The organism is Ensifer sp. ZNC0028, assembly GCF_000799055.1.
Classification (GTDB): domain Bacteria; phylum Pseudomonadota; class Alphaproteobacteria; order Rhizobiales; family Rhizobiaceae; genus Ensifer.
Genome location: NZ_JTLA01000002.1, coordinates 57,672 through 115,185 on the forward strand (window position 1 = coordinate 57,672; position 57,514 = coordinate 115,185).

The window sequence follows — 57,514 nt, forward strand, 5'->3', positions numbered from 1 at the left end:
ATCCTGCTTCTGGCGACGGTGCTGCTTGCATCCGTCCTGCCGATCCATGGCGAGGCAACCGAGTGGTTCGGACTGGCGACGAAGGTGGCCGTCGGCATGGTCTTCTTCCTGCACGGCGCGCGCCTGTCGCGCGACGTGGTGATCGCCGGCATCCTGCATTGGCGGCTGCACCTGACGATCCTTGCCTCGACCTTCGTGCTCTTCCCGCTGATCGGCCTTGCGATCGGCTTCGTGCCGGAATCGATCCTGCCGCAGTCGCTCTATACCGGCATTCTGTTTCTCTGCGTGCTGCCCTCGACAGTGCAATCGTCGATCGCCTTCACCTCCATGGCCGGCGGCAATGTGCCGGCAGCGATCTGCTCGGCGTCGGCCTCCAACATTTTCGGCATGTTCCTGACGCCGCTTCTCGTCGGGTTGCTGTTTTCCGCCGGCGGCCACGGCACCGTCACGCTCGACGCGATCAAGCAGATCCTGTTGCAGCTGCTCGCTCCCTTCGTCATCGGCCAGATGCTGCAGCCCTTGATCGGCAACTGGATCCGCGCCCGCAAGGGACTGTTGGCGCCGGTCGATCGCGGCTCGATCCTGATGGTCGTCTATCTCGCCTTCAGCCAGGCGGTGACGTCGGGCCTGTGGCAGACGTTCTCGCTGACCGATCTCGGTGTGCTCGTCATCATCGAAATCGTCATGTTGGCGCTTGTGCTCGCGGTCACCATGTATGGCAGCCGCTTGCTCGGCTTCGACAAGGCCGACGAGATTGCCATTACCTTCTGCGGCTCGAAAAAGAGCCTGGCGAGCGGCGTGCCGATGGCAAGCGCCATCTTCGCCGGTCAGAACATCGGCGCGATCGTGCTGCCGGTCATGCTCTTCCACCAGATCCAGCTGATGGCCTGCGCCGTGATCGCGCAGCGCTATGCCGCCCGGAAAGCGGCGGCTTCCGCGGTGCCGGTGCCAGCCCAGCCCTGACAGCCCAGCCCTGATCCAGCCCCGATTGATCCGACAACAAAAAACGGCGCCCTGACGGACGCCGTTCTTTGTGGGAGGTCTGTTTCGTGCCCTGGTCGGGCATGATGTTTAGAGGGTCTGAGCCTCGATCTGCTTCGGCTGCGATGCAACGGACGCGATCTCGATCCGGCGGGGCTTGGCGGCTTCCGGGATCTCGCGGGTAAGATCGATATGTAGCAAGCCGTTCTTCAGCGAAGCCGACTTGATCTCCACGTGATCGGCGAGCTGGAAGCGGCGCTCGAAGGCGCGCTTGGCAATACCGCGATGGAGAAACTGGCTTTCTTCACCCTTGTCCTCGGCCTTTTCGCCCTTGACCGTCAACGTGTGTTCACGCGCCTCGATCGAAAGCTCACTCTCGTCGAAGCCGGCGACGGCCATGGTGATGCGGTAGGCGTTTTCGCCGGTGCGCTCGATGTTGTAGGGCGGATAGGTCTGGGCTTCACCGGGCTGGCCGAGGCTGTCGAGCATGGTGAACAGGCGGTCGAAACCAACGGTGGAACGGTAAAGGGGGGAGAAATCGAAGTGACGCATGGTGTCCTCCTTGGAGCAACGTTTGCGATGTCTGGTCGGCCACCCCATTCTGGCAGTGGCAGGACCGGTGAACGGACCCGTCTTTGGCGCCCGTGACCCTGATTTGGGGAGGCGATTTGACGACTTCAAGACGCCCCCGCCGACGATTTTTCCGTGAACCCGACATGAACGCCGGCTTCGGCTGCCGTTCAGCCCGGCGGGACTAAAACGAAATCCTGGGCCGCAACGCCCAGGCTGAAGTGACATGTCCCTTCCCCTTCAGCGGCCGGAAACGGTGATCGTCCGGATTTCACCCACCGTTTCCGGCTTTTTTCTTTGACGGCGAAGACCCTGCCGCCTATCCCTTGATGCTATCGATCAACACGCTTTCACCTCCGGCCACGACCCCATGACCTCGATCCTCCACGCGACACCGGACAATCCGATCCCGGACAATCATGTCGCTGGCTTTTTCGATGGCATCGGCGGCCGCAAGATCCGCTATGCGATCTTCAAGACGAAGCTACCGGTGGCGCGCGGCACGGTCGTGCTGCTGCAGGGCCGCAACGAATCGATCGAGAAATATTTCGAGACCATTTCCGACCTGACCGCGGCCGGCCTCTGGGTTGCCACCTTCGACTGGCGTGGCCAGGCAGGCTCCGAGCGGCTGCTGACGCACCCCGGACGCGGTTATGTCGACCACTTCTCCGATTACGAGCGCGATCTCAGCACCTTCCTCGAACAAATCGTGCTGCCCGATACCCGCCTGCCCTTCTCGATCGTCGCCCATTCCATGGGCGCGCTCGTCGCCTTGTCGCTCGCCCCGATGCTTGCAAGCCGCATCGACCGGCTGGTGGTGCTGGCCCCCTTCGTCGGCCTTGGCGGCCAAGCGCTCGGCGAAAAGAGCATTGCGACGGTCGCGACCTTCATGCGGCTGGTCGGCCTCGGCGCCCTGCCGGCACATCCCGACAAGGGCAACCGCCCCTTCGAAAACAACGTGCTGACAGCGGACCGTCGCCGTTACGCCCGCAACATCGCGCTGACCGACGCGCATCCGGAACTGAGGCTCGGCCCCCCGACGGCGCGCTGGCTGAGCGAGGCTTTCCACGCCATGCGCCGGATTCTCCGCCGCGACCATCTGACCCGCATCACCTTGCCGACGATCATCCTGGCACCGACGGCCGATCGGCTGGTGCCCCATGTCGCCGTCGAATGGCTGGCGCGCAATTTCCGCGCCGCCCAGATGATCCCGATCGATGGCGCCCGCCATGAACTGCTGCACGAGGCGGACCGCTATCGCGCCCAGGCGATGGCGGCGATCCTCGCCTTCGTCATCCCCGAAGAAGGCGACGCGCGCGAAACCACCGCCGCCTGAAGCCAGCGCTCGCGCTCCCGACAACGCCGCGCGTCCTATCGGACGTACGAACGCCTCTGTAACACTTTGATTTTACGGATGTCCGCGCCCGCTGCGCGAGGCGCAGGGCCCATTAGCCCTTCAGGATTTCCAGCGCCTGCGCGTGCAGGTCGGCATTGCCAGCCGCAATGACTTCGCCGCCCATTTCCGCCGGGCCGCCCTGCCAGTTGGTGACGATACCGCCGGCCTGCTCGATCAGCGGAATGAGCCCGCCGACATCATAGGGTTTCAGCCCGCATTCGATCACCAGATCGACATGGCCGGCAGCCAGAAGCGCAAAGGCGTAGCAATCGCAGCCATAGCGGAACAGCCGAACCTTGTTTTGCACCGCCTCATAGCGGGTCTTGAGATCGCCGGAATAGAGATGCGGCGAGGTGGTGAACAACACCGCGTCGTCCAGCGACTTGCAGGCGCGCGTCGAAAGCACCTGCTCGCCACCCGGTCCACGGTAGATCGATTTCGTGCCGTCGGCGAAGTAGCGCTCGCCGGTGAAAGGCTGGTCCATCAGGCCCATGACCGCATCGCCATTGCGATAGAGGCCCACCAGCGTGCCCCAGACCGGCAGGCCGGAAATGAAGGCGCGCGTGCCGTCGATCGGGTCGATGACCCAGACATATTCGCGGTCGAGACCGACATTGCCGTGCTCTTCGCCAAGAATGCCGTGCTCCGGAAAATGCGCCTCGATCAGCGCACGGATCGCCGCTTCAGCCGATTGGTCCGCTTCCGTCACCGGATCGAAGCCGCTTTCGAGCTTGTTGACGACGCTGGTCCCGATCCGAAAGCGCGGCAGGGTTTCCGCCTTGGCGGCATCTGCAAGACGATCGAAGAAGGCGCGGTCAGGCAACATGGCGATCTCTCTGAAAAACATGGAGGAAGGTACGTCCTGAATAGACGAAATTTGTCGAAAGGCAAACGACCGAGCACGCCCATCTGCGGGCGGCGTCGGCGTCAGGGCAGGAGCGTTTCGCACTGCACCACGGCCGCTTTACGCTTCAAACGCGGCTTTGCCGAATTCAATCGGTTGATTCGCCGTTTCCGGCTGAAAAACTTTTGACGCAATGCAAAAGTTTTCACCGGCAAACTTGACATTTGTGCAGTGCAATATTATGGTTTTCCTGCAGTCACCTGTGACTGTAAATACCCTCCTTGGGTGTTTCCTCCCTAGACTTGACCGCGCCGTTGGCGCGGTTTTTTTTGAACCTCCCCGACAGAAAATACCAAGCGTCGCCAGCACCTTGCTGGACGGCACCCTTGCCGGTTCTTCCTGGTTTCTAGGAAAGGCTACTCGGCCGCCAGCGGCAGATAAGCGCCGTAGTCTTCGACGTGGCGGGCAAGCGAGCCGATGAAGGTCGTGAGGTCGGCAACCAGCGAACCGAAGCCGGGTTTGCGCACCAGCGTCGTTTCGTCGACATAGAGTGCCCGGTTGATCTCGATCTGCAGCGCGTGCAGCCCACGCGTCGGCCGGCCGTAATGCTCGGTAATGAAGCCGCCGGCATAGGGCTTGTTGCGCACGACACTGTATCCGAGCTGCTGCAGCAGATCGACCGCGGCACGCGAAAGTTCGCCGGCAGCACTGGTACCGTATCGATCGCCGATGATGAAATCCGGTCGCTGGGAGCTGCCCGGCAGATGCACGTTGCCCGGCATCGAATGGCAGTCGATCAGCACCGACAGGCCGAACTGCACATGCGTGCGGGCGATCAGCTTGCGCAAGGTGGCGTGATAGGGCTTGTAGATCGTCTCGATCCGCGTCAGCGCATCCTCGACCGGGAACCGCCCGCGATAAATCTCCATATTCTCGGCCACCAGCCGCGGGATCGTTCCGAGCCCGCCTGCAACGCGCATCGAGCTGATGTTGGCATGCGGCGGCAACGATCCCTCGAACATGCGCGGGTCGAGCTCGTAGGGCTCGCGGTTGACGTCGAGGAAGGCGCGCGGGAAATGTGCAAGCAGCAGCGGCGCGCCGAGGAACGTCGCGTTCTGGAACAGCTCGTCGACATAATGGTCTTCCGACCGGCGAATCGAAATCGCATCGAGCCTGGACTGGTCGAGGAAACTCTGGGGATAGGACCGGCCGCTATGCGGCGAATTGAACACAAAGGGAATGCGCTGGATTAGAGGTTCAAGGACCTCGAACAATTCCCTCTCCGCAACTTCCCCCATCTGAACCCTTTTTTACCATATGCGGTACTTGCAATTGTCATCATGTTGCCAGTTGGCCCGCTCTGTGTCCATAGTGGCCAATCACAGCATCCCGGGGAATTGACGTCCCGCGTTCACGAGATATTTACCGCGTTGCGGTTTGGATAAAACGCCGCAATCTACGCGCAATGAACTGAATAAAGAGAAGCACGGCCCAATTCATGACTGCGAAAATCCTTCTTGCCGAAGACGACAACGACATGCGCCGGTTCCTGGTGAAGGCGCTGGAAAAGGCCGGCTATAAGGTCATGTCCTATGACAACGGCGCCAGCGCTTACGACCGGCTTCGCGAAGAACCGTTCTCGCTCCTTTTGACCGACATCGTCATGCCCGAGATGGACGGCATCGAGCTGGCGCGCCGCGCGACGGAACTCGACCCGGACCTCAAGGTCATGTTCATCACCGGCTTTGCCGCGGTTGCCCTCAACCCGGACAGCAAGGCGCCGAAGGATGCCAAGGTGCTCTCCAAGCCCTTCCACCTGCGCGACCTCGTGGACGAGGTCAACAAGATGCTGGCTGCTGCCTGATCAAGACAGTTTTCCACAGGCGCGCCTTTCCGCGACTGTAAAGAATGCGACTTCGGACCGACCGCCGCGATCCACAGGGATCTCCGGCGGTCTTTTCGTTTCAATACCTTAGCGGAAACCCAGCAAATCCGGGCTCTCGCCGGTGTCGCATCGATGCCGTTCCCGTGGGGAAAATCGCCGCCTCTAAATTTCTGTCAAAAAACCTTCGAAAACCCTATTGACGCGACAACGGCTTTTGTGGTCTATGCGCCACATCGGATGGGCGTGTAGCTCAGCGGGAGAGCACTACGTTGACATCGTAGGGGTCACAAGTTCGATCCTTGTCACGCCCACCATTCGAATTCAAAAGGCCTTTCGAGAAATCGAAAGGCCTTTTCTCGTTTCCCCTATTTCTTCCCCCTTCAGCTTGCGCATTCGCAAAGGCGTCGATCAAAGCGCTGCCCACCACTTTGCCCACAGCCGGCGCTCAGACTTTGGTCCGACAGAGATCGGCAAAGGTCCGGGGCGCATTGTCGAATCGGTTTCGCGGTGACTTGATGCCGATGCGCCCGGAAGCAAGCCCGCCTCCTGGACGCAACCGGTCCCAGGGCGATGCCCCGTAGCCCCAATACGCCGCTCTGGGACCCCGTTCCTCCTCCACATGGCTGACACCGCCTGCTGTTGCGGCCACCCGAGCATGGGGCGGTCCTCCGTCACGAAAATTTGTGGCTTGCGTCATGGAAGGCACGTCTTGTCGCCCTAATTTCGGGCTGCAATCTCAACGCTTTGCCAAGCGCCGAGCGCAAGGCCGAGCAAGCCACCGAACAGACGACAGGCAGCATCCTCGCACACCTCTCCAGGGACGAGTGTGCTGCCGAACCGAGCACCTCTCCATTCGAGCGAAAGGAACGGACCATGCCGGCAGTCAAGAATATCGTGCTTGTACACGGCGCCTGGGGCGATGCCTCCCATTGGCGCCACGTGATCCCGCCGCTGCACGCCAAGGGCTACAGGATCGCGGCGGTACAAAATCCGCTGACCTCGCTTGCCGACGACGTCGAGCGCACCCGCAAGCTGGCGGAATCGCTGGAAGGTCCGACGCTGCTTGTCGGCCATTCCTATGGCGGCGCGGTGATCAGCGGCGCCGGCCACGCGTCCAACGTCGTCGGCCTAGTCTATGTCGCCGCTTTCGCGCCGGATGAGGGCGACAGCCTCGGCAGCATCTTCGCAAGGCGCGATCCGCCGTCCGGCGCCGCCAGCATCCGCCCCGACAAAGACGGCTTCCTCTGGCTGGCGCAGGATACATTCCGTGAGAGTTTCGGCCAGGATCTGAGCGAGACCGAAGCTTTGGTCATGGCGGTCGCGCAGAAACCGATCGCCGGGCGTTGCTTCGAGGACAAGGCGGGGGCTCCCGCCTGGAAGACGAAACCCAGCTGGTACCAGGTATCGCGCCACGACCACATGATCCCGCCGGAAACCGAACAATGGATGGCCGAGCGCATCAAGGCGAAGAAGATCATCACGCTCGACGCCAGCCACGCCTCCCTTGCCTCGCACGCCAAGGAAATCGTGGCGCTGATCGACGAGGCGATCGCCTGGCTCGGTTGAATGTCCGGAAGCGCAGCGTCCCGACACGAGCAACCCCGTCGGCTCCGAGCCGACGGGGTTCCCCTCTGTCTTATTGGACGTCAGGCATAGGCGCGGCGCCGGCGCTGTCGCGTGGCGCTCGGCCCGCGCGAAAACGTATCGAGATCGATCGCCGCCCCTTCCGGTGCCCGGCACACCTCCTCCGGATGCCGGTCGCTCGCCTCGACGGCGAAATGGATCGCGGCGCTCTCGTTGCTAAAGAGGCCGCCGACGAGGCCCTTGCGGTCGGATACGACCCACCAGCCGTGCCGGTCGCGGCCGACGACGAAACGTGCCCGCGCGAGAAAGCCGCGGCGGATCTGCTGCATACTGCCCATGTGGAATGTTCCTGTTGATATCGGAAGTGGTTAGCCGGCGATCAACGGAATCGCGGCCTGGATGCCGTAGGCGAGACCGAGCACGATCCCGAGCCGAATACCGATGCCGAGAAAGGCGTCGCGCACGGCAGTGTCGCTGCCGCGACGGCTTTCGCTGTGCTCGGCAGTTTGCGTTCGCCGGCGCAGTTCGGCCTGGGCGGCGAGGTGAGGAAGGCGTGACATCATCTGTCTCCTTGGTGTTCAGGGAAAAATCCGACCGAGCCTGTTTGAGGCCGGGTGGTAGATGCGGGCGGCCGCCAGTTCAGCTCGCGAGCGAGATCCGCACGCCGCGGCCGATCAGGGTCTCGCCCCGGATTTCGGTGAGCGGTTCGAGAGACGCGCGGATCTCGGCTGCCGTTTCGGGCGTGACGCCGGTCAACGGAAGCCGAACATCCGGGCTGAGCGCGCGCACGACGTGCAGCGCGTATTTGACCGGCCCCGGATTGGTCTCACGCTCCAACGCCACAAGCAGCGGCCGCAGCCGTTCGTGGATGGCGATTGCTGCCGCCACGTTGCCGGTCGCAATCGCCTGATGCATCGACACCATCAGCCGGGGAACCACATTCGATGCCACCGATATGGTGCCGTGACCGCCACAGAGATTGAACGGCAGCGCCGTCTGGTCGTGACCCGAGAGCTGACGGAGCCCGGTCTTCACGGCCGCCGGACAAGAGAGGAAACGGCCGATGTCGCCGGTTGCATCCTTGATGCCGACAATGCCCGGAAGCTCCGCCAGCCGCTCGAGCGTCCGCGGCGCCAGATCGACACCGGCGCGCGAAGGAACGTTGTAGACGATGATGGGCAGATCCACCGCCCCGGCCAGAGCCTCGAAGTGGCGATAGAGCCCCTCCTGCGACGGCTTGCTGTAGTAGGGCGCAACGACGAGCGCCGCATCGGCACCGAGGGCCTTGGCTTCCGCCGTCAGTTCAATCGTCGTCGCGGTGCCGTTGGTACCGGTGCCGGCGATAACCGGGATCTTGCGCTCCGCCACCTCGACGCAGCGTTCGATTACCAGCGCCCGCTCGGCACGCGACAGCGTCGGCGCTTCGCCGGTGGTGCCGCAGGCAACGATGCCGGAAATGCCGTGGCGGATCTGCCATTCGACCAGAGACATCAGGCCGACGACATCGACCTTGCCGTCCCGGAACGGCGTAACGAGTGCTGTGATCGCCCCTTCGAGGCGCAGCGAATTCATGTTCATGGACGTATCCTTCAGGTGGAAAGTTGGCCGCGGCCGGCAGCGGCCGCAAGCTGGTGGCAGCGGCAAGAGCGCAGGAAGGCGCCAAGGATCGCCGCGGCAAGGTCGGCATGTCGCGCCTTGAAGGTGATCCGGCCGGCGCCCAGTGGCTGATAGCGCAGCGCGCAGGTCCACAGGCCGAACTCGTGATTGAGCGTTCGAAGGCACAGTTTCGCCTCGGTCGCGGACGTCAGCTGGATGACGGCATCGACCAGTGCATCGGCGGCCATCAGTTCACGGAACCGGCGCGACGGCCATTCCCCAACCGCCAGATCCGGCATGTCCGCGATCACCCGTACCGCCTCCCAGACATGGTGCTCGCGCAGGCGGCGAACGGCGGTCAGCCGAAGCATCAGCGCATCGAGCGCTTGCGCAACCGTTTCGCCGCCGGTCAGCTCCTGGTCCGCATCGACCTTACGCAGGGCCGGAAGAATATGACGACGGATGTTGAAATCCTGGAGAGACATGGCACGCATCCCTGTTCGATGCGGCAAGGCTAGACCCGGCAGGCGTCCGGTTTCGATTGCGACTTCGGGCGCCCGGCATAAGATTTCCGTAAAGCGCTTCGGTGGGTGTTGTGGAAGACGCCGGCCGCGGTCTAGATTTGGTTTCCGAACAGGCGAAAGCCCGGCGCGACAGCGCGCGCGGCGTCGAAATAATCTGACGCAAAAGATGACGCGAACGCAATTTTGCGCTAGGTAGCCCATTCGGTGGCGATCAGGGATCGCCATTCCCGAGCAATACCCCTTGTCCGTGAAGGAACATGCCATGCCTGCCTATCGCTCACGTACCACCACCCACGGCCGTAACATGGCCGGCGCCCGCGGCCTCTGGCGCGCGACGGGCATGAAGGACAGCGATTTTGGCAAGCCGATTATTGCGGTGGTGAACTCGTTCACCCAGTTCGTGCCGGGCCACGTGCACCTCAAGGATCTTGGCCAGCTCGTCGCCCGCGAGATCGAGGCTGCCGGTGGCGTCGCCAAGGAATTCAACACCATCGCCGTCGACGACGGCATCGCCATGGGCCACGACGGCATGCTCTATTCGCTGCCCTCGCGCGAGATCATCGCCGATAGCGTCGAGTACATGGTTAACGCGCACTGCGCCGACGCCATGGTCTGCATCTCGAACTGCGACAAGATCACCCCCGGCATGCTGATGGCTGCACTTCGCCTCAACATTCCCGCCGTCTTCGTTTCCGGCGGCCCGATGGAAGCCGGCAAGGTCGTACTGCACGGCAAGACGCACGCGCTCGACCTGGTCGACGCCATGGTCGCCGCAGCCGACGACAATGTTTCCGATGAAGACGTCAAGGTCATCGAGCGCTCGGCCTGCCCGACCTGCGGCTCCTGCTCCGGCATGTTCACGGCCAACTCGATGAACTGTCTGACCGAAGCCCTCGGCCTGTCTCTGCCCGGCAACGGCTCGACGCTCGCCACCCACGCCGACCGCAAGCGCCTGTTCGTCGAAGCCGGCCACCTGATCGTCGACATCACCCGCCGCCACTACGAGCAGGACGACAACAGCGTCCTGCCGCGCAACGTCGCCTCCAAGAAGGCGTTCGAGAATGCCATGGCGCTCGATATCGCCATGGGCGGCTCGACCAACACCGTGCTGCACATTCTGGCCGCCGCCCATGAGGGCGAGGTCGATTTCACCATGGCGGACATCGACCGCCTGTCGCGCAAGGTTCCGTGCCTGTCGAAGGTCGCGCCGGCGAAAAGCGACGTGCACATGGAAGACGTGCACCGCGCCGGCGGCATCATGTCGATCCTCGGCGAGCTGGAAAAAGGCGGCCTCATCAACCGCGATTGCCCGACGGTGCACAGCGCCACGATCGGCGACGCCATCGACCGTTGGGACATCACCCGCACGTCGAGCGAAACGGTCCGCAATTTCTTCCGCGCAGCACCGGGCGGCATCCCGACCCAGGTCGCCTTCAGCCAGGAAGCGCGCTGGGACGAACTCGACACCGACCGCGAAAAGGGCGTCATCCGCTCGGTCCAACATCCCTTCTCCAAGGATGGCGGCCTCGCCGTCTTGAAGGGCAACATCGCCATCGACGGCTGCATCGTGAAGACCGCGGGCGTCGACGAGAGCATCCTGAAGTTCTCAGGCCCTGCCCGCGTCTTCGAAAGCCAGGACGCGTCGGTCAAGGCGATCCTTGCCAACGAGATCAAGGCCGGCGACGTCGTCGTCATCCGCTATGAAGGCCCGAAGGGCGGCCCGGGCATGCAGGAAATGCTCTATCCGACGAGCTACCTGAAATCGAAGGGCCTCGGCAAAGCCTGCGCGCTGATCACCGACGGCCGCTTCTCCGGCGGCACCTCGGGCCTGTCGATCGGCCACGTTTCGCCGGAAGCGGCCAATGGCGGCACGATCGGCCTGGTGCGCGAGGGCGACATGATCGACATCGACATCCCGAACCGCACGATCAGCCTGCGCGTCGACGAGACGGAACTCAGCCGCCGCCGTACCGAGCAGGACGCGAAGGGCTGGAAGCCCACCGAACAGCGCAAGCGCAAGGTGACGACGGCGCTGAAGGCCTATGCGGCTTTCGCCACCTCCGCCGACCGTGGCGCCGTGCGCGACCTCGGCGAGCACTGACCAGCCACGTTCTGGCAGCGCCCGAGCGGCGCAAGAAACAACGAAGGGCTCCCGCGCGGCGGGGGCCCTTTTCTTTGATCTCGTCCTAGGGATTGGCCCGGCTTTGCCGGACAGGAACCATCTGTTATTTTAGTTTACCCTAAAATCACACAGGTGGATCATGGCGGACGAGTCTGGATTGCTCGGCACCTGGAAGATGCTTTCCTGGACGCGCGAGGTCGTCGCCACTGGCGAGGTCAGCGATGCCATGGGCCCTGACCCCATCGGTTATCTCTCGTATTTTCCGGATGGCCGGATGACTGCCGTCGTGGTGAAGCGCGATCGGCCACAGCTCAAAGGGCTTGTGCCCTCTCACGACGAAAAAGCGGCACTGTTTGATTCCATGCTCGCCTATTCCGGCTCCTATTCACTCAAGGACGGCCGGATCATCCATCATGTCGAGGCAAGCTGGAACCCGGCCTGGGGCGTCTCCGACCTGATCCGTCCCTTTGTCCTGCAAGGCGACAAGCTGGTGATCTATGGTGCGCCGGGCGTGGACCCGGCAACCGGCCAGGAGGTCATCTACCACCTCGAATTTCGCAAGATGTGACCAGCTTGGCCACGGGCGTCAGAGGTGGCGCGTCTCGGCCGGCGCGTGGAACCAGTTGTTGTTGCGCCCGTCCATGTACTGCACCGGTGCTTCGGCCAGCACCGCCGGGTCGAGATCGTCGAGGCAGGCGACGTTGACGGAATAGTAGGCGCCGCCGATCTCCTCGATGTAGCCGTGACCGAAGGCGGCAACGCCGCAGGTCCTGCAGAAGCGGTGATGCACGCTGTTGCTGCCGAACTGGTAGTCGGCGATGTTGGCTTCGTCGCACTGCAGCCGGAAAGCGTCGGGCTTCACGACCACCCCCCAGTAGCGCCGCTTCCAGCAAATCGAGCAGTTGCATTTGCCGGTGCCGGCATCGAGGTCGATATCGGCCTCATAGCGGATGTTTCCGCAATGGCAGCTTCCTTTGTAGGTCAGTTTCATAGCTGTCGCTCCTGCTCGCGGGCCGGTCAGCCCCCAATATTGCCGCCCACCCGGCAGGCGATGTGCCTGCCGGGTGAAGCTCATGCAATGCAAGTGCCATATTGACAACATATTGTCAATTATGAACCGGCACGCGTCAGAGATGACGGACTTCGGCGGGCGTTTGATCCCATCGGTCGTTCCGGCCATCCAGATATTGCACCGACACTTCGGCAAGGACCGATGGATCGACATCGTCCAGCGTGGCAACATTGACACTGTAATAGGCGCCGCCGAGTTCCTCGACATAACCATGGCTATAGGAGGCGATGCCGCAGGCTGGGCAGAAACGGTGATTGCCAACCTTGGCGCCGAACTGATACCGGCCAACCTGGTCTTCCGGCGACAGGAGGCGAAAATCTTCCGGCTGGACCTGCGCACCCCAGTAGCGGACCTTGCCACAGAACGAGCAATTGCATCGCGTCGTCCCGGCATCGAGATCGAAAGTCGCCTCGTATCTGAGCTTGCCGCAATGGCAACCGCCGCTGTAAGTCCTTCTCGCCATGCTCTCATCTCCCTTGCTAAAATGACTTGCTGAAACAATCACACCATGACAACATGATGTCATATAAACATTCACACGACGCTGGTGCTGTCAACATGAAAGATCCTGATCGGACACCCGCCGGAGACGCCTTTGCGGAGTTCGCCATATCGGTATTGCGGCTGGCCGGCCCCTTGACGCAGGCCGGCGACGCGCTCGCCAAGCCTTCCGGACAAACGAGCGCCCGCTGGCAGGTACTGGCCGCGGCAAACCATGCGCCGATGTCGGTAGCCGATGCGGCACGCGCGCTCGGCCTCGCGCGCCAGGGAGTGCAGCGCATCGCCGATCTCCTGGAGGCCGAAGGGCTGATCGCCTACAGGGACAACCCGACCCACCAGAGGGCGAAACTCATGGTCCTGACCGCGGCGGGAGAAACGGCGCTGCACGATATCAAGGAGCGGCAGGCGGCCTGGGCGGACCGCCTGGGCGGCGCGCTCGGCGAAAGGCGGCTACGCCAGGCTTCCGCCTTGATCGCCGAGGTGATCGAAGTACTCAGGGAACGCCCCACACCAGAGCCGTCCGAGGACTGACCGACTGCCGGTCAGGCCAGCCTTAGGAGATCCGCACGCAGGCGGTCCGGACCACCGTCCCCGAAGACCGGATCGAGCGCCTCATGGAGGTCCCGCCAGATCGGCACGGCGCGCGCCAGCAGCCCCTGCCCCTCCGGCGTCAGCCGCAATCGGCGCGACCGCCGGTCGTCGGCATCCGGGAAGCTTTCGACCAGGCCGCGCCGTTCCAGCGGCTTCAGCGCCGCCGTCAAGGTCGTCCGGTCCATGGCGAGAAGCGATGCCACCGAGCCCATATTGGGCGCTACGGGGCGGTTGAGCGACATCAGCAGAGAGAATTGTCCGTTGGTGATATCGAGAGGGCGCAGCCCCTCGTCGAACCGGCGGGCAAGGGCGCGCGCAGCACGCTGCACATGCAGGCAGAGGCAGGTGTCCTTCACGTGCAGGGTGGTATCGAACGAAACGAGCGGCATTTTTGACATGACCGATTAATGTTGATATCAACGTAAATAGTCAAGTGCAACGTTGGAAGGAGGAACGGGCATGAGACAGGACCACGCAGTGGTATCGCCTGGAGAGTGGCTAAAGGCGCGCAGAGACCTGCTTGCGCTGGAAAAGGAACACACCCACGCACGCGACAAGGTCAATGCCGCCCGGCTGGCCTTGCCCTGGGTGAAGATGGAAAAGACCTACATCTTCGATACGCCGGCGGGCCGCAGATCACTTTCCGAGCTTTTCGACGGCCGCAGCCAGCTCATGGTCTATCATTTCATGTTCGGCCCCACCTGGGAGGCCGGCTGCCCCGGCTGCTCCTTCCTGGTCGATCACTTCGCCGGCATGCTGCCGCACCTGAACCATCACGACGTCACGCTGGTCGCCGCATCGAACGCGCCGCTGGTCAAAATCGAAGCCTACAAGAAACGCATGGACTGGCATTTCCCCTGGTGCTCGGCGGAAGGCAACGGCTTCAACCATGACTTCCATGTCGCCTTTTCGGCAGACGAACTCGCCAGTGGCAAGGTCGATTACAATTTCACCGACATCGAAAGCGCCAATGCGCATGAGGAACTGCCCGGTCTCAGCGCCTTCCAGAAGAGCGAGGACGGCACGGTCTACCACACCTATTCGTCCTATGCCCGCGGGCTCGAGGAACTGGTGGGCACACTGATGCTGCTCGACCGCGCACCGAAGGGCCGCAACGAAGACGGTACGATGGACTTCGTCCGGCGCCACGACGAATACGACCGGGAACCGGGCCGCAAGGCGGGCTGACCTTCGCATCCGCCGCGGGCGGAACTTTTCGCCCGCGAAATCGTTGTGAGAACGCTCGCGTGCCGGGCCGATTGCCTATGCCCGGACGAACCCTGTGCCCAACAAGGAAATCCCGTGAGAGCAGAACCGGAAGAACCGCACCGCTGGCTCGAGCAATTGCTGGGCGACTGGCACGTTCGCACGGCCGGATCCGATGGCGAGCCCGACGGCAGCGGCCCCTGGACCGAACATGTCCGGTCCCTCGAGGGCCTTTGGATCGTCTGCGAAGGTCAGGGAACGATGCCGGGTGGCAGTTTCGGCCAGACGCTGATGACGCTCGGCTTCAATCCGCAAACCGGGCGTTACGTCGGCACCTGGATCGGATCGATGATGAAGCACATGTGGATCTATGACGGCGAACTGGACGCGGCCGGCACGTCCCTCTCCCTCTCCTGCGAAGGGCCGGATTTCGAAACCCCCGACCGGACCGCGCGCTATCGTGATGTCATCACGCTTGACGGTCCATCCCGGCGGCTACTGACGGCGCAGATGCAGACAGCGGACGGACGCTGGAAAGATTTGATGACCGCGGAGTACCTGCGCCGGGATTGAAAGCGATGCTGGAGGCCGACCTTCGGCTTTGCGATCACACGTCCCGTCAGGCTGACCCGGCGACAGTTCATTCGAACAGGCAACCAAGCGGCGCGAAATACGCCGCGCCAAGGCAATCGGAGGAAGGCAATGGCAGATCACGGCAAATTCGTTTGGTACGAGTTGATGACGACCGACATGGCGGCCGCCGAAACGTTTTACAAGGACGTCGTCGGGTGGAATGCCGCCGATTCCGGCATGGCCGGCATCAACTACACCCTGTTCAACGTCGGCGAGATTCCGGTGGCCGGCCTGATGACCATGCCGGAAGGCGCGCTTGAAATGAACGTGCCGCCCGCCTGGCTCGGTTACATCGGCGTCGACGATGTCGATGCGACCGCCGCCAGCATCGCCGCCAAGGGCGGCAAGGTGCACCGGGCGCCGGACGATATCCCCGGCATCGGGCGTTTCGCCGTCGTCACCGACCCGCACGGCGCGGTGTTCTCGGTCTTCAAGGGGACGGGCGATCCACCGCCGGTCACCGACCCGATGGCTCCCGGATTGATCGGCTGGCACGAGCTTGCCTCCGGCGACCTCGACACTGCCTTTCCCTTCTATTCCGAGCTCTTCGGCTGGACCAAGGACCAGGGCATGGACATGGGCGAGATGGGCATCTACCAGATCTTCGCCCATGGCGGCGCCCCGATCGGCGGGATGATGACCAAGCCGAAGGAAGTGCCCGCGCCCTATTGGCTCTACTATATCAACGTGCCGGCCATCGATACCGCCATCGAACGCATCAAGGCTGGCGGCGGAAAGATCGTTTTGGAGCCTATGGAAGTCCCCGGAGGGGCCTGGATTGTTCAGGCGCTCGACCCGCAAGGCGCCCGCTTCGCACTGGTCGGGCCGAGGCGCTGAGACTATTGCGTGTCTCCTTAAATGCTCCTCGAGTTAAGACAAGAGACACGCAGCAGATTAAAGTGCCACGGCAACCTCTGAGGGTTTGATGGGACGCGAGGCACGCCATGCGCAGCACAGATCACGTTGCCGTGAAGAGTTACAGAAGTAAAATCACGGCAGACCAAGTCCAGGCCCGCTTTCGGCAAGAAAACGGGCCTGATTTATTGCGATCATGGACCGGAAAGCGAACACCGAGGCCACCAAAGCCATGGCCTGCCCTGCGCCGGGCGCATCCCTCGGTTGCGGAATAGCCCCTAGTATTTCAGGGTATTTCAAGCTTATTTAACATCTTATACGATAACAGGGGCGACAAGCACACTGATTTCGGATGGGTTTCTTGTCGGGCGACAAGAATTTGTCGTGACTGTCGAGACGACGAGCGACGACATGAGTGGAGCAACTTCGCGCAGATGAGCAATAAGGGCAGCAGCTATGCGTCCCCTCAGATGGGCGTCGGGGAAGCACGCACGGCCAAGGCCCTGCGACGCAAGCTCCAATGGCTGGTGGCCATTGTCGTTGCCTGCACGGGCATTCTTGCGACCGAAATCATCGCCGCGTCCTACAGCGATTTCGTCATCGCGCGCCGCAATCTGACGGAAGTCATGGCCTTTTGCCGCGTCCTCGACGCCGCGAACTACCTCTCGGCCGAACGTGGTCCGTCGAACGGCATGCTTGGCCTCGGCGTAGCGCCCGGGTCCACCGTTCAGGCGCGGCTGGCGGAGTTTCGTACCCGCAGCGACGCGGCACTCGCCGAGATCACCGCCGACATCGACAATGCCAGCCGTTCCGAACCGGCCGGCGCACTCTCGCCCATCCTGGTCGAGGTGCACCGTCGGCTGATGCTTGCGCGTGCGGAAGTCGATCGCATTGCGGCCCTTCCGCCGGAAGAGCGGAACCTGGCCGAAATCGAAGGGTCGATCGAGGCCATGTTCGGCGTGATCGATGCGCTCCGCCCCGCGATCGACTGGAACATTCAGCGCCTGACCAATACGGACCCGAACCTTGCGGGCATTGCTCTTGCGGCCCAGATGCTCGCCAATCTGCGTGAAGACGGTGGTCGCCTCGGCTCGCAGGTCATGGCGCCCGTTGCCGTCGGCAAGCCGCTCGCGATCAAGAACCTGGCCGACAGCGAGCGCACACGTGGCAGGCTGCAGGAGGTCTGGGCGATCGTCGGCAAGCCGGGCGCGCTTCCCGGCCTCGATCCGGCGAAGATCGGCGATCTCGCCAAGATCGACCGCGAATTCTTCGGCGAAGGTTTTGCGATCATCGACAACATCGTCGCCGTCGGCAAACGCTCTGGCAACTACCCGCTGACCGCCGAACAGCTCACCGACATTTTCGTCCCGAAGATGAAGCCGCTTGAGGATCTGCGTCGCGCCTTCATGGATTCGACCGTCGAGCGCCTGTCGGCCAACAAGACGCGCGCGTCGATCAAGCTCGCCGTCGCGAGCCTTGCGACCTTCTCGCTTTTCCTGGTGCTCCTGGTGTTGATGCGCCGCGCCCGCTCGCTGGTCTTCGAACCGCTGCTCCTCGCGCGCCACAGCATCATCGAGCTCGCCAACGACCGCCCGATCCCGCGCCTCCAGGGCAAGGGCGGAGAAGGCGAAATGGGGCGCCTGTTCGATGCGATCGACATCCTGCGCCAGCGCCTCGACGAGCGCACGCTGCTGATGCAGCATCTCGAGCGCCAGGCGGAAACGGACGAATTGACCGGCCTGCTCAATCGCCGCGCACTGGAGCTGATCGGCGGCGCGGAAGACACGGACGGCAAGGATCAGGACGCCTGTCTGATCCTGATGGATATCGACCACTTCAAGCAGATCAACGATACCCACGGCCACCTGATCGGCGACATCGTGCTTCAGGAAACCGCACGCATCATCCGCAATTCCGTGCGCAATTCCGATCTCGTCGCCCGTTTCGGTGGCGAGGAGTTCGCCGTGATCACGCCCGGCGACAGCATCGAATCCGCCCTTGCCCTTGCCGAAAGGATCAGGGTAAACCTCGCACGCGAACCGATCGTCCTTGCCGACGGGCAGAAGCTGAATGTTACCGCCAGCTTCGGCGTGGCCGAGGGCCGGAGCGCGGACGGTGGCTGGAAGCACCTGATCGAACTTGCCGATACGGAACTCTATCGCGCCAAGTCCGAAGGCCGAAATCGCGTCTGCGGCCAGCCGGACGAAGCCGCGCACTCGCCGTTCAAGGCGATGAAATCCGCGCGCGCTTAGCCAGGAAATCGAGCACTACCCGCACACGCGCCGGCAGGGCTCCACCCTGCCCGTGGAACACCGCATGGAAGGCCTCGATGTCGCCCGGGTTCAAATGCTCGGCAACCGCCGTCAGCCGGCCGCAACGGATATCCTCCTTGACCGTAAACGTCGGCAGTCGCGCCAGGCCGACGCCGGCGAGCGCAAGCTGGCGCAAGCCCTCGCCGTCACTCACGCGGACCTGCTCCGTCGGTGCCAGCGTGATCGTCTCTCCGTTCGACAGGAGTGGCCAGCCATCGATCGAACGGGCGTAGCTATGGCTCAGCCTGTTCATCGCTTCGAGATCCTCAACGCTCACGGGCGTGCCGAACCGTTGAAGATAGGACGGCGCGCCGACGATCGTCATCGACGTGCTGCCGAGCTTGCGGGCGATCAGGCTTGAAGACTTCAGCGGACCGGCGCGCACGGCGATGTCGGCCCGCTCCGCCATCAGGTCGACCACGGCATCGGTCTGCAAAATATCGAGCGAGACAGACGGGAAGGCCGAAAGAAAATCCGGCAGCACCGGCATCAGCACATGCACCGCATAGGAAGCGCTGACGTTCAGACGCACGCGACCCTCCGGCGTCTCGCCTGAACCCGCCTCGCGCTCCGCCTCGTCGATATCGGCAAGGATGCGCACCGCCCGCTCGTAGAAGGCGCAGCCCTCCGCCGTCAGTTGCAACCGCCGCGTCGAACGGTTGACGAGCCGGACGCCGAGCCTTTCTTCAAGCCGCTGCACGAGCTTGCTGACGGCCGAGGGGGTCATACAGCAGACCTTTGCGGCGGCCGAAAAACCGCCGAGTTCCACCGCCTTGGCGAAAACTGCCATCTCCCCCGAACGATTGATCGACAAGCGCGACATGTGACTTCAACTCACAAATGATGTTCTTTCATCATGTCTACATCGCAAATCGCAACGACACCACCTTCTCCTCGTGGGCGAGCGGACATCCGGTCTCGCAAAGGCCAACCATCGAGGAGTTTGACGACATGGAATACAGACGGCTTGGATCATCGGGACTGAAAGTGCCTGCCTTGAGCTTTGGTGCCGGCACGTTCGGCGGCAAGGGGCCGCTCTTTAGCGCCTGGGGCAACAGCGACGCTTCGGAAGCCAGGCGGCTGATCGACATCTCGCTCGAGGCCGGCGTCAACCTCTTCGACACCGCCGACGTCTATTCCGACGGCGCATCCGAGAGCGTGCTCGGTGCAGCCATCAAGGGCCGGCGCGATGCCGTGCTGCTCTCCACCAAGATGGCATTGCCGATGGGCGACGGCCCGAATGACGCCGGCACGTCGCGCACGCGTCTCGTTAAGGGCGTCGACGATGCCTTGAAGCGGCTCGGCACCGACTACATCGACCTTTTGCAACTGCACGCCTTCGACGCGGGAACGCCGGTCGAGGAGGTGCTTTCGACCCTCGACGGTCTCGTCACTGCCGGCAAGCTGCGCTACGTCGGCGCCTCAAACTTCGCCGGCTGGCAGCTGATGAAATCGCTGGCGGTCTCCGGGAAGCACGGCCTCGTGCGCCATGTCGCCCACCAGGTCTACTATTCGCTGGTTGGACGCGACTACGAATGGGAGCTGATGCCGCTTGGTGCCGACCAGGGCGTCGGCGCGCTGGTCTGGAGCCCGCTCGGATGGGGGCGCCTGACCGGTAAGATCCGGCGTGGGCAGCCGTGGCCGGAAGGCAGCCGCCTGCATGACACAGCCGCCTTCGGCCCGCCGGTCGATGACGAAAAGCTCTACGATGTCGTCGACGTGCTCGATCAACTCGCCGAGGAAACCGGCAGGACGATCCCGCAGATCGCCATCAACTGGCTGCTGCAGCGCCCGACGGTCTCGAGCGTCATCATCGGCGCCCGCAACGAGGAGCAGCTTCGCCAGAACCTCGGCGCCGTCGGCTGGTCGTTGTCGCGGGAACAGATCGCCCGGCTCGACGCGGCGAGCAATACGACTCCGGCCTACCCCTACTTCCCCTACTACCGCCAGGAGGGTTTCGCGCGGATCAATCCGCCGATCGTCTGATCGTCAGGCAACCGCTTTCGCACGCCCCGCACTGGCGTGCGAAAGCATTGCACCGCCTTGGTTTTCCCGGTGCGCTTTCGCGCTTGCATTCTCGATTTGCATTGCACAAACTTCGTGGCGATGGGGGCACCAGACCTTCCACGAAGGGGATCAAATCCGGCATGTCTATCAAGGCCAGTATCTATCACCTGACCCACTACACCTATGACCGTCCCGTCAGGCTGTCGCCGCAGATCATCCGGCTGAAGCCCGCCGCTCACTCCAAGACAAAGGTCATCAGCCACTCGCTGAAGGTCTCGCCCGGCAACCATTTCGTCAACCTGCAGCAGGACCCCTACGGCAACTACCTCGCCCGCTTCGTCTTTCCCGATCCGGTGAGCGAGCTGAAGATCGAAGTCGATCTCGTCGCCGACATGACGGTCTACAACCCCTTCGACTTCTTCGTCGAGGAAGAGGCCGAGCATTGGCCCTTCCCCTACCCCGAAGATCTCAGCGACGATCTGAGGATCTACATGACGCCGGAGCCGCTCGGCCCGGCGCTCTCCGCCTTCATGGCAACGGTCGATCGTTCCTGCCAGCGCACCATCGACATGGTCGTCGGGCTCAACGCGCGCCTGCAGCAGGAAATCGGCTATGTCATCCGCATGGAGCCGGGCGTGCAGGACCCGGAGCAGACGCTGACATCGGCGCGCGGCTCGTGCCGCGATTCCAGCTGGTTGCTCGTGCAGATCCTGCGCAATCTCGGCTTCGCTGCCCGCTTCGTCTCCGGCTATCTCATTCAGCTGACACCCGATCTGAAAGCCCTCGACGGCCCCTCCGGCACCGACCACGACTTCACCGACCTGCACGCCTGGGCCGAAGTCTATCTGCCCGGCGCCGGCTGGGTCGGGCTCGACCCGACCTCGGGCCTCCTGACCGGCGAAAGCCACATTCCGCTCGCAGCAACGCCGCACTATCGAAACGCCGCGCCGATTTCCGGCGGCTTCTTCGGCGATCCCGAGACCCGAACCGACTTCGCCTTCGACATGAAGGTAAAACGTGTCGCCGAGCACCCGCGCATCACCAAGCCGTTCTCCGACGAGAGTTGGGAATCGCTGAACGCACTTGGTGAAAGCGTCGACCGGGTGCTGCAGGAAAACGACGTCCGCCTGACGATGGGCGGCGAACCGACCTTCGTCTCGATCGACGATTTCGAGGCGGAAGAATGGAACACCGCCGCCGTCGGCCCGACCAAGCGCGAGAAGGCGGACGATCTCATCCGCCGGCTGCGCGAGCGTTTCGCCCCCGGCGGGTTCCTGCATTACGGCCAGGGCAAGTGGTATCCCGGCGAAAGCCTGCCGCGCTGGACCTTCTCGCTCTACTGGCGCAAGGACGGCGTGCCGATCTGGAGCCGGCCCGATCTCATCGCCGAGGAAGCCGGCCGGCACGACGTGACCGAAAAGGATGCCGAACGCCTGCTGCACGCGATCGCCGGCGAGCTCGATGTCGCGGCCGAGATGGTGGTGCCCGCCTTCGAGGATCCGGCCGAATGGCTCTTGAAGGAGGCGAACCTCCCGGACAATGTCGATCCCGCCAATTCGAAGCTCAAGGACCCGGAGGAACGCAGCCGCATGGCGCGTGTCTTCGAGCGTGGGCTGACGACGCCGACCGGCTACGTTCTGCCGGTCCAGGCCTGGAACGCCCAGGCCTCCGGACGACAATGGATGAGCGAGAAGTGGAGCACCCGCCGCGGTCGGCTCTTCCTCGTGCCGGGCGATAGCCCGGTCGGCTATCGCCTGCCGCTCGGCACTCTGCCCTATATCGCGCCCTCTCAGTTTCCCTATATCCACCCGCTCGACCCGACCTTGCCGCGCGACGACCTGCCGGATTTCTCCGAGGAGATCAGCCGGCCGCAACAGGCACGCTTCCAGCCCTTGGAAGCGCCGGAAACACCGCTGCCGGTCGCGCGGGACGAAATCGCCGGCCTGGTGCGTACCGCCATCAGCGTCGAGCCCCGCGACGGCAGGCTCTGCGTTTTCATGCCGCCGACGGCAAGCATCGAGGAGTATCTCGACTTGATCGCGTCTGCGGAACGGGCCGCTGCCGCCATTGGCCTGCCGGTGCATATCGAGGGCTATGCCCCGCCCCAGGACGAGCGCATCAACGTCATCCGCGTCGCACCCGATCCCGGCGTGATCGAGGTCAACATCCACCCGGCCGCCCATTGGCGCGACTGCGTCGATATCACGACCGCGATCTACGAGGAGGCGCGCCAGAGCCGGCTCGGCGCCGACAAGTTCATGATCGACGGCCGCCACACCGGCACCGGCGGCGGCAACCACGTGGTCGTCGGCGGCGCCAATCCGAATGACAGCCCGTTCCTGCGCCGCCCGGATCTCTTGAAGAGCATGGTGCTTCACTGGCAGCGGCATCCCTCGCTTTCCTATCTGTTCTCCGGCCTCTTCATCGGCCCGACGTCGCAGGCGCCGCGCATCGACGAGGCCCGCCACGACCAGCTCTATGAGCTCGAAATCGCGCTGGCGCAGGTGCCGATGCCCGGCTCTGCAACGCCGCCGCCCCTACCCTGGCTCGTCGACCGGCTGTTCCGCAACCTGCTCGTGGATGTCACCGGCAACACCCACCGGGCGGAAATCTGCATCGACAAGCTGTTCTCGCCCGATGGCCCGACCGGCCGTCTCGGCCTCGTCGAGTTCCGCGGCTTCGAGATGCCGCCGAACGCCCGCATGTCGCTTGCCCAGCAATTGCTGGTGCGCGCGCTGATCGCCCGCTTCTGGAAGCACCCGGTCGACGGCCGCTTCGTGCGCTGGGGCACGGCGCTGCATGATCGTTTCATGCTGCCGCATCATGTCTGGCAGGACTTTCTCGACGTGCTCGCCGACCTCCGAACCCATGGCTTCGATCTGAAGCCGGAATGGTTCGAGGCTCAGCTCGAGTTCCGCTTCCCCTTCTGCGGCGAGGTCGAATACGAGGGAGCAAAGCTCGAAATCCGCCAGGCGCTGGAACCCTGGCACGTGATGGGCGAACAGGGGGCAATCGGCGGCACCGTGCGCTATGTCGACAGCTCGATCGAGCGCCTTCAGGTCAAGCTCGATACCGCCAATCCCGAGCGTTACACGGTCGCCTGCAACGGTCGGCCCGTGCCTCTCACACGCACCGGTCCGAACGGCGCGGCGGTGGCCGGCGTGCGTTACAAGGCGTGGCAGCCGGCCTCCGGCCTGCACCCGGTGCTGCCGGTCAACACTCCCCTTACATTCGATATCTATGATACATGGTCGAATCGGGCGATCGGCGGTTGCATCTACCATGTCGCCCACCCGGGTGGGCGCAACTACGACACGTTTCCGGTCAACGGCAACGAGGCGGAGGCGCGACGCCTGTCGCGGTTCGAGCCTTGGGGCCATACGCCGGGAGGTTACCCGCTGCGCCCCGAAAGCCCGTCGACGGAATTCCCGATGACGCTTGATCTCAGGCGTCCACCAGGAGCGTAAATGCCGAAGAAGCAGACAGCCGCCGCAAGCCATCCGGGCACCGACGACGATCCGGTCTTCGGCTATCGGGCCCTACCGGGCATTGCCGACGAAATGCTCGACCAGGAAGGCAATGTCCGCCCGGTCTGGCAGCGGCTGCTCGCGACGCTTGGGCGGCTCGACGAGACCGAGCTTGCCAACCGCTTCGCCCGCGCCGACCGCTATCTGCGCGATGCCGGGGTGTTCTATCGCGTCTATGGCGCCAAGGAGAGCTCCGAGCGCAGCTGGCCGCTGTCGCACATTCCGGTTCTGATCGACGAAAAGGAATGGGCGCACGTCTCGCAGGGCCTCGTGCAGCGCGCCGAGCTCCTGGAAAAGGTTGTCGCCGACATCTATGGCGAGAACCGGCTGGTGCGCGAAGGGCTGCTGCCGCCCGCGCTCGTCGCCTCCAATCCAGAGTTTCTGCGCCCGCTTGTCGGCGTAAAGCCCGCCGACGGCCACTTCCTGCATTTCGTCTCCTTCGAGATCGGCCGCGGCCCCGACGGAAACTGGTGGGTCCTGTCCGATCGCACCGAGGCGCCCTCGGGCGCCGGCTTCGCCCTGGAAAACCGGGTCGCGACCACGCGCGCCTTCTCCAATCTCTATGCGGAAAGCCACGTCCACCGACTGGCCGGTTTTTTCGGCGAGTTCCGCGACACGCTGCAGAGCCGCCGGCTACATCCGGACGACCGCATCGCCGTTCTTTCGCCGGGGATCGCCAATGAGACCTATTTCGAACATGCCTACATCGCCCGCTATCTGGGCTTCATGCTGCTCGAAGGCGAGGATCTGACCGTTGTCGGCGGCCGGGTGATGGTGCGCACCGTCGCCGGTCTCAAGCCCATCGGCGTGCTCTGGCGTCGTCTCGACGCCGCATTTGCCGATCCGCTCGAACTCAATCAGTCCTCCCATATCGGCACGCCCGGCATCGTCGAGGCGCTTCGCGCCGGATCGGTCTCGATCGTCAACGCGCTCGGCACCGGCATCGTCGAAACCCGCGCTTTCCTCGCCTTCACGCCAGCGATCTGCCGCCATCTGCTGGGCGAGGAACAGAAGCTGCCCTCGATCGCCACCTGGTGGTGCGGCCAAAGCGCGGAACGCGAACAGGTCGCCGCCAACCTCGACCGCATGGTGATCGGCCCCGCCTACCAGACCCGCCCCTTCTTCGACGACAACGGCCAGTCGGTGCTCGGCCGCACGCTCGATGAGAAGGCCCGGGCCTCGATCGCAGACTGGCTTTGCGCCGAGGGCGGCAAGCTCGTGGGCCAGGAAGTGGTCACGCTCTCGACCACCCCCGCCTGGGTGCGCGGCCGGCTGACGCCACGGCCGATGAGCCTGCGCGTGTTTGCGGCACGCACCCGCGACGGCTGGCAGATCATGCCGGGGGGCTTTGCCCGCATCGGCTCCGGTGACGATGTCGCTGCGATCGCGATGCAGGCGGGCGGCACCGCCGCCGACGTCTGGATCGTCAGCGACCGGCCGGTCGAACGCACGACGCTGCTTCCGGCCGAGGAGAGCTTCACCCGCAACATGCCGGGCAGCTTGCCGAGCCGGGCGGCCGACAATCTCTTCTGGCTCGGCCGCTACATCGAGCGTGCGGAAGGGGCGCTTCGCATCCTGCGCGCCTGGCACGGCCGCTTTGCCGAAACCGCCGATCCGGACCTGCCGCTCTTGAAGGATGTCAGCGACTATCTCGCCGCTCTCGACATCGATGCGCGCCAGCCGGTGCCCGACAGCCTGCTTGCCAATATCTCCAGCGCGCTTTTCAGCGCCGGAAACATCCGCGACCGTTTCTCTCCGGACGGCTGGCTGGCGCTGAACGACCTTTCGCAGACGGCGCGCAAGTTCCACGCGACGGTGCAGGCCGGCGACGACGCGACGCGGGCGATCACCGTGCTCCTGCGCAAGCTCGCCGGCTTTGCCGGTCTCGTGCATGAAAACATGTACCGGTTCACCGGCTGGCGCTTTCTTTCGATCGGCCGCTACATCGAGCGCGGCCTGCACATGACGCGGCTGCTCGGCCACATGTCGGGGCCGGATGCGCCCGACGGCGCCTACGACATGCTGCTCGAAATCGGCGACAGCGTCATGACCCATCGCCGGCGCTACAATGTCAGCACCGCCGCCTTGACGGTCACCGACCTCCTGGCGCTCGATCCGCTCAATCCGCGCTCGGTGCTTTACCAGTTGAACGAGATCAAGACCGAGGTCGAGCTCTTGCCGAACGCCTTCGTCAACGGACAGATGTCCCCGTTCTACCGCGAGGCGATGCGGCTGCATTCGGGCCTGGCGGTGATGACGCCGGAAGCCATGAACCTCGGCGTCTACAATCGGTTGGAGCGGGATCTCGAAAGCCTGTCCGATCTGCTCGCACGCACCTATCTCGGCTAGCCATGCTCTACGACATCAGCCTGAAGATCACCTATGACTACGAAGTGCCGGTGTCCGGCGGCCGTCACCTCGTGCGCGTGCTGCCGGCGACGCTGCCGGGCCGCCAGCGTCTCGTCGTCGGCTCGCTCAGCTGCCATCCCGTGCCGGCCGAGCGCACCGAGAGCATCGACTTCTTCGCCAACCCGTTCACGTCGATCCTCTTTCGCAATTCGCATGCCGACCTGACGATCCGCATGCAGGCGCGCGTGCAGGTGGAGGCCCAGGCCCTGACCGCGGACTTCTCCCCCGATCTCGCCGGCCTGCCGGCAGAGCTTGCCGCCTGCTGGTCCGTCGATGCCGAAGCGCCGCACCACTTCGCCGGCCCGAGCCCGCTCTTGCCGGAGGCCGCCGAAATCGCCGCCTATGCGCGCGGCACGGTCACCGACGGGATGACCGTGCGCCAGATCGCCGTCGCACTGTGCGACCGCATCCATCGCGACTTCACTTATGACGGTGAGGCGACGACCGTGAACACGACGCCGGCAGAGGCGTTCAAGCTCAAGCGCGGCGTCTGCCAGGACTTCGCCCATGTCATGATCGTGGCGCTCAGAAGCCTCGGCATCCCTGCAGGCTATGTTAGTGGATTCTTAAGGACGATCCCTCCGCCCGGCAAGGAACGCCTCGAAGGGGCCGATGCCATGCATGCCTGGGTGCGCGTCTGGTGCGGCACAACCGGTGGGTGGCTCGAACTCGATCCGACCAACAATATTCCGGCTGGAACCGACCATATCGTCGTCGGCCATGGCCGCGACTATGGCGATGTCGCGCCCGTCATCGGGGTCCTGAAAAGCTACGGCAGCCAGACGACGAAACAGGCGGTCGACGTCATTCCGGTACCGTGACCCGATTTGGCACAGGCTAGTTCCCGCTTCAGGACAGGTCGGGTGTCGCAAAACCCCTTACAACAACTGGTTTTCCGGCGATCCATTAAAATTGCGCGCATTGCCGGAACGATATCGTAAGCCATCGCCGCTATTGATGCCCCCAAGCTTGCAACGTGTTCCTTTGGGGTGTGCAAAGATGGGAAGACGATACACGGTAGGCCGGTCCTTCGTAGCCATGCTCAAGGACCGGGGTGGCAATTTTGGTGTGATGGCTGCACTCGCGGCGCCATTGGTCTTGGCAGCCGGCGGCGTCGCCGTCGATCTGGCCACCATGATGACGACGAAGAACCAGATGCAGGATGCGGCCGATGCGGCGGCTCTTGCGGCTGCGTCGGCATTGGTTGCCAGCAAGGATGGACTGACGCCCGAGAAGGCCAAGGAAATCGCCTTGAACTTCCTGAAGGCGCAGTCGGCCGCAAGTTCGACGGATGTGCCCGGCGGCAACGACCCGGGCATGGGTACAGCCTCGGCGGGCGGCGTGACCGATCCGACAGAGACCCAGGTTCAGCCGACGGTCGACATCGTTACCACGCCGGTCGGCAAGAGCGACAAGGCCTTTAAGGTCACGATCGTCAACAAGCAGACCATTCAGCTCAACCCCATGACGCGATTGCTCGGACAGAAGTCCGTCAATCTGGAAACGGTGGCCATCGCTGAGAGCGCGACGGAAACCAAGAACGCCATGTCGATGTATCTCGTGCTCGACCGCTCGGGCTCGATGGCGTTCGCGACTAACGTGGAAAAGAAGCCGACCACCAGCTGCGTCAACTGGAACTCGGACAATTGGGGCAAAAGCAACGTCAAGGCGTCCACCCCGTGCATGATCGACAAGATCACGACCTTGAAATCCGCGGTTGAGACGCTGCTGAAGCCACTGACCGAGATGGACCCCGATAAGAAATATGTTCGTGTCGGCGCCGTTTCCTATAGCAGTTCCATCTTCGCGGAAGAGAAACTGGCCTGGGGCACGACGAAGGCCAGCACCTACGTCAAGAACCTGGAGGCGAACGGCGGCACGGATTCGAGCGGCGCCTTCGCCAAGGCCGTCGCGGACCTGAAGCTCAAGAGCGAGAACGACGCGCACACGGCTTCCAACGGCCTGACACCGAAAAAGTACATCGTCTTCATGACCGATGGGGCGAACACACATTTTGAAGGAAAGGCGTTGACCATCCCGGCGGCGCCAAAGCCGGAACCGGAACTCGATAACTACACGGCCCAGGATTCCAAATCCGACACCGCAACGCTCAAGGCGTGCCAGGATGCCAAGGACGCCGGCATTCGCGTCTTCACAATCGCCTTCATGGCGCCGATTCAGGGAAAATCGGTGCTCAGCCGATGCGCCAGCAGCACCGCCGACTACAAGTCGCCGGAAGACGCCGCTGCTCTGGTCAAGGTTTTCGGCGAAATCGGCGCCACGACCTCGGGCAAGATGGCACGCCTGACGCGGTAAGACAGACCACATCGCTGACGATGCCGCCCGGTCCCGCCGGGCGGCATTTTGCATTTCGGCGGGACGCTTTCTCCACCGTTTGAGACACGTCTAATCCATTTAAAAACATCTGTTGCAAGCGCTTCGGATCGATGCATAAATTGCCTTTATCCCCGGTCGGGTCCGGCCTGCGACCTCCCAACGCAAAAGGGTAAAGACAGTTTCATGATGAACAGGCTCTCCACCAACGACGTGCCGCAGCCCGCCCCAAGGTCGTCTGAACCTAGCCAGCTCGCCGTCGAAATCCTCGAACGTCTGAAGTACCGCATCGGCAAGGACCCGAAGGTCGCAAAGCCCCATGACTGGCTGACCGCGGCGATCCTGGTTGCACGCGACCGCATCACCGACAAGTGGATGGATTCCACCCGCAAGACCTATTCAACCGGTGCAAAGCGCGTCTACTACCTCTCGCTTGAGTTTCTCATCGGCCGGCTGATGCGCGATGCGATGACCAATATCGGCCTGATGGACGAGATGCGCGATGCGCTCGCCTCCCTCGGTGTTGATATCGACGTCGTCGCCCAGCTCGAGCCGGACGCAGCGCTTGGCAATGGCGGTCTCGGACGACTGGCCGCCTGCTTCATGGAATCGATGGCGACCGTCGACGTGCCGGCCTACGGCTACGGCATCCGCTACATGCACGGCCTCTTCCGTCAACAGATGGCCGATGGCTGGCAGGTGGAACTGCCGGAAACCTGGCTTGCCCACGGCAATCCCTGGGAATTCGAACGGCGCGAAAGCTCTTACGAAATCGGCTTCGGCGGCGTGGTCGAAACGGCCAATATCGACGAGGAGATCCAGCGTTTCGTCTGGAAACCGGCCGAGCGCGTCATCGCCACCGCCTTCGACACGCCGGCCGTTGGCTGGCGGGCAAAACGCGTCAACACGCTTCGTCTCTGGACCGCGCAGCCGATCGATCCGATCCTGCTTGCCGCCTTCAACGCCGGTGACCACATCGGTGCGCTCAAGGAAAGCAACAAGGCGGAAAGCCTGACGCGCGTTCTCTATCCGGCCGACGCCACGCCCGCCGGTCAGGAACTGCGGCTGCGCCAGGAATACTTCTTCTCGTCGGCCTCGCTGCAGGACATTTTGCGCCGCCACCTGCAGCAATATCCGGATTTCAGCTCGCTGCCCGATGCGGTCGCCATCCAGCTGAACGACACCCACCCGGCCATTTCCATTGCCGAGCTGGTGCGCTTGTTGACCGACCTGCACGGCCTCGATTTCGAGCAGGCCTGGGACATCACCCGCCGCACCATCTCCTACACCAACCACACGCTTTTGCCCGAAGCGCTCGAAAGCTGGCCGGTGCCGCTGATCGAGCGGCTTTTGCCGCGCCACATGCAGATCGTCTATGCGATCAACGCCAAGATCCTGATCGAGGCCCGCCGCCAGAAGGGCGCGACGGACGACGAGATCCGCAACATCTCGCTGATCGACGAAAGCGGCGAACGGCGGGTGCGCATGGGCAACCTCGCCTTCGTCGGCTCGCACTCGATCAACGGCGTTTCGGCGCTGCACACCGAGCTGATGAAGGAAACGGTCTTTGCCGACCTGCACAAGCTCTACCCCGACCGCATCAACAACAAGACCAACGGCATTACCCCGCGCCGCTGGCTGATGCAGTGCAATCCCGGTCTCTTCGGACTGATCCGCGAGGCGATCGGCGACGAGTTCATGGACAATACCGAGGCGCTGCAGGCGCTCGACGCCTTCGCCGACAAGGCGGATTTCCAGGAGCATTTCGCCGCGGTCAAGCGCGCCAACAAGGTTCGCCTCGCCCAACTCGTGCAGAGCCGTCTCGGCATCCGGCTCGACCCGTCGGCGATGTTCGACATCCAGATCAAGCGCATCCACGAATACAAGCGCCAGCTGCTCAACATCATCGAGGCGGTGGCGCTCTACGACCAGATCCGCTCCCATCCGGAGCTCGACTGGGTCCCGCGCGTCAAGCTTTTCGCCGGCAAGGCGGCGCCGAGCTATCACAATGCCAAGCTGATCATCAAACTCGCCAACGACGTCGCCCGTGTCGTCAACAACGACCCGGCCGTGCGCGGCCTCCTGAAGATCGTCTTCGTGCCGAACTACAACGTCTCGCTTGCCGAGATCATGGTTCCGGCCGCCGACCTCTCCGAGCAGATCTCGACCGCCGGCATGGAAGCGTCGGGCACCGGCAACATGAAGTTCGCGCTGAACGGCGCCTTGACGATCGGCACGCTCGACGGCGCCAATGTCGAAATGCGCGACTGGATCGGCGAGGAAAACATCAAGATCTTCGGCATGACCGCCGAAGAGGTGACGCGCGCACGAGCCGAAGGCCACAATCCGCGCGCCATCATCGAAGGCTCGCGCGAGTTGTCGCAGGCGTTGCAGGCGATTGCCTCCGGTGTCTTCTCGCCCGACGACCGCAATCGCTTCGCCGGCCTCATCGAGGGCATCTACAATCACGACTGGTTCATGGTCGCTGCCGATTTCGAAGCCTACGCCAAGGCACAGCGCGAGCTCGACCAGCTCTGGACGACGCCGTCCGACTGGCAAGCACAGGCAATCCGCAACACGGCACGGATGGGCTGGTTCTCGTCCGACCGCACCATCCGGCAATATGCCGGGGAAATCTGGAGAGCCGGATGACGTCTTCGGCCGGCAAGGACCCGGAACCCGCAGCTTCAGGTCTGCTGTCAGCGCCGGATATCGCGGCCATCCTCTCGGGCACGCATGAGGACCCCTTCGCGGTTCTCGGCGTGCACCCCGCCGGCAAGGTCATCCTTGCCCGCTGCTTCATCCCCGACGCCGAGACCGTGGCGGTGGAAACGCTCACAGGCAAGGAACTTGGTTCGCTGGAACGGCGCCACGATGCCGGTTTCTTCGAGGGACCTGTCTCCCTGAAAAAGCCTCAGCCGGTGCGCTACCGCGCCCGCAATCAAGGCGGCGAATGGGTGGTGGTCGATCCCTATAGCTTCGGCCCGGTGCTCGGGCCGATGGACGATTACTACATTCGCGAAGGCTCGCATCTCCGGCTGTTCGACAAGATGGGCGCCCATGCGATCGAGCATGACGGCGCGCATGGCTATCATTTCGCCGTCTGGGCGCCGAACGCCAGGCGCGTTTCGGTGGTCGGCCAGTTCAACGACTGGGACGGCCGGCGGCACGTCATGCGGCTGCGCGCCGATACCGGCATCTGGGAAATCTTCATTCCCGGCGTCGAAGGCGGACTTGCCTATAAATACGAGATCCTCGACCGCAACGGCACCTTACTGCCGCTGAAGGCCGATCCCTTTGCCCGGCGCTCCGAGCTCCGCCCCAACACCGCCTCCGTCACCACGCCGGAAATCGCGCAGGTGTGGGACGACGAGGCGCACCGCAAGCATTGGGCGTCTGCCGACGCGAGGCGCCAGCCGATCTCGATCTACGAGGTCCATGCCGGCTCCTGGCAACGCCGCGACAATGGCGACATGCTCTCCTGGGACGAACTTGCCGATCGGCTGATCCCCTACTGCGTCGATATGGGCTTCACCCATATCGAGTTCCTGCCGATCTCGGAATTTCCCTTCGATCCGTCCTGGGGCTACCAGACGACCGGCCTCTATGCGCCGACCGCCCGCTTCGGCGAGCCTGAAGGTTTTGCCCGTTTCGTCAACGGCTGCCACAAGGTCGGCCTCGGCGTCATCCTCGACTGGGTGCCCGCGCATTTCCCGACCGACGAGCACGGGCTGCGCTGGTTCGACGGCACCGCACTCTACGAACACGAGGATCCGCGCCAGGGCTTCCATCCCGACTGGAACACGGCGATCTACAATTTCGGCCGCCAGGAAGTGCTGTCGTTCCTCGTCAACAACGCGCTCTATTGGGCGGAAAAATTCCATGTCGACGGACTGCGCGTCGATGCGGTCGCCTCGATGCTCTATCTCGACTATTCGCGTAAACATGGCGAGTGGGTGCCGAACGAGTATGGCGGCAACGAGAACCTCGAAGCGGTTCGCTTCCTGCAGACGATGAACACCCAGATCTACGGCCTGCATGGCGGCATCCTGACGATCGCCGAGGAATCGACCTCCTGGCCGAAGGTGTCCCATCCCGTTCACGCCGGCGGCCTCGGCTTCGGCTTCAAGTGGAACATGGGCTTCATGCACGACACGCTGCAGTATCTGTCGCGCGAGCCGGTGCACCGCAAGTTCCACCACAACGACCTGACCTTCGGCCTGCTCTACGCCTTCAGCGAGAACTTCGTGCTGCCGCTCTCCCATGACGAGGTCGTGCACGGCAAGGGCTCGCTGATCGCCAAGATGGCCGGCGACGACTGGCAGAAGTTCGCCAATCTCCGCGCCTACTACGCCTTCATGTGGGGTTATCCGGGCAAGAAGCTGCTGTTCATGGGCCAGGAGTTTGCGCAATGGCGCGAATGGTCCGAGGACCGCGCGCTCGACTGGAACCTGCTTGAATACCACCTGCACGAAGGCATGCGGCGGCTGGTGCGTGACCTCAACGGCACCTACCGGGCCAAGCCCGCCCTTCATGCGCGGGACTGCGAGGGCGAAGGTTTCGAGTGGCTGCTGGCCGACGACCGCGACAACTCCATCTTTGCCTGGCTACGCAAGGCGCCCGGCGAAAAGCTCGTTGCCGTCATCACCAATTTCACCCCCGTCTACCGGGAAAGCTACGCCATCCCGCTGCCGGTCAAGGGTCGTTGGAAGGAGATCCTGAACTCCGACGCGGAAATCTACGGAGGAAGCGGCAAGGGCAACGGCGGCGCCGTTTTTGCCGAGAAGAACAGTACGGGAGCGATCATGGCCAACATCACCCTGCCGCCGCTGGCGACACTGATGCTGGAACAGGAGTAATTTATCCGATCCGCCAGCCGAAGCGGCGGGCGGGAGACTGCAAAAATCGAGGGCCGCAAGGCGTCGCAGAAGGCCGCCGTGACGACCCCTTGAGGTCAATGAATGGGGAGGACAAATGGTGGAAAAGCGTACGCAACCTCTGGCACGTGATGCCATGGCCTATGTTCTCGCCGGCGGTCGCGGCAGTCGCCTGAAGGAACTGACCGACCGACGGGCGAAGCCGGCGGTCTATTTCGGCGGCAAGGCGCGTATCATCGACTTCGCGCTGTCGAATGCGCTGAACTCCGGTATCCGCCGCATCGGCGTCGCCACCCAGTACAAGGCGCATTCGCTGATCCGCCATCTGCAGCGCGGCTGGAACTTCTTCCGCCCTGAACGAAACGAAAGCTTCGACATCCTGCCCGCCAGCCAGCGCGTTTCCGAAACGCAGTGGTACGAAGGCACGGCCGACGCCGTCTACCAGAACATCGACATCATCGAGGACCATGGCGTCGAATACATGGTTATCCTTGCCGGCGATCACATCTACAAGATGGACTACGAACTGATGCTGCAGCAGCACGTCGATTCCGGCGCCGATGTCACCATCGGCTGCCTCGAAGTGCCGCGCATGGAAGCGACCGGCTTCGGCGTCATGCATGTCGACGAGAAGGACCGCATCATCGCCTTCGTCGAAAAGCCCGCCGATCCGCCGGGCATTCCCGGCAATCCCGAGATGGCACTCGCCTCCATGGGCATCTATGTCTTCCACACGAAGTTCCTGATGGATCTTCTGCGCCGCGACGCCGCCGATCCGAAATCGAGCCGCGACTTCGGCAAGGACATCATTCCCTATATCGTCGACAACGGCAAAGCCGTCGCACATCGCTTTGCCCAGTCCTGCGTACGCTCCGATTTCGAGCGCGAGGCCTACTGGCGCGACGTCGGCACGATCGACGCCTACTGGCAGGCCAATATCGATCTCACCCATGTGACGCCGGAACTCGACATCTACGACAGCACCTGGCCGATCTGGACCTTCGCCGAGATCAAGCCGCCGGCGAAATTCGTCCACGACGACGAAAACCGCCGCGGCTCGGCGACATCGTCGCTCATCTCCGGCGACTGCATCATCTCAGGCGCCGCTCTCAACCGCAGCCTGTTGTTCACAGGTGTGCGGGTAAATTCATATTCCCGTCTGGAGAATGCCGTAGTTCTTCCCGATGTGAAGATCGGTCGCCATGCGACGCTGCGCAACGTGGTCATCGACAGCCGTGTCGTGATCCCGGAGGGCCTCGTCGTCGGGGACGATCCGGTGCTCGATGCCAAGCGTTTCCGGCGTTCGGAAAACGGCGTCTGCCTGATCACGCAAACGATGATCGACAAATTGGGAATGTAGGCACTTCATGAACGTCCTGTCCGTTGCGTCCGAAGTCTATCCGCTGATCAAGACCGGGGGGCTCGCCGATGTCGTCGGCGCGCTTCCGGCAGCGCTTTTGCCGCACGGCGTCAAGACCCGTACACTGGTGCCCGGCTATCCGGCCGTGCTGCAGAAGCTGAAGAAGAAAAAGAAGGTCGGCAGTTTCGACAACCTGTTCGGCAATCCGGCGACAGTTCTCGCCGCTGAAATCGACGGGCTCGACCTTTTGGTCCTCGACCAGCCGGAACTCTACGCCCGCGACGGCGGTCCTTACGTCGATGCGACCGGCCTCGACTATGCCGACAATTTCCGTCGCTTCGCCGCGCTCTCGCTTGCGGCGGCCGAGATTGCCGGCGGCGATATCGTCGCGGGCTTTAAGCCCGATATCGTTCACGCCCATGACTGGCAGACCGCGCTGACGCCGGTCTACATGCATTTCGGCCCGGCGGCCGCAACGCCGACGGTGATGACGATCCACAACATCGCCTTCCAGGGCCAGTTCGGCGCCTCGGTCTTCCCGGAGCTTGCCCTTCCCCCTGAAGCCTTCTCGATGCAGTTCGTCGAATATTACGGCGATGTCGGCTTTCTGAAAGGTGGCCTGCAGACCGCCGACGCCATCACCACCGTCAGCCCCTCCTATGCTCAGGAGATCCTGACGCCCGAGTTCGGCATGGGGCTCGAAGGTCTGTTGAAGAGCCGCGTCGCCGACCTCTCCGGCATCGTCAACGGCATCGACGCCGATGTCTGGGATCCGCAGACCGATCCGCACATCGCCCAGCATTTCAGCGCAACGAGCCTGAAGCAGCGTGCCGCCAACCGGCGTGCGCTCGAGGAACGCTTCGGCCTTGAAAAAGGCAACGGCCCGATCTTCTGCGTGGTCAGCCGGCTCACCTGGCAGAAGGGCATGGATCTGGTCGCCGAGATCGCCGACGAGCTCGTCGCCATGGGCGGCAAGCTCGTGGTGCTCGGCTCCGGCGATGCGGCGCTCGAAGGCGCGCTGCTCGCCGCCGCTTCCCGTCACCGCGGCCATATCGGCATGGTCACCGGCTACAACGAGCCGCTGTCGCATCTGATGCAGGCGGGTTCCGACGCGATCCTCATCCCGTCGCGCTTCGAGCCCTGCGGGCTTACCCAGCTCTACGGCCTGCGCTACGGCTGCGTGCCGGTCGTCGCCCGCACCGGCGGCCTTGCCGATACCATCATCGACGCCAACGAAGCAGGGCTTGCGGCCAAGGTCGCCACCGGCTTCCAGTTCACGCCTGTCAATGCCGATGGGTTGCGGCTTGCGATCCGGCGGGTGCTGCGTGCATACAGCGAGCCCAAAGTCTGGTCGAAAATTCAGACCCAGGGCATGAAATCGGACGTTTCCTGGGCCACAAGTGCCGAGCGTTACGTCTCTCTTTATTCCGGACTTCTCGGGAAAGGTTAAGTCAGCATGATAAGAACGGTTACCACAACCCCCTACGGCGACCAGAAGCCTGGCACGTCAGGGCTGCGCAAGAAGGTCCCGGTCTTCCAGCAGAAGAACTATGCCGAGAACTTCATCCAGTCGATCTTCGACGCGCTCGAAGGCTTTCAGGGCGAAACCCTTGTCATCGGCGGCGACGGCCGCTTCTACAACCGCGAAGTCATCCAGATCGCCATCAAGATGGCGGCGGCCAACGGCTTCGGCCGCGTGCTCGTCGGCCGCGGCGGCATCCTGTCGACGCCGGCTGCCTCCAACGTCATCCGCAAATACAAGGCGTTCGGCGGCATCGTGCTTTCCGCCAGCCACAACCCGGGTGGCCCGACCGAAGACTTCGGCATCAAGTACAATATCGGCAATGGCGGCCCGGCACCGGAAAAGGTCACCGATGCAATCTTTGCCCGCAGCAAGGTGATCGACAGCTACAAGATCTCCGACGTGGCCGACATCAACCTCGATGCCGAAGGCACGCAGGAGCTTGACGGCATGACCGTGACGGTCATCGACCCGGTCGCCGACTATGCCGAACTGATGGAAAGCCTCTTCGACTTCGACGCCATCCGCAAAATGATCGGCGGCGGCTTCCGCGTCGTCTTCGACGCCATGAGCGCCGTCACCGGGCCTTACGCCAAGGAGATCATCGAGAAACGTCTTGGCGCGCCCAAGGGCTCGGTGATGAACTTCATTCCGCTGCCCGACTTCGGCGGCCACCACCCGGACCCGAACCTCGTACACGCGCGCGCGCTCTACGAGACGATGATGGGACCGGATGCACCGGATTTCGGCGCCGCCTCCGACGGCGACGGTGACCGCAACCTGGTGATCGGCCGCGGCATCTTCATCACGCCCTCCGACAGTCTGGCCATGCTCGCCGCCAACGCCCACCTGGCACCCGGCTACGCCAAGGGTCTTGCCGGCATCGCCCGCTCGATGCCGACCAGTGGCGCTGCCGACCGCGTGGCCGAGAAGCTCGGCATCGGCCTCTACGAAACGCCGACCGGCTGGAAGTTCTTCGGCAACCTGCTCGACGAGGGCATGGCGACGATCTGCGGCGAGGAAAGTGCCGGCACCGGTTCCAACCACGTGCGCGAAAAGGACGGCCTCTGGGCGGTCCTGCTGTGGCTCAACGTTCTCGCCGCCCGCAAGGAAAGCGCGCTCGACATCGTCAAGAGCCACTGGGCGACCTACGGCCGCAACTACTATTCGCGGCACGACTACGAAGAGGTCGACAGCGATGCGGCCAATGGCCTGATCGCCAACCTGCGCGACCAGCTTGCCACGCTGCCCGGCAAGTCCTTCGGCGCGCTCAAGGTCGCGACCGCGGACGACTTTGCCTACAACGATCCGGTCGACCATTCCGTCAGCAAGAACCAGGGCATCCGCATCCTGTTCGAAGGCGGCTCCCGCGTCGTCTTCCGCCTCTCGGGCACCGGCACATCGGGCGCAACGCTGCGCGTCTATATCGAGCGCTTCGAGCCGGACGCTTCGCGTCACGATATCGAGACACAGACGGCGCTTGCCGATCTCATCGCCGTTGCGGAAGAGATCGCCAGCATCAAGACCCGCACCGGCCGCACCGAGCCGAGCGTCATTACCTGAGAAACCAGACGATCGGGGCCGCCTTCGGGCGGCCCTTTTCTGTTGCCGCCTACCCTCACTGCCTAACCTGGCGGAGGGGGCTGACGGGATATGAGTTCGATACCAGGAAGAGGGCCGCTTTCATGCCGACGATCGGAAACCCACCCCTCGGTGCCACCGTCACCTCCGACGGCACGGTGTTTTCGGTCTGGTCGCGCAACGCCGCCCGTATCGATCTCTGCCTCTTCGACAAATCGGGCGCCAACGAGCTGCGCCAGCTGCCGATGACGCGGAACGGCGACATTCACAGCCTGACGGTTGCCGACGCGCCGAAGGGAACGCGCTACGGCTTCCGGGCCGATGGCGTCTATTCGCCCGATCACGGTCTCTGGTTCGATCCGTCCAAGCTTCTCGTCGATCCCTACGCCCTGGAGCTCGACCGCCCGTTCCGCCACGATCCACGCCTGACGATCTTTGGCGAAGACACCGCCGACCTCGTACCGAAAGCGATCGTCACCGAGGCAAAACCGGCCAAGGTGAAGGCGCCGCTCTTTCGCGCCGGCGGCCTCGTCTACGAAATCGCCGTCAAGCCTTTCACCATCCTCCATCCCGACGTGCCCGAAGCCAAGCGTGGCACGGTGGCGGCGCTTGCCGAGCCTGCCATCATCGCGCACTTGAAGCGCCTCGGCGTTTCGGCGGTCGAACTGATGCCGATCGTTGCCTGGATCGACGAGCGTCATTTGCCACCGCTCGGGCTGAAGAACGGCTGGGGCTACAATCCGATCGCCCCGATGGCGCTCGATCCGCGCCTGGTGCCGGGCGGCCTCAAGGAATTGCGCAAGACCGTCGAAGCGCTGCGCAAGGAGGGCATCGGCGTCATCCTCGATCTCGTCTTCAACCACTCCGGCGAGAGCGACCGCTTCGGCACGACCTTGTCGATGCGTGGCCTCGACAACCTCACCTATTACCGCCATGTCATCGACCGGCCGGGCGAACTGATCAACGATACCGGCTGCGGTAACACGATCGCCTGCGACAACCCTGTGGTCGAGGCGCTGATCCTCGACAGTCTGCGCCATTTCGTCCGCGTCGCCGGCATCGACGGCTTCCGTTTCGACCTCGCCTCGATCCTCGGCCGCGACATGGGCGGCTTCCACCGCGATGCCCCGCTCTTCCAGGCGATCGCTGACGATCCGCTGCTTGCCGACCGGGTGCTGATCGCCGAGCCCTGGGATATCGGCCCGGGCGGCTACCAGCTCGGCAACTTCCCCGCCCCATTCCTTGAGTGGAACGACCGCGCCCGCGACGATATCCGCATCTACTGGCGCGGCGATCGACATTCGATCGGCGCGCTGGCGACAGCGCTTGCCGGCTCGTCGAACAGTTTTTCCCGTTGGGGCGAGGCAGGAACCCGTACGGTCAACTTCATCGCCGCCCATGACGGCTTCACGCTGGCCGATCTCGTCTCCTATGCCGGCAAGCACAACGAGGCGAACGGTGAGGAAAACCGCGACGGCCACAACGAGAACCACTCCTGGAACAACGGCGCCGAAGGGCCGACCGCGGATCCGGAAATCAAGGCGGCTCGCCGCCATGACGTGATGGCGCTCGTCGGCACACTCTTTGCCACCCGCGGCACGATCATGCTGACCGCCGGCGACGAATCCGGGCGCAGCCAGCACGGCAACAACAACGCCTATTGCCAGGACAACGCCATCACCTGGCTCGACTGGACGGCGCTGGACGACGAGATCGTTGCCCGCACCGCAGCCCTCTCAGCCATGCGCTCTCGCTTCGGCGTTTTCGACGAGACCACGTTCCTGACCGGAAGCGGCGACGTCGAGTGGTGCCGTCTCGACGGTCGCCCGATGACGGTTGGCGACTGGGAGCATCCGGCAACGGACAATCTGATGATGGTGCTGGCCACCCGCGACCGAACCCAGAAGCGGGCAACGCGGCTGGCCGTCGTCATCAATCGCAGCCATGCGCCGCATCCCCTCCGCCTGCCCGACAGCGTCAATGGGAAATGGCAGGACGCGCTCGCAGCGTCAGCCCCCGCCGATCACGTAGCGCCGCGCTCCGTCACCTTCCTCGTCGAAGTTTTCTAAGCTTTTCCACCACTTGCAGGTTGCAACAGGCGAGCCTATAGATCGCTTGGGGGGCTTGTTTCGAGGCGTTCACATGCTGCAGGACATATCACTTTCTGAGATCAAGGTACTGGTCGGCAAGGAAGTCGGCGTTTCCGACTGGATCACGGTCACCCAGGAAACGATCGACAAATTCGCCGAAGCAACCAGCGACTATCAGTATATTCACGTCGACCCGGTGCGGGCCGCTGCCGAAACGCCCTTCGGCGGCACGATCGCGCATGGCTTCCTGTCGCTCTCGCTGCTTTCGGCGATGAACTACAATTGCCTGCCGAAGATCCGCGAACAGACGATGGGCATCAACTACGGCTTCGAGAAGGTGCGCTTCGTCGCGCCGGTGAAGAGCGGCGCCAAAGTGCGTGGCCACTTCACCATGGCCGATGCCCGCTTTCGCGGCGCCAGCATGCTGATGATCACCTATGACGTCAGCGTCGAGATCGAAGGCGAGCGCAAGCCGGCGCTGACGGCGACCTGGCAGACCATCATCCAGTTCGATCCCAAGGATCGACCCGCCGATGCCTGAGGCGGTTTGAGCAGGCAGATCCCATGACAGCAGCAGTCATCGTCGCGCCGGCCGACGGACGTTTCGTCGGCGACTTTGCCGGCTGCGACTTCTCCTTCGAGATCACGTCCGAGGCGCTGCCACCCTTCACCGGCCCCGGTGTTGGCGACATCGCCCCGGTCGAGCGCTACATCAAGGCCTATGGATCCGACCCGGACGAGCTTGTGGAGGCGGCGGCCGAGCCGGATGCCGCCCTCTTCGCAGCACGTCTCGACGGCCGGCTCGCCGGTTACATCGCGCTCTCGAAGGCCTGGAACGGCTTTGCCGAAGTCGACGATATCGCCGTCGACAGCAACGCGCGCCGAGCCGGCGTCGCGCGGGCCCTCATGGACCGGGCGGTGCCATGGGCGCGGGAACGGGGCCTGCCGGGGATCCGTCTCGAGACCCAGTCGAACAATGTCGCCGCCTGCCGCTTCTACGAGCGCTACGGCTTCGAACTTGCCGGCTACGACCGCCATCTCTATTCGGCATTGACGCCGGGAACCGGCGAGATCGCGCTCTACTGGTATTTGCGCTTCGCGTGAAATCAAGGCGGCTGTCGCGGTCGCAAAAACAGGGAATGGAGAAGTCATTGCGCCAGCGTATCATCGTCTGCCCGCTCATTCAGAACAGGGGCGCCTACTTGCTCTGCAAGATGCCGACCGATCGCGGCGTGTTTCCCGGGCAGTGGGCCCTTTCCGGTGGCGGCCTGGAGCCGGGCGAACGTCTCGACGAGGGCCTGCGCCGTGAAATCCGGGAAGAGCTTGGAGACCGCCTGGAGATCGGGACCATCAAGCCCTGGACCTTCCGGGACGACATCCGGACGAAGTCCTACGCCGACGGCTCAACCGAAGAGCTGCATATGATCTATCTGATCTTTGACTGCGAGGCCAAAAATCGCGAGGTCAGCCTCAACGACGAATTCGTCGAACATGCCTGGGTCGCGCCGGAGCAGCTCCAGGATTACGACCTCAACGAAGCGACGAAGCGCACATTCCAGGAAAAAGGCATCCTGCCGGCTACGCGGTAAGCGCCAACGTTGCCGACAGACTTGAAGGCCGGGAAACGCTTGAGCGCTTCCCGGCCTTTTTATCTCAATGCCCGGCGTCCGCCGCCCCCTCGGACAGCAGCCCGAAGACGAAGGGCGAGAACGACCGCCAGCACTCGACCCGGAACTGATCCTCGGCCGTGCGGAAGAGGATGATCTCGGCCTTGCCGAGGATCGTGCGCGAGCAGCCACCGACCGGGAAGATCGCCAGGGACAGATCTTGCGGGCAGCCGCTGTTGATCGCCACATCCGCGCCCGGACCGCTGACGATGACGGCGACGTTGCGATGCGAAATGTCGACCGCCGAATGCAGCGTGCCGCTCGAGGCGGCCGCCGCCATCAGGTCGGCTTCGCTCTCGTCGAACACCAGCCACTCGTCGGGGCCGATCCACAGCGCATGACGCTGGCCGGACGAGGCCGAGGTCTTCGGACGGGTCGGCAGCGTCACGCCAAGGGCCGCCGAAAGGGCCGGCAGTGCGTCGGCGCCGGCGCGCAGCGAGATGCGGGTTGCCGCCGGTGCCGGCGTCAGGATCGCCTCGGCCGAACCGCCGCGCGCGGTGAGTGCCGCCTTGCGGCTTGCAGTAACCTGGTCAGCCATGGAGGCGGCCCCCTTCCTTGTCAAAGAACACCATGTCGCTCACTTCGACGGCGATGGTGCGATCGGTCATCGGCACATAGAGCGTCTGCCCGAGCCGCGCGCGGCCACCGGCCACCATGGCGAGTGCAATCGAGCGGCCGCAGTTTTCCGACCAGTAGGACGACGTCACGTGACCGAGCATGGTCATCGGCTTCGGCTGGTTCGGGTCGGCGACGATCTGCGCGCCTTCCTCCAGCACCACCTTCGGATCCTTGGTGAGAAGACCCACGAGCTGCTTGCGGCCGTCCTTGACGAGATCCGGGCGCTTGAGCCCGCGGATACCGACGAAGTCGGGCTTCTTCTTCGAGACAGCCCAGGAGAGGCCGGCATCGTCGGGCGTCAGCGTGCCGTCGGTATCCTGGCCGACGATAATGTAGCCCTTCTCGGCGCGCAGCACATGCATGGTTTCCGTGCCGTAGGCGCAGGCGCCCATCGGCTCGGCCCGCGCCCAGATCGCTTCCCAGACCGCCTGGCCGTAGTCGGCAGGGACGTTGACTTCGAAACCGAGCTCGCCGGTGAACGACATGCGGAACAGCCGTGTCGGCACGCCGCAGATCTTGCCCTCGGCGACGCTCATGTGCGGGAAGGCCTCGTTGGAGAGGTCGATGCCTTCGACCAGCGGCGCGATGATCTCGCGCGCCTTCGGACCCTGCACGGCGATGACCGCCCATTGTTCCGTCGTCGACGTCAGCCAGACCTTCAGATGCGGGAACTCGGTCTGCAGATAGTCTTCCATGTGGTTCATGACGCGCGGCGCACCGCCGGTTGTCGTCGTCACGTGGAAGCGGTCCTCTGCCAGGCGGCCGACCACGCCGTCGTCATAGACGAAGCCGTCGTCGCGCAGCATGATGCCGTAGCGGCAGCGGCCGGGCTTCAGGTTGTCCCAGGCGTTGGTGTACATGAGGTTCAGGAACTGGGCCGCGTCCGGGCCGACGACCTCGATCTTGCCGAGGGTCGAGGCATCGAAGACGCCGGCGACATCACGCACCGTCTTGCACTCGCGCGCCACCGCCTCATGCATGTCTTCGCCGGAGCGCGGGTAAAACCAGGCGCGCTTCCAGTTGCCGACATCCTCGAACTCGGCGCCATGCGCTTCCTCCCAAGCATGCATTGGCGTCTTGCGCGCCGGGTCGAACAGGGATCCACGCGAATGGTTGACGATCGCACCGAAGGTCACCGGCGTATAGGGCTGGCGGAAGGTGGTGAGACCTACCTGCGGAATGTCCTTGCCGAGCGCTTCCGCAGCAATCGCCAGGCCATGCATGTTGGAAAGCTTGCCCTGGTCGGACGCCATGCCGTTGGTGGTGAAGCGCTTGATGTGCTCGATCGAGTGCATGCCTTCGCGCACCGCCAGACGGATGTCCTTGGCGCAGACGTCGTGCTGGAAGTCGATGAACGCCTTGACGGTCGTGTCCGGCCCTGCCCCTTCAGCGGCACCGATCATGCCGCCGGTCCAGCCGTAGCGGTTTTCGCCCGAGAGCGTCACCTGCGCTCCGCCTTCGGCACCAGCCGCACGCGCAGTCAGTTCGCCGGCGGCCAGCGCCTCGTCGATCGTGGCCTGCAGATCGTCGGTGCCGTTGCAGGCGCCGATCGAAAGGCAATCCTGCAGGTACGTGCCCGGCAGGAAGCGCTGGGTTGCCGCATCGAACTTCACCTTGCCGCGCGACTGCGAGAACAGGTGCACCGACGGCGTCCAGCCGGCCGAAACCAGCAGTGCGTCGACGGCGAACTTGCGGGCCGAGCCGCCGCCGTTGCGGGCGACGCTGATCGAATTGACCCTAAGCTTGCCGCCGGCCTTGATCACCGAATGGCTGGTCAGCACTTCGATGCCGAGCTTGCGCGCTTCGGCCAGCACCGCCTCGCCCGGATTTTCGCGGCAATCGACGATGACGGGAACCGAGACACCGGCCCGCTTGAGCTCGAAAGCCGCCTCATAGGCCGAGTCATGGGCGGTGTAGACGCCGACCTTGGAGCCGACGGCGACGCCGAAGTGGTTGAGATAGGTGCGCCCGGCCGAAGCGAGCATGATGCCCGGACGGTCGTTGTTGGCGAACACCATGTGCCGTTCGATCTGGCCGTTGGCGAGGATCACCTTCTTGGCGCGCACCTGCCACAGCCGCTCGCGCGGCAGCGACTTGTCGAGCGCCGCCAGATGATCGGTCACGCGCTCGACGAGGCCGACGAAATTGTGGTTGTAGTAGCCGAAGCCGGTGGTGCGGGTGAGCACCGTGACGTTGTCCATCGAGGCCAGCGTCTTTGCGGTCTCCTGCGCCCAGTCCCAGCCGTCCTTGCCGTCGATCGTCGTGCCGCTTTCATATCGAAGCGCGCCGCCCATTTCCGGCTGCTCGTCGCAGATGACCACCTTGGCGCCGGCTTTGGCTGCGGCAAGCGCCGCCGAGAGGCCGGCAACGCCACCCCCGATTACGAGCACGTCGCAATGGGCGTAGCGGCTGGCATAGTGGTCCGGATCGGCTTCCGTCGGCGCGACGCCGAGCCCGGCAGCGCGGCGGATGAAGGGTTCGTAGATCGCGTGCCAGGCAGCCTTCGGCCACATGAAGGTCTTGTAGTAGAAACCGGCGGCGAAGAACGGCGACATCAGGTCGTTGAGGCCGCCGATGTCGAAGGCGAGCGACGGCCAGCGGTTCTGCGAACTCACCTTCATGCCGTCGAAGACTTCCTGCACCGTGGCGCGCACGTTCGGCTGACGCCGGGCGGCGTCCCGCGAGACGTCCATCAACGCGTTCGGCTCCTCGGCACCGGCCGAAAGAATGCCGCGCGGGCGGTGATACTTGAACGAACGCCCGACGAGATGAATGCCGTTGGCAAGCAGCGCCGAGGCAACCGTGTCGCCTTCGAGCGCCGTCAGCGTGCGGCCGTCGAAGGTGAAGCGCGCGGTGCGGGCGGGTGTCAGGCGGCCGACGCCTGGAATGCGGTTGGCGCCCATCATTTCGCGGCTCCCTTGTCCTGGCCGTTCTTGTCCTGCTCGCTCTGGAGAATGGTGGCGATGTCAGGCTTTGGCTCGCCCGCCTTGTAGGTGGTGTAGAAACGGTCGCTGACCGTGTCGCGGGCGGCGTTGAAGAAGCGGCCGCAGCCATGGATATGGCGCCAGCGTTCGAAGATCAGACCCTTGGGGTTCTGACGCAGGAAGAAATATTCCTCGAACTGTTCGTCGGTGATGTCGGCGATGTTTTCCGGACGGGCGATATGGGCGTCGCCGGCACCGCGGAATTCGAGCTCGGAACGCTCTTCTTCGCAATAGGGGCAGTAGATCAGAAGCATCTCGAAATCCTCAGTGCGCAACGGCGGCGGCAGCCGCCTCGTCGATCAGCCGGCCGGTGCGGAAACGCTCCAGCGTCAACCCTGCGGCCAGACGATGCGGCTCGCCCTTGGCGATCAGATGGGCGAAGAGATGGGCCGAGCCGGGCGTCGCCTTGAAACCGCCCGTACCCCAGCCGGCGTTGAGATAAAGGCCCGGAACCGGCGTCACACCCTGGATCGGCGAGCGGTCCTGGGTGACGTCGACGATGCCACCCCACTGCCGCATCATCTTCACGCGGCGGAACATCGGGAAGAGCTCGCAGATCGCATCGAGCGTATGGGTGATGATCTGCAGGCCGCCGGTCTGCGAATAGGAATTGTACTGGTCTGTGCCGGCGCCGATGACGAACTCGCCCTTGTCGGACTGCGAGATATAGGCATGCACCGAGTTCGACATGACGACGCAGGGGAAGATTGGCTTCAGCGGCTCGGAGACCAGCGCCTGCAGCGGCTGGCTCTGCAGCGGCACACGCACGTCCGCCATCTGCATCAGCACCGAGGTATGGCCGGCGGCGGAGATGCCGACCTTCTTGGCGCCGATGTAGCCGCGGCTGGTGTCGACGCCGACGACCCGGCCGGTCTCGTCGCGACGGATGCCGGTCACTTCGCAGTTCTGGATGATGTGCACGCCGCGGTCGGAGGCCGCGCGGGCATAGCCCCAGGCAACCGCGTCATGGCGGGCCGTGCCGCCGCGGCGCTGAAGGGCAGCGCCGTTGATCGGGTAGCGGGCCGTCTTGGCGATGTCGAGCGGCGGGCAATAGGCCTTGGCCTGTTCCGGCGTCAGCCATTCATTGTCGATGCCATAGAGGCGGTTGGCATGGATATGGCGCTTGAACGACTGCTGGTCATGGATGTTGTGCGACAGCATCATCACGCCGCGCGGCGAATACATGACGTTGTAGTTCAGGTCCTGCGACAGGTTTTCCCAGAGCTTCAGCGAATGCTCGTAGATGTCCATGCTCTCTTCATAGAGATAGTTGGACCGGATGATCGTCGTGTTGCGGCCGGTATTGCCGCCGCCGATCCATCCCTTTTCGAGCACCGCGACATTGGTGATGCCGTGCTCCTTGGCAAGATAGTAGGCAGCACCGAGACCATGGCCGCCGCCGCCGATGATGATGGCGTCATACTCCTTGCGCGGCTCCGGCGACGCCCAGTGCGGGCCCCATCCCTTGTGGCCGCGCAGCGCCTCGCGCGCCACGGCGAAAACTGAATATTTACGCATCGGCCCGTTACTCCCGGTGTTCATTCTCGTTGGCGTTAGAAATCGCAAATCCGGGGCCCGCGCAACGTTTCTTTTGCGACGCATTTGCGTGGACTTGCGCGCAGTTGCGACATGACTATGGATCGGTTAAGCGGCAGACGGGAAGCAGCGCCGGCCCTGCATCTCAGGATTTTTCAGCGTCTCCTCATGTCGTCGCTGGACTTTCGCCTGACGATCTGGTATCCGCTCATCTAATCGTAAAGCTTCCAGCTTAGCGAATGTCATTCTTTTGCCTCCGTACCTGACGGAGCTGCAAAATAACTCGAACCAAGGAACGGGATTCACGTGCAGGTACTTGTCCGCGATAACAATGTCGATCAGGCGCTCCGCGCTCTTAAGAAGAAGATGCAGCGCGAAGGCATTTTCCGCGAAATGAAGATGCGTGACTACTACGAGAAGCCGTCCCAGAAGCGCGCCCGCGAAAAGGCTGAAGCCGTACGCCGCGTCCGCAAGCTGGCACGCAAGCGTGCACAGCGCGAAGGCCTCCTGGCCCGCTGATTTGTCGATTTTTCGACGCTTTCCGATGTAAGTCGTGGCGGGGGCGATATATCGCCACCGCCTTTTTTTGGTATGGACATCTTTTCCGCCAACAGGCTAGCGTGAGAAACGCTGCCGGAGACGGATAGCCGACCGGAGCGTTTTGGCCGGGCGGACGCCAGTGGCCTGAACAGGGCCCGGCTGCGGAGCCCCGGGGAGTATCGGCGGCTTCAGGAACAGAAAGCCGATGGCTTTCGAGACCTTGTCGATTTGAGGGATCAACCTTTGACACTTGCTGCCATGACTGCGGACGTCTCCGGTTTCACTGCCCACGAGGCGTCTCGCCGCCACCAGCGCAAGCCAAGGCTTGCCGCCCTGCTGCTTCTCGGTTCGGCCCTTCTCATTGCCGGCTGCACGACCGACGGTCCGGACTCCGTCACCAACAAGGTCGAGCGCGAGCAGGGCTCGCAGGAAAACATCGCCTCGCTCTCGAGCGTCATCGCCTCCAACCCGAGCGATCCGGAAGGTTACAATGTTCGCGGTTCGGCTTACGGCCGCGCCGGCGAATACCGCCGCGCCATTGCCGATTTCGACCAGGCGATCAAGCTCAACCCGCGCTTCTACCAGGCCTATGCCAACCGGGCGCTGGTTCACCGCAACATGGGCAACACCCAGGCAGCGCTTGCCGACTACAACACGGCGCTGCAGCTCAACGCCAACTACGACGTCGCCTATATCGGCCGCGGCAATCTTTATCGCCAGGCCGGCCAGCTCGATTCCGCCTTCAACGACTTCAACAAGGCGATCCAGCTCGATACGACCGACCCGCGCGCCTACCACAATCGCGGCCTGATCTACCAGGCACGCAACCAGCACGGCCAGGCGATCGAAGACTTCTCGACCGCGATCTCGCTTTCGCCGAGCTCGCCGGAGCCCTATAACGGCCGTGGCATTTCCTATGTCGCCCAGGGCGACGACGACAACGCGTTCTCCGACTTCAACACCGCGATCAACCTCAACGGCAAGGTCGCTGAATCCTGGGCCAACCAGGCGCTGATCTACGAGCGCAAGGGCGACAAGGCCAAGGCGTCGAAGTCCTACTCGCACGCGCTGCAGCTCGACCCGAAATACGAGCCGGCCCGCGCCGGCCTCGCCCGCGTCAAGGCATCCTGAGCCGAGCCGATCACACATTTCGAAACGCCCGCGACCACATCGCGGGCGTTTTGGTTTGCAGGCCCTGAGCGCTGCACGGCGGAACCTTCCTGCCGGCCATCCGTTTGCTTGAAGCATCAAAAACGGAGACCAAGCCATGATCAAACGAACCCTCGTTACTGCGCTGGCGCTCGCCGCGCTTGCCACGGGCCCGGCCGCCGCACAGAACTATGTCGCCCTTGGCCGCCTCGTCTGCGGTTCGGAAGGCGGCACCGGCATGATCCTGACCTCGACCAAGAACCTGATGTGCACCTTCACGCCCGCCAATGGCGCGCCGAAGGCCGTCTATGCCGGCACGATCCGCAAGATCGGCATCGACATCGGCAAGACGGGCAAGAGCACGATGATCTGGGATGTCTTTGCCAAGACCGGCACCCCGGTCAGCGAATTCGCGCTCGCCGGTGAATATTACGGCGTCGGCGCCGATGCGAGCATGGCCGTTGGCGCGGGTGCCAAGGTGATCGGCGGCGGCACCAACAAGGCCTTCATGCTGCAGCCCGTCAACGTCCAGGTACAGGAAGGCCTGAATGTCGCCGTCGGCATCGACGAACTGACACTGGCGCCGGCTGGCTAGGTCAGCCTCGACAAAAGCCCGACACATCGCCGCACGCAGCGCGCCACATCCTTCAACGCAAAACGCCCGCCGAAAGGCGGGCGTCTCGTTATCGGTCGATGCGAACGGCCTCAGGCGTGCAGCGCCTTGACGATATCTTCCGTCACCTTCTTGGCGTCGCCGAGCAGCATCATCGTGCCGTCCTTGTAGAACAGCGTGTTATCGATCCCGGCATAGCCAGAGCCGAGCGATCGCTTGACGAACAGGCAGGTTTTGGCCTTGTCGACATCAAGGATTGGCATGCCGTAGATCGGCGAGGACTTGTCGTCGCGCGCCGCCGGGTTGGTGACGTCGTTGGCGCCGATGACATAGGCAACATCGGCCTGCGCAAATTCGGAGTTGATGTCCTCGAGCTCGAACACCTCGTCATAGGGAACGTTTGCTTCGGCGAGCAACACGTTCATATGGCCGGGCATGCGGCCCGCGACCGGGTGGATCGCATACTTGACCTCGACGCCGGCCGCCTTCAGCTGGTCGGCCATTTCGCGCAGCGCATGCTGGGCCTGGGCGACCGCCATGCCGTAGCCGGGCACGATGATCACCTTGGAGGCATTCGCCATCAGGAAGGCCGCGTCATCCGCCGAGCCCTGCTTGACCGTGCGCTGCACGCCGTCGTCGCTGCCGGCCGCCGCCGTCTCGCCGCCGAAGCCGCCGAGGATGACCGAAATGAACGAGCGGTTCATGCCCTTGCACATGATGTAGGAGAGGATCGCACCGGAGGAACCGACGAGCGCCCCGGTGATGATCAGCGCCAGGTTGCCGAGCGTGAAGCCGATGCCGGCCGCCGCCCAGCCTGAATAGGAGTTGAGCATCGAGACCACCACCGGCATGTCCGCGCCGCCGATCGGGATGATGATCAGCACGCCGAGCGCCAGCGACAGCAGGACGATCAGCCAGAACACCGTCGTGCTCTGCGTCAGCACCAGCATGATCACCAGCGCGACGAGCGCGGCCGCAAGACCGGCATTGATGGCATGGCGGCCCGAAAGCATGATCGGCTTGCCGGACATGCGACCGTCGAGCTTCAGGAAGGCGATGATGGAGCCGGTAAAGGTGATGGCGCCGATGGCGACGCCGAGCGACATTTCGACCAGCGCCTGCGCGTGGATGTCACCGATCGTGCCGATGCCGAAGCTTTCCGGTGCATACATGGCGGCAGCCGCCACCATGACGGCGGCAAGACCGACCAGCGAGTGGAAGGCCGCGACCAGCTGCGGCATCGACGTCATGGCGATACGGCGGGCAATGACCGCACCGATACCGCCGCCGATGGCAAGGCCGAGCACGATCAGCATCAAGCCGCCGAAGCTCGGCTTGGCGAGCAGCAGCGTCGTGACGATGGCGATGCCCATGCCGACCATGCCATAGGTATTGCCCTTGCGGCTGGTGGTCGGATGCGAGAGGCCGCGCAGCGCCATGATGAAGAGGACGCCGGAGACGAGATAGAGGAAGGCTGCGAAGTTGGCGTTCATCGGGCCGGCCTCACTTGTCTTTTTTCTTGTACATGGCGAGCATGCGCTGGGTGACGAGGAAGCCGCCGAAGATGTTGACGGAGGCAAGCACCAGCGCCACGAAGCCGAAGCCGGTCGCAAGGCCCGAGGCCGAAATGCCGACGGCGAGCAGCGCACCGACGACGATAACCGAGGAGATCGCGTTGGTGACCGCCATCAGCGGCGTATGCAGCGCCGGCGTCACCGACCAGACGACGTAGTAGCCGACGAAGATCGCCAGCACGAAGATCGCCAGGCGAAAGACGAAGGGATCGATCGCCCCGCCGGTGGCGCCATGGGCGACGACGCCGGCGGCGTCCGGCACGTATTCGGCGGCGGTGCGGACCGCTTCCACGGCCCGGTCGAGATCGGCGAGCGCCTTGTCGAGAAGTTCATTCGCCATCACTTGTCCCCCTTGCTGGCACCGAAGTTCGGATGCACGACCTGACCGCCATGGGTGAGCGCCGTCGCCTTGACGAGCTCGTCCTCCATGTTGAGAGCCAGCGCCTTGGTCTCCTTGGAGACCATCGTCTCCAGGAAGGTGACGAGGTTCTTGGCATAAAGCCCGGAGGCGGAAGCGGCGATGCGGCCCGGCACATTCAGATGGCCGATGACCCTGACGCCCTCGACCTCGGCAACCTTGCCGGCCTCGGCGCCCTCGACGTTGCCGCCGCGCTCGACCGCAAGATCGACCGCGATCGAGCCTGGCTTCATGCTCTTCAGCATCTCGCGGGTAACGAGCCGCGGCGCCGGGCGGCCGGGAATGAGCGCGGTGGCGATGACGATGTCCTGCTTGGCGATATGCTCGGCGACGAGTGCCGCCTGCTTGGCCTGGTAGTCCTTGGACATTTCCTTGGCGTAGCCGCCGGCGGTTTCGGCCGCCTTGAACTCGTCGTCCTCGATGGCGATGAACTTGGCCCCGAGCGAGGCGACCTGTTCCTTGGCCGCCGGACGCACGTCCGTTGCCGAGACCACGGCGCCGAGACGACGGGCCGTCGCGATCGCCTGCAGACCGGCAACGCCGGCGCCCATGACGAAGACCTTGGCGGCAGGCACCGTACCGGCCGCCGTCATCATCATCGGCAATGCCCGGTCATATTCGTAGGCCGCATCGATCACCGCCTGGTAGCCGGCGAGGTTCGCCTGGCTCGACAGCACGTCCATCGACTGCGCGCGGGTGATGCGCGGCATCAGCTCCATCGCAAAAGCGGTCAATCCGGCATTCGCCATCTCGGCGATCGCCGCCTCGTTGCCGTAGGGATCCATGATGGCGATGACGATGGCGCCCGACTTGTAGCCGCCGATTTCGGCAGTCGTCGGTCGACGGACCTTGAGCACGACATCCGCCGCCTTGGCGTCTGCCGTCGTGCCGATCCGGGCTCCGGCCTTCTCGAACTCTGCGTCCGGAATGCGCGACAGCAATCCGGCCCCCGCCTCGACGACGACGTCGAAACCGAGGCCTTTCAGTTTCTTCACGGTATCCGGTGATGCGGCAACGCGACCCTCGTTCGGATCCGTTTCCTTTGCGACGAAGACGATCTCGCTCACAAGTCCCCCCTCCTGGCCGCAATCGAGCCAGGGCCGGAATGCGGGCATTCTCTCCGACTGCAAAGCGGGTGGGCCTATCGGGCCGACACGCCCTCCTGCGCGCGACACATCTGTGCCCGGCGCAATCGTCTGGAGCAAGCCGTCGCCTGGATGCGGGACCTTGGGCGGTCCACCGGCATCGAGCCTCAAATGGGCTCTGCGGGCCTGCTCTTCACTCCTCCCTCACGCGGGTGAGGATTATCCGCCCCTGCCCTTTGCGGGCATCCGGGCCTCAAGCCACATGCGGCGGCACCTCCAGCCAACGACACGCAGCTTCTTCCGGGCAAACGCCCGGTCGCCGAGGAAGCACCATCTGCGCTCCCTCAACGGTCGGTTTGGCCGCGCCGGTTAGCGAAGGAAGAAGAAACCGGCGACGTTGATCAGGATGAAAAGCACGATCGAGGAGATCAGGCCCATCGTCGTGAAGAAGCCGGCAGCCATCGCGATCAGCAGGGCGACGCAGAAAAGCGTGCCGTACTTCGAGGCGCTCAGGAACATGAGGTAGGTCTTCTCGTGTTCCGGATAGTCCATCGGAGCGCCCACATCGACCGGTCCAGAATGATGCTCAGCCATCGTTCAAAATTCTCCCTGAATGCCGCGGCGCCACCTTGGGGTCATCGCCGCCCCTAATCGAAGCATGGTCCCGCGAAAAGCCGCGAAACCCTTATAGCTGCCCTTACACAATGCGCAGGGCCGGCGCAACGAAAACCCGTTCTTTAGCCGCACCTGATGGGCGAAATGTCGCGCCATTCCGCAAGGGGTGGCACGCCTCGGTGCGCCCGAAATTCGCCTGCGCAATCAAGGCCGCTTAGCGGAAAACGGACGTCCAATAGGAGCGGCCGTATCCGGTCTGCGCCATGCGCGCGGTCGGCAGGATCGTCAGCGGCGCAAACGGCACTTCGTTACGGTCGGCAAACATCATGCGACGTTCGAACGGCTCGGAATCGAAAACCGGGTAGCGGTCGAGGATCGACGGCCGCTGCCCCCGCACCTGCGCCACCAGAAGCGCGCCGTCGGCATTGTAGACGCCGAGGTTCTCACGCTTGGCGACAACCGTCTCCGACGCAAAGATGCGCTTGTAGAAAGCCGCGTGGCGCGGACGGCACGCCGTCAGGCAGCGGTCGGCAGCGAAATATTCGCAGGCCATGGCGACCGGTCGCAGCGTCAGATAGGGAAGCGCCCGCATCTCGTCGCCGATCACGTCCGGATCGACCGCCAGCCGGCCGGGATCGACCAGCACCATGCCGGCATCGAGGAACGCGTCGATCTCGGGTGCGAAGATCACGCCCGACGTGCTGGCGCGATGATCCGGCGTCACGTGATGAACGCGCACGGTGCTGACCAGCACTTCGTCGAGATAGAGACCGAAGACATAGGCGTGACTGTCGAAATCGAGATCGTCGATCAGCGTCGAGCCGGTCAACTCCATCAGATTGACGGACTTGTAGGACTTGTAGCGCAGCCGCGCGATGTCCTCCATGTCCTCGCCGGTCTCGACCCGCCGGTATTCGACGCGATCGAGCAATTGCATCAGTTTTTCAGAAAAGCGCCCAGGCTCAGCCTGGTGAACCGTCTCACCCATACTCAACACCTCATGGTTAACAAATCGTTAACCTATTGACGGGCGATGGAGCGGCAACCGCAAATCGAAACAGTTCACCGTTAACTTTTCGTTAACCATAAAAATTCGTGAACGTATTTGCTCGATTTGAAATCAAGCGCACCAAATCAGGATGAATTTGGCGCGCCTAAATCAATGGTTTGCTACCGGGAAACCAGTAGCAAAACAGGACGGATTCCAGAAGATTCAGGGGTCAGGCGATGCGCTTACTGGTGGGCTTTGCGCCTCGTTTTGGCACACCATTCTTGCAAAGCGTTGCAATGGCCGAGGCCGGCATGGGCGCGGCAAAGACGAAGCCCTGTATCAAATCAGCACAATTGTGCTCGTTGATAAGTTGTAGCTGGTCCGCCGTCTCGACGCCTTCGACGACGATGCGAAGGCCGAGCGCGCGGGCCAGGTTGGCGGTCCCGCGCAGGAGCTTGAAGCGCCGCGAATCCTCGCGGATGTTGCGCACGAAGGAACGGTCGATCTTGATGATGTCGACCGGCAGGGCATCGAGATAGCTGAGGCTAGAATAGCCGGTGCCGAAATCGTCGATGGCGATGGTGATACCCAGTCCGCGCAGTTCGCGCAGGATCGCCTGCACCTTGAGCGGCTCGTCCATCAGGCAGCTTTCCGTCACCTCCAGATGCAGCCGCGCGGCATCGAGACCGGTGAGGTGAAGCGCGTTCGTCACCATCACCACGACTTCGCTGCTGCGAAGGTCGAGCACCGACAGGTTGACCGACACGGATACGTCGCTCGGCCAGCTCATGCAGTCACGGCACGCCTGATCGAGCACAAAGCGGGTGATCTCGGTGACCAACCCGAGCTCTTCGGCGAGCTGGATGAACACGTTCGGCGGCACCGGCCCGCGTTCGGGATGCGTCCACCGCGCCAGCGCCTCGCAGCACTCCACGCGCCCGCCGTTCGGCGCGAACATCGGCTGATAGGAGAGCGTCAGGCTGCGGGCGTTGATCGCCTCGCGCAAATCGGCCTTCAGCTTCTGGCGGTCGACGTAGCGCGCATCCATCTCGGCTTCGAAGGCGGTGCAGCCGCCGCGGTTGCGCAGCTTCGTTTCCGAAAGCGCAAGATCGGCCTTGATCTGCAGGTCCTCGAGCTTGAGGTCGACGCTCGAAGCGATGACGAAGCCGGCACTCATCGTCATGCTGAAGGTGAAGCCGCCGGCTTCGTAAGTGTCGCGCAGATCGGCATGCAGTCCGCGCATCCGCTCTTCGAGAGCAATCGCGTCACTGCCATCGGGAATGAACACGACGAACTCGTCGCCCATCAGCCGCGCGACGATCGCATCGTCGCCGGCAAGCACCCTTAGCCGGCCGGCAATCGCCTGAAGCAGTCGATCGCCGACGATATGGCCGCGCATGTCGTTGACGTGCTTGAATTCGGTTACGTCGAGAACCATGAGCCCGACCAGCCGTTCGGCCGTGTCGTCGGCGCTCACCGTCGCCTGCACCAGCTCTCCGAAATAGTCGCGGCTCGGCAGCTCCGTGAGCTTGTCGAACCGCACCATATGCAGGATCTGCTTTTCCGCCTGGACGCGCGCGGTCACGTCTTCAAAGATCAGCACCGTGTCGCCGTTGTCGCGGCGGCTCGCCGAAAACTCCAGATGCAGCTCCTCGCTGACCGGGATCAGCACCTGCGGCCGCTTGCCCTTGAGCAGAAGGTCAAGCTGGCGCGAAATGACCTTGGTCTTGTCCGGATCGAGGCGCATGCGCCGTGCGCCGCGCCGGATCACGTCGTCGAGCAGCCAGCCCTTGAGCTCGGTGCGGTCGCCGAGCGCCAGCAATTCGCAGGCCCGCTCGTTGGCGACGACCACGCGACCATCGGCATCGAGCATGAAAAGCCCGTGCGTCATGTTGTTGAGCGCGGTGTCGAACTGGCCGGCGATCGTGGCGATCTCGCGCGCTGCCATCACGTTCTCGTAGAGAAAGGCGCGCACGTTGTTGGCCATCATCCAGGTGGACAGGATGAAGGGCAGGATCAGCACGGCAAGCGCCAGCATGAACACGTCCTGCAGCGAGATCAGGCCGATGACGATCGGCAGGCAGGCCGACGAGGAGAGCAGAAGCACGGCCCGCTCGGAGCCGTAATTGCGCCCGACGAGCGAAATCATCGAGGCCAGCGTCACCGATATGGTGGCGAGCTCGGAAAAGGAATCCTGGCTGACGGCAATGGCATAACCGCAGGCGATGCCGCAGGTGAGCGTGACGCTGACACCGCCGACGATGTAGCGGTTCTCCCATTTTCGCACCATCGCCCGGTCGGCATTGGAGAAGTCCTGCCGGTCGAAGCGCGCCATGTCGAGATTGCGCAGCGCCCAAAGCACGAAGATCACGCCGGAGCAGGCGAGGTAAAGCGGATCACTGGTCTTCAGATAGACGAGCAGGAACGTCACGACATGCGACAACATGCCGATCAGCAACGTTTTGCGATGTTCGTAGAGCGAGCTTACGGATGACAGATACACGTCAGTCGGAAGAGCGCTCTGTCCAAGTCGCATCATGAACCAAGCTCCGGTTTACCGGATTGTTAGGGGTGATGACTTAACGAAAGATTTCGTCTAACGCCCCGAAAAATGTACCGAATCCCAGCAAAATCACGGGTCTTCGCCGGCATCGCCCAAGAGTTCAACTCAGTAGTGCGAACCGCGCGGGACAATACTCGGTTTCTACAACCAAACATAGGCATTCGCACAATAAAACGGCTTGATCGCAACTTCGACAATTCTGCGACGCCGGTAGTTGATCCCAAACTTGCGCCTGTGATGGTTACTCGTTCTTGAAGAATTACCTGTGATTTCCTGCCGTTTCGGACCGCTCCTCCTGTCTCGATGCCCGGGATCGGCGCGACGATCGCGCTCACCACCTTCTCAGTTGACTTTCATCTGCAACTGAAGGCAAGGCTTTTCTCAAGCATCCAACGGAGCCTGATGATGTCGAAACCTGTCGTTGCCATCCCCTGCGATTTCCGCGAATTCGACGGCAATGTCTGGCATGTCGTTGCCCATCAATATGTGCGCGCCGCCGTCGAAGGCGCCGGCGTCATGCCCTTCCTCATCCCTGCGCTCGAAACCGGCAACGACATCGACGAGATCCTCGACCGCGTTGACGGAGTGCTCGCAAGCGGCGCCCGCTCGAACGTCCATCCCTCGCTCTATGGAGCCGAGGCCAAGGAGAGCGACGGCCCCTTCGATCCAGGCCGCGACGCGACCAGCCTGCCGCTCATCACCCGCGCGCTGGAACGCGGCGTGCCTCTTCTCGCCATCTGTCGCGGCATCCAGGAACTGAACGTCGCGCTCGGCGGCACGCT

At 63.5% G+C, this 57,514-nt stretch carries 50 protein-coding genes and 1 tRNA gene (2 of these 51 only partly in view); 30 read left to right on the top strand and 21 right to left on the bottom strand.

The genetic code is table 11. The annotated features are described in order from the left end of the window. Positions 1-963 carry the 3' portion of a bile acid:sodium symporter family protein gene (locus L981_RS00300; protein WP_043610670.1) on the top strand. The gene continues 30 nt to the left of window position 1, outside the view, so 963 of the gene's 993 nt are visible here — the last part of the coding sequence; its start codon lies off the left edge, out of view; the stop codon is at positions 961-963. Between the two features lie 108 nt (positions 964-1,071). Here L981_RS00300 and L981_RS00305 read toward each other — a convergent pair whose 3' ends face one another. Further along, a complete protein-coding gene (locus tag L981_RS00305) occupies positions 1,072-1,533 on the bottom strand; it encodes an Hsp20 family protein (RefSeq protein ID WP_034786801.1) in 462 nt (153 codons plus the stop codon). 388 nt (positions 1,534-1,921) lie between these two features. Here L981_RS00305 and L981_RS00310 point away from each other — a divergent pair, with 388 nt between their 5' ends. Next, positions 1,922-2,887, top strand: coding sequence for an alpha/beta fold hydrolase (locus L981_RS00310; protein WP_043610671.1), 966 nt, complete (start codon positions 1,922-1,924; stop codon positions 2,885-2,887). Between the two features lie 112 nt (positions 2,888-2,999). On the opposite strand, the gene hisN is transcribed toward L981_RS00310, so the two are convergent. Both hisN and L981_RS00320 read right to left on the bottom strand, forming a co-directional pair. Next, on the bottom strand, positions 3,000-3,773 hold the full coding sequence (gene hisN / locus L981_RS00315; RefSeq protein WP_043610762.1) for a histidinol-phosphatase: 774 nt from the start codon (positions 3,771-3,773) through the stop codon (positions 3,000-3,002). 434 nt (positions 3,774-4,207) lie between these two features. After that, a complete protein-coding gene (locus L981_RS00320; protein WP_043610672.1) occupies positions 4,208-5,089 on the bottom strand; it encodes an N-formylglutamate amidohydrolase in 882 nt (293 codons plus the stop codon). 200 nt (positions 5,090-5,289) lie between these two features. Between L981_RS00320 and cpdR1 the strand changes: the two genes are divergently transcribed. From cpdR1 to L981_RS00335, 3 genes are all read left to right on the top strand, one after another. Then, complete coding sequence (gene cpdR1 / locus L981_RS00325; protein WP_034786813.1) at positions 5,290-5,655, top strand: response regulator CpdR1; 366 nt, start codon at positions 5,290-5,292, stop codon at positions 5,653-5,655. 260 nt (positions 5,656-5,915) lie between these two features. Further along, positions 5,916-5,990, top strand: a tRNA-Val gene (locus L981_RS00330). A gap of 559 nt (positions 5,991-6,549) precedes the next feature. Continuing rightward, positions 6,550-7,242: an alpha/beta fold hydrolase gene (locus L981_RS00335; RefSeq protein WP_043610674.1), complete on the top strand. Its 693-nt coding sequence runs from the start codon at positions 6,550-6,552 to the stop codon at positions 7,240-7,242. A gap of 80 nt (positions 7,243-7,322) precedes the next feature. Here L981_RS00335 and L981_RS00340 read toward each other — a convergent pair whose 3' ends face one another. From L981_RS00340 to L981_RS00355, 4 genes are all read right to left on the bottom strand, one after another. Continuing rightward, positions 7,323-7,598: a hypothetical protein gene (locus tag L981_RS00340; protein ID WP_052201493.1), complete on the bottom strand. Its 276-nt coding sequence runs from the start codon at positions 7,596-7,598 to the stop codon at positions 7,323-7,325. Between the two features lie 30 nt (positions 7,599-7,628). Further along, complete coding sequence (locus tag L981_RS00345) at positions 7,629-7,820, bottom strand: hypothetical protein (RefSeq protein WP_043610677.1); 192 nt, start codon at positions 7,818-7,820, stop codon at positions 7,629-7,631. A 79-nt stretch (positions 7,821-7,899) separates the two neighbouring features. Continuing rightward, on the bottom strand, positions 7,900-8,838 hold the full coding sequence (dapA, locus tag L981_RS00350) for a 4-hydroxy-tetrahydrodipicolinate synthase (RefSeq protein ID WP_043610678.1): 939 nt from the start codon (positions 8,836-8,838) through the stop codon (positions 7,900-7,902). A gap of 11 nt (positions 8,839-8,849) precedes the next feature. Continuing rightward, a complete protein-coding gene (locus L981_RS00355) occupies positions 8,850-9,341 on the bottom strand; it encodes a hypothetical protein (RefSeq protein WP_156133929.1) in 492 nt (163 codons plus the stop codon). A 301-nt stretch (positions 9,342-9,642) separates the two neighbouring features. Between L981_RS00355 and ilvD the strand changes: the two genes are divergently transcribed. Beyond that, entirely contained in the window at positions 9,643-11,481 is a 1,839-nt protein-coding gene (gene ilvD, locus L981_RS00360; RefSeq protein WP_043610684.1) for a dihydroxy-acid dehydratase, read from the top strand. A 160-nt stretch (positions 11,482-11,641) separates the two neighbouring features. Beyond that, a complete protein-coding gene (locus tag L981_RS00365; RefSeq protein ID WP_043610685.1) occupies positions 11,642-12,070 on the top strand; it encodes a lipocalin-like domain-containing protein in 429 nt (142 codons plus the stop codon). A gap of 18 nt (positions 12,071-12,088) precedes the next feature. Here L981_RS00365 and L981_RS00370 read toward each other — a convergent pair whose 3' ends face one another. Together L981_RS00370 and L981_RS00375 are read right to left on the bottom strand one after the other, a co-directional pair. Then, positions 12,089-12,493: a GFA family protein gene (locus L981_RS00370; RefSeq protein WP_043610686.1), complete on the bottom strand. Its 405-nt coding sequence runs from the start codon at positions 12,491-12,493 to the stop codon at positions 12,089-12,091. Positions 12,494-12,629: 136 nt separating this feature from the next. Beyond that, entirely contained in the window at positions 12,630-13,037 is a 408-nt protein-coding gene (locus L981_RS00375) for a GFA family protein (protein ID WP_043610688.1), read from the bottom strand. A 95-nt stretch (positions 13,038-13,132) separates the two neighbouring features. Between L981_RS00375 and L981_RS00380 the strand changes: the two genes are divergently transcribed. Next, a complete protein-coding gene (locus L981_RS00380) occupies positions 13,133-13,606 on the top strand; it encodes a MarR family winged helix-turn-helix transcriptional regulator (protein ID WP_043610767.1) in 474 nt (157 codons plus the stop codon). Positions 13,607-13,617: 11 nt separating this feature from the next. Here the strand turns inward: L981_RS00380 and L981_RS00385 are convergent, their stop codons facing one another. Further along, a complete protein-coding gene (locus L981_RS00385) occupies positions 13,618-14,064 on the bottom strand; it encodes a MarR family winged helix-turn-helix transcriptional regulator (protein WP_043610690.1) in 447 nt (148 codons plus the stop codon). 61 nt (positions 14,065-14,125) lie between these two features. Between L981_RS00385 and L981_RS00390 the strand changes: the two genes are divergently transcribed. From L981_RS00390 to L981_RS00405, 4 genes are all read left to right on the top strand, one after another. Next, the gene (locus tag L981_RS00390) at positions 14,126-14,854 is read left to right on the top strand and encodes a thioredoxin family protein (RefSeq protein ID WP_043610691.1); all 729 of its coding nucleotides are present in this window, start codon (positions 14,126-14,128) and stop codon (positions 14,852-14,854) included. Positions 14,855-14,968: 114 nt separating this feature from the next. Continuing rightward, positions 14,969-15,445, top strand: a complete 477-nt coding sequence (locus L981_RS00395; protein WP_043610693.1) for a DUF1579 domain-containing protein — start codon at positions 14,969-14,971, stop codon at positions 15,443-15,445. Positions 15,446-15,574: 129 nt separating this feature from the next. Next, entirely contained in the window at positions 15,575-16,342 is a 768-nt protein-coding gene (locus tag L981_RS00400; protein ID WP_043610694.1) for a VOC family protein, read from the top strand. Between the two features lie 452 nt (positions 16,343-16,794). Continuing rightward, positions 16,795-18,612 carry a GGDEF domain-containing protein gene (locus tag L981_RS00405; protein WP_082005832.1) on the top strand — a complete coding sequence of 606 codons (1,818 nt, stop codon included), beginning with the start codon at positions 16,795-16,797 and terminating at the stop codon, positions 18,610-18,612. On the opposite strand, the gene L981_RS00410 is transcribed toward L981_RS00405, so the two are convergent. Further along, entirely contained in the window at positions 18,584-19,495 is a 912-nt protein-coding gene (locus tag L981_RS00410; RefSeq protein ID WP_043610695.1) for a LysR family transcriptional regulator, read from the bottom strand. The genes L981_RS00405 and L981_RS00410 overlap by 29 nt on opposite strands. A gap of 128 nt (positions 19,496-19,623) precedes the next feature. Between L981_RS00410 and L981_RS00415 the strand changes: the two genes are divergently transcribed. The 14 genes from L981_RS00415 to nudI all read left to right on the top strand — a co-directional run bounded on the left by L981_RS00415 (position 19,624) and on the right by nudI (position 41,968). Further along, positions 19,624-20,658, top strand: coding sequence for an aldo/keto reductase (locus L981_RS00415; protein WP_043610770.1), 1,035 nt, complete (start codon positions 19,624-19,626; stop codon positions 20,656-20,658). A gap of 161 nt (positions 20,659-20,819) precedes the next feature. Further along, positions 20,820-24,146 carry a DUF2126 domain-containing protein gene (locus tag L981_RS00420; RefSeq protein ID WP_043610696.1) on the top strand — a complete coding sequence of 1,109 codons (3,327 nt, stop codon included), beginning with the start codon at positions 20,820-20,822 and terminating at the stop codon, positions 24,144-24,146. Next, positions 24,147-26,555: a circularly permuted type 2 ATP-grasp protein gene (locus tag L981_RS00425; protein WP_043610698.1), complete on the top strand. Its 2,409-nt coding sequence runs from the start codon at positions 24,147-24,149 to the stop codon at positions 26,553-26,555. 2 nt (positions 26,556-26,557) lie between these two features. Then, positions 26,558-27,436: a transglutaminase family protein gene (locus tag L981_RS00430; RefSeq protein ID WP_043610701.1), complete on the top strand. Its 879-nt coding sequence runs from the start codon at positions 26,558-26,560 to the stop codon at positions 27,434-27,436. 178 nt (positions 27,437-27,614) lie between these two features. After that, positions 27,615-28,931, top strand: a complete 1,317-nt coding sequence (locus L981_RS00435) for a pilus assembly protein TadG-related protein (RefSeq protein WP_043610702.1) — start codon at positions 27,615-27,617, stop codon at positions 28,929-28,931. A 204-nt stretch (positions 28,932-29,135) separates the two neighbouring features. Then, positions 29,136-31,601, top strand: coding sequence for a glycogen/starch/alpha-glucan phosphorylase (locus L981_RS00440; protein WP_156133930.1), 2,466 nt, complete (start codon positions 29,136-29,138; stop codon positions 31,599-31,601). After that, a complete protein-coding gene (glgB, locus tag L981_RS00445) occupies positions 31,598-33,808 on the top strand; it encodes a 1,4-alpha-glucan branching protein GlgB (protein ID WP_043610704.1) in 2,211 nt (736 codons plus the stop codon). The genes L981_RS00440 and glgB overlap by 4 nt, the downstream gene beginning before the upstream one ends. A 115-nt stretch (positions 33,809-33,923) precedes the next feature. After that, positions 33,924-35,186 carry a glucose-1-phosphate adenylyltransferase gene (gene glgC, locus L981_RS00450; protein ID WP_043610706.1) on the top strand — a complete coding sequence of 421 codons (1,263 nt, stop codon included), beginning with the start codon at positions 33,924-33,926 and terminating at the stop codon, positions 35,184-35,186. Between the two features lie 7 nt (positions 35,187-35,193). Beyond that, positions 35,194-36,636 (top strand): glycogen synthase GlgA, encoded by a 1,443-nt coding sequence (glgA, locus tag L981_RS00455; protein ID WP_043610708.1) that lies wholly within the window; start codon positions 35,194-35,196, stop codon positions 36,634-36,636. A 6-nt stretch (positions 36,637-36,642) separates the two neighbouring features. Further along, positions 36,643-38,271 (top strand): alpha-D-glucose phosphate-specific phosphoglucomutase, encoded by a 1,629-nt coding sequence (locus tag L981_RS00460; RefSeq protein ID WP_043610709.1) that lies wholly within the window; start codon positions 36,643-36,645, stop codon positions 38,269-38,271. A gap of 122 nt (positions 38,272-38,393) precedes the next feature. Further along, positions 38,394-40,358, top strand: a complete 1,965-nt coding sequence (gene glgX / locus L981_RS00465; protein WP_043610711.1) for a glycogen debranching protein GlgX — start codon at positions 38,394-38,396, stop codon at positions 40,356-40,358. 73 nt (positions 40,359-40,431) lie between these two features. Beyond that, complete coding sequence (locus L981_RS00470; RefSeq protein ID WP_043610712.1) at positions 40,432-40,920, top strand: MaoC family dehydratase; 489 nt, start codon at positions 40,432-40,434, stop codon at positions 40,918-40,920. Positions 40,921-40,943: 23 nt separating this feature from the next. Further along, positions 40,944-41,483, top strand: a complete 540-nt coding sequence (locus L981_RS00475; protein ID WP_043610715.1) for an N-acetyltransferase — start codon at positions 40,944-40,946, stop codon at positions 41,481-41,483. A gap of 47 nt (positions 41,484-41,530) precedes the next feature. Beyond that, positions 41,531-41,968 carry a nucleoside triphosphatase NudI gene (gene nudI, locus L981_RS00480; protein WP_043610717.1) on the top strand — a complete coding sequence of 146 codons (438 nt, stop codon included), beginning with the start codon at positions 41,531-41,533 and terminating at the stop codon, positions 41,966-41,968. A 64-nt stretch (positions 41,969-42,032) separates the two neighbouring features. Here the strand turns inward: nudI and soxG are convergent, their stop codons facing one another. From soxG to L981_RS00500, 4 genes are read right to left on the bottom strand one after another with little or no spacing between them, the layout of a single operon-like run. Next, positions 42,033-42,584: a sarcosine oxidase subunit gamma family protein gene (soxG, locus tag L981_RS00485; protein WP_043610718.1), complete on the bottom strand. Its 552-nt coding sequence runs from the start codon at positions 42,582-42,584 to the stop codon at positions 42,033-42,035. Next, entirely contained in the window at positions 42,577-45,570 is a 2,994-nt protein-coding gene (locus tag L981_RS00490; RefSeq protein ID WP_043610720.1) for a sarcosine oxidase subunit alpha, read from the bottom strand. Before L981_RS00490 ends, soxG begins: the two co-directional genes overlap by 8 nt. After that, entirely contained in the window at positions 45,567-45,902 is a 336-nt protein-coding gene (locus tag L981_RS00495) for a sarcosine oxidase subunit delta (protein ID WP_034786877.1), read from the bottom strand. The genes L981_RS00490 and L981_RS00495 overlap by 4 nt, the downstream gene beginning before the upstream one ends. A gap of 10 nt (positions 45,903-45,912) precedes the next feature. Continuing rightward, positions 45,913-47,166, bottom strand: a complete 1,254-nt coding sequence (locus L981_RS00500; protein ID WP_043610722.1) for a sarcosine oxidase subunit beta family protein — start codon at positions 47,164-47,166, stop codon at positions 45,913-45,915. A gap of 324 nt (positions 47,167-47,490) precedes the next feature. On the opposite strand from L981_RS00500, the gene rpsU reads away from it, so the two are divergent. From rpsU to L981_RS00515, 3 genes are all read left to right on the top strand, one after another. Then, positions 47,491-47,703 (top strand): 30S ribosomal protein S21, encoded by a 213-nt coding sequence (gene rpsU / locus L981_RS00505; RefSeq protein ID WP_034786884.1) that lies wholly within the window; start codon positions 47,491-47,493, stop codon positions 47,701-47,703. A gap of 264 nt (positions 47,704-47,967) precedes the next feature. Further along, complete coding sequence (locus tag L981_RS00510; protein WP_043610724.1) at positions 47,968-48,855, top strand: tetratricopeptide repeat protein; 888 nt, start codon at positions 47,968-47,970, stop codon at positions 48,853-48,855. Between the two features lie 136 nt (positions 48,856-48,991). Continuing rightward, positions 48,992-49,468, top strand: coding sequence for a DUF992 domain-containing protein (locus tag L981_RS00515; protein WP_043610725.1), 477 nt, complete (start codon positions 48,992-48,994; stop codon positions 49,466-49,468). A 110-nt stretch (positions 49,469-49,578) separates the two neighbouring features. On the opposite strand, the gene L981_RS00520 is transcribed toward L981_RS00515, so the two are convergent. From L981_RS00520 to L981_RS00545, 6 genes are all read right to left on the bottom strand, one after another. Further along, a complete protein-coding gene (locus tag L981_RS00520) occupies positions 49,579-50,979 on the bottom strand; it encodes an NAD(P)(+) transhydrogenase (Re/Si-specific) subunit beta (RefSeq protein WP_043610728.1) in 1,401 nt (466 codons plus the stop codon). Between the two features lie 10 nt (positions 50,980-50,989). Then, positions 50,990-51,400: an NAD(P) transhydrogenase subunit alpha gene (locus L981_RS00525; RefSeq protein WP_043610729.1), complete on the bottom strand. Its 411-nt coding sequence runs from the start codon at positions 51,398-51,400 to the stop codon at positions 50,990-50,992. After that, a complete protein-coding gene (locus tag L981_RS00530; RefSeq protein ID WP_043610774.1) occupies positions 51,400-52,545 on the bottom strand; it encodes a Re/Si-specific NAD(P)(+) transhydrogenase subunit alpha in 1,146 nt (381 codons plus the stop codon). The genes L981_RS00525 and L981_RS00530 overlap by 1 nt, the downstream gene beginning before the upstream one ends. 387 nt (positions 52,546-52,932) lie before the next feature. Beyond that, entirely contained in the window at positions 52,933-53,157 is a 225-nt protein-coding gene (locus L981_RS00535; RefSeq protein ID WP_034786900.1) for an aa3-type cytochrome c oxidase subunit IV, read from the bottom strand. A 235-nt stretch (positions 53,158-53,392) separates the two neighbouring features. Next, the gene (locus tag L981_RS00540) at positions 53,393-54,166 is read right to left on the bottom strand and encodes a hypothetical protein (protein ID WP_043610731.1); all 774 of its coding nucleotides are present in this window, start codon (positions 54,164-54,166) and stop codon (positions 53,393-53,395) included. A 232-nt stretch (positions 54,167-54,398) separates the two neighbouring features. Further along, a complete protein-coding gene (locus L981_RS00545; RefSeq protein WP_043610734.1) occupies positions 54,399-56,708 on the bottom strand; it encodes a bifunctional diguanylate cyclase/phosphodiesterase in 2,310 nt (769 codons plus the stop codon). Between the two features lie 429 nt (positions 56,709-57,137). Here L981_RS00545 and L981_RS00550 point away from each other — a divergent pair, with 429 nt between their 5' ends. Beyond that, on the top strand, positions 57,138-57,514 hold the 5' end (the start) of the coding sequence (locus tag L981_RS00550) for a gamma-glutamyl-gamma-aminobutyrate hydrolase family protein (protein WP_043610776.1). It continues 382 nt past the right edge of the window; 377 of the gene's 759 nt are visible here — the first part of the coding sequence; its start codon is at positions 57,138-57,140; its stop codon lies beyond the right edge, outside the window.

What these genes read in the sequence shown, in the direction of transcription:
- soxG (WP_043610718.1), bottom strand. Translation starts at nt 42,584, where the DNA reads ATGGCTGACCAGGTTACTGCAAGCCGCAAGGCGGCACTCACCGCGCGC.
- L981_RS00500 (WP_043610722.1), bottom strand. Translation starts at nt 47,166, where the DNA reads ATGCGTAAATATTCAGTTTTCGCCGTGGCGCGCGAGGCGCTGCGCGGC.
- hisN (WP_043610762.1), bottom strand. Translation starts at nt 3,773, where the DNA reads ATGTTGCCTGACCGCGCCTTCTTCGATCGTCTTGCAGATGCCGCCAAG.
- L981_RS00370 (WP_043610686.1), bottom strand. Translation starts at nt 12,493, where the DNA reads ATGAAACTGACCTACAAAGGAAGCTGCCATTGCGGAAACATCCGCTAT.
- glgC (WP_043610706.1), top strand. Translation starts at nt 33,924, where the DNA reads ATGGTGGAAAAGCGTACGCAACCTCTGGCACGTGATGCCATGGCCTAT.
- L981_RS00405 (WP_082005832.1), top strand. Translation starts at nt 16,795, where the DNA reads ATGAGCAATAAGGGCAGCAGCTATGCGTCCCCTCAGATGGGCGTCGGG.
- L981_RS00525 (WP_043610729.1), bottom strand. Translation starts at nt 51,400, where the DNA reads ATGGCGAATGAACTTCTCGACAAGGCGCTCGCCGATCTCGACCGGGCC.
- L981_RS00495 (WP_034786877.1), bottom strand. Translation starts at nt 45,902, where the DNA reads ATGCTTCTGATCTACTGCCCCTATTGCGAAGAAGAGCGTTCCGAGCTC.
- L981_RS00365 (WP_043610685.1), top strand. Translation starts at nt 11,642, where the DNA reads ATGGCGGACGAGTCTGGATTGCTCGGCACCTGGAAGATGCTTTCCTGG.
- L981_RS00460 (WP_043610709.1), top strand. Translation starts at nt 36,643, where the DNA reads ATGATAAGAACGGTTACCACAACCCCCTACGGCGACCAGAAGCCTGGC.
- L981_RS00420 (WP_043610696.1), top strand. Translation starts at nt 20,820, where the DNA reads ATGTCTATCAAGGCCAGTATCTATCACCTGACCCACTACACCTATGAC.
- L981_RS00535 (WP_034786900.1), bottom strand. Translation starts at nt 53,157, where the DNA reads ATGGCTGAGCATCATTCTGGACCGGTCGATGTGGGCGCTCCGATGGAC.
- cpdR1 (WP_034786813.1), top strand. Translation starts at nt 5,290, where the DNA reads ATGACTGCGAAAATCCTTCTTGCCGAAGACGACAACGACATGCGCCGG.
- glgA (WP_043610708.1), top strand. Translation starts at nt 35,194, where the DNA reads ATGAACGTCCTGTCCGTTGCGTCCGAAGTCTATCCGCTGATCAAGACC.
- L981_RS00430 (WP_043610701.1), top strand. Translation starts at nt 26,558, where the DNA reads ATGCTCTACGACATCAGCCTGAAGATCACCTATGACTACGAAGTGCCG.
- L981_RS00355 (WP_156133929.1), bottom strand. Translation starts at nt 9,341, where the DNA reads ATGTCTCTCCAGGATTTCAACATCCGTCGTCATATTCTTCCGGCCCTG.
- glgX (WP_043610711.1), top strand. Translation starts at nt 38,394, where the DNA reads ATGCCGACGATCGGAAACCCACCCCTCGGTGCCACCGTCACCTCCGAC.
- L981_RS00320 (WP_043610672.1), bottom strand. Translation starts at nt 5,089, where the DNA reads ATGGGGGAAGTTGCGGAGAGGGAATTGTTCGAGGTCCTTGAACCTCTA.
- L981_RS00380 (WP_043610767.1), top strand. Translation starts at nt 13,133, where the DNA reads ATGAAAGATCCTGATCGGACACCCGCCGGAGACGCCTTTGCGGAGTTC.
- L981_RS00540 (WP_043610731.1), bottom strand. Translation starts at nt 54,166, where the DNA reads ATGGGTGAGACGGTTCACCAGGCTGAGCCTGGGCGCTTTTCTGAAAAA.
- L981_RS00415 (WP_043610770.1), top strand. Translation starts at nt 19,624, where the DNA reads ATGGAATACAGACGGCTTGGATCATCGGGACTGAAAGTGCCTGCCTTG.
- L981_RS00435 (WP_043610702.1), top strand. Translation starts at nt 27,615, where the DNA reads ATGGGAAGACGATACACGGTAGGCCGGTCCTTCGTAGCCATGCTCAAG.
- L981_RS00385 (WP_043610690.1), bottom strand. Translation starts at nt 14,064, where the DNA reads ATGTCAAAAATGCCGCTCGTTTCGTTCGATACCACCCTGCACGTGAAG.
- L981_RS00410 (WP_043610695.1), bottom strand. Translation starts at nt 19,495, where the DNA reads ATGTCGCGCTTGTCGATCAATCGTTCGGGGGAGATGGCAGTTTTCGCC.
- L981_RS00340 (WP_052201493.1), bottom strand. Translation starts at nt 7,598, where the DNA reads ATGGGCAGTATGCAGCAGATCCGCCGCGGCTTTCTCGCGCGGGCACGT.
- L981_RS00375 (WP_043610688.1), bottom strand. Translation starts at nt 13,037, where the DNA reads ATGGCGAGAAGGACTTACAGCGGCGGTTGCCATTGCGGCAAGCTCAGA.
- L981_RS00545 (WP_043610734.1), bottom strand. Translation starts at nt 56,708, where the DNA reads ATGATGCGACTTGGACAGAGCGCTCTTCCGACTGACGTGTATCTGTCA.
- L981_RS00390 (WP_043610691.1), top strand. Translation starts at nt 14,126, where the DNA reads ATGAGACAGGACCACGCAGTGGTATCGCCTGGAGAGTGGCTAAAGGCG.
- L981_RS00440 (WP_156133930.1), top strand. Translation starts at nt 29,136, where the DNA reads ATGATGAACAGGCTCTCCACCAACGACGTGCCGCAGCCCGCCCCAAGG.
- L981_RS00515 (WP_043610725.1), top strand. Translation starts at nt 48,992, where the DNA reads ATGATCAAACGAACCCTCGTTACTGCGCTGGCGCTCGCCGCGCTTGCC.
- L981_RS00345 (WP_043610677.1), bottom strand. Translation starts at nt 7,820, where the DNA reads ATGTCACGCCTTCCTCACCTCGCCGCCCAGGCCGAACTGCGCCGGCGA.
- L981_RS00400 (WP_043610694.1), top strand. Translation starts at nt 15,575, where the DNA reads ATGGCAGATCACGGCAAATTCGTTTGGTACGAGTTGATGACGACCGAC.
- L981_RS00470 (WP_043610712.1), top strand. Translation starts at nt 40,432, where the DNA reads ATGCTGCAGGACATATCACTTTCTGAGATCAAGGTACTGGTCGGCAAG.
- L981_RS00490 (WP_043610720.1), bottom strand. Translation starts at nt 45,570, where the DNA reads ATGATGGGCGCCAACCGCATTCCAGGCGTCGGCCGCCTGACACCCGCC.
- L981_RS00335 (WP_043610674.1), top strand. Translation starts at nt 6,550, where the DNA reads ATGCCGGCAGTCAAGAATATCGTGCTTGTACACGGCGCCTGGGGCGAT.
- glgB (WP_043610704.1), top strand. Translation starts at nt 31,598, where the DNA reads ATGACGTCTTCGGCCGGCAAGGACCCGGAACCCGCAGCTTCAGGTCTG.
- L981_RS00310 (WP_043610671.1), top strand. Translation starts at nt 1,922, where the DNA reads ATGACCTCGATCCTCCACGCGACACCGGACAATCCGATCCCGGACAAT.
- L981_RS00475 (WP_043610715.1), top strand. Translation starts at nt 40,944, where the DNA reads ATGACAGCAGCAGTCATCGTCGCGCCGGCCGACGGACGTTTCGTCGGC.
- dapA (WP_043610678.1), bottom strand. Translation starts at nt 8,838, where the DNA reads ATGAACATGAATTCGCTGCGCCTCGAAGGGGCGATCACAGCACTCGTT.
- L981_RS00425 (WP_043610698.1), top strand. Translation starts at nt 24,147, where the DNA reads ATGCCGAAGAAGCAGACAGCCGCCGCAAGCCATCCGGGCACCGACGAC.
- ilvD (WP_043610684.1), top strand. Translation starts at nt 9,643, where the DNA reads ATGCCTGCCTATCGCTCACGTACCACCACCCACGGCCGTAACATGGCC.
- L981_RS00305 (WP_034786801.1), bottom strand. Translation starts at nt 1,533, where the DNA reads ATGCGTCACTTCGATTTCTCCCCCCTTTACCGTTCCACCGTTGGTTTC.
- L981_RS00520 (WP_043610728.1), bottom strand. Translation starts at nt 50,979, where the DNA reads ATGAACGCCAACTTCGCAGCCTTCCTCTATCTCGTCTCCGGCGTCCTC.